Genomic DNA, 57,671 nt, shown 5'->3' with positions numbered 1-57,671 from the left:
AGGAGACGAGGTGGACCTCGCCCACCACCGGCAGGGTGACGTGCAGGACGGCGGACTGCAGGATCGTGCCACCGAAGAGCACCGGGAGCACCGCGGCCAGGGCCGCGATCGCGAGTCCGGTGCCGATCAGACGTCCGGCGTCGATCGGGACGGCCTCGTCGAGCTCGTACCGGCCACCGGCGAGGTAGCGGATCACCAGGGCGAGACCGGCGGTGAGACCGCCGGCGAAGCCGCCACCGGGGGCGTTGTGGCCCACGAACAGCAGGTAGACGCTGAAGACCACGATGGTGTGGAAGATCAGTCGCGTGACGACCTCGAAGATGATCGCGCGCTTGTCGGCGGCCATCGTGCGCGGCGCGGGCAGCCAGACGCGGCGACCGAGCGAGGTGGGCTGCTTGGCGACGCCCTCGGGCAGCGGGATCTCGTGCACACGACGGATCTCGGTGCCGCGCACGTCGAGGAAGATCAGGCTGGCCACACCGGTGCCGGCGGCGACCAGCACCGCGATCTCGCCGAGGGTGTCCCAGGCGCGGGTGTCGACCAGGACGACGTTGACGATGTTGGCGCCACCGCCGTAGTCGACCGCGAGCTGCGGGAGCACCGACGAGATCGGGGTGTCGATCCGGGCCGAACCACCCACGAGCAGGAACCCGGCCACGACGACGGCCACGGCCACGCCGAGCGCCATCCGCCAGTAGCGGCGGCCGCTGAGGGGTCGGTCGGTGAAGTACTCCGGCATCCGTCGCAGCGCGAGCACGAAGACGACGACGCTGAGAGTCTCGACCAGCACCTGGGTGAGCGCGAGGTCGGGGGCGCCGTGCAGGACGAAGAGCAGCGCGGTGCCGTAGCCGGTGGCACCGGCCAGGAGGACCGCACGCAGACGGCGACGCGAACGGGTCGCCATCACTGCGGCGATCATCACCACGACGCCGACGACGGCCTGGACCGGGGTGTCCCACGCGGTGACGCGGATGGTGTCCCAGGTGCTGAGCAGCACCGAGCCGGGCAGCACGATCACGACGACGAGGGTGATGCCGAGGTAGGCGGCAGCCGAACCGCGCTGGACGACGGCGGTCAGTTCGACGGCACCGCGGTCGAGGCCGCGCATGATCCGCCGGTAGCCGTTCTCGGTGGAGACGTCGAGGCTGAGCGCACCCTGGACCTGCTCGACGGTGCGGCGGCCCAGGAAGAGCAGGACTCCGACGACCAACGCGACGCAGGTGAGCAGCAGCGGCAGGCCGAAGCCGTGCCACAGCGTCAGCTCGGCGTGGTGGTGGCCCTCGGGGAAAAGGTCGGCCTGGTGGGCGAGCACCTCGGTGAGCGGCTTGCCGGCGAACGCCAGCGCGAGGCCGAGGAAGCCGAGCAGGACCGGGCCCGCGGCGAAGCCGACGGCGACGTCGGTGGTGGGGGTGACCGGCAGCGCCGTGCCGTCGGCGTCGCGCTTGGTGGCGAACGCACCCCAGACGAAGCGCAGCGCGTACGCGGCGGTCAGGATCGAGCCCAGGACGACGCCGACCAGGACGGTCCAGCCCCAGGCGCCGTCCATGCCGGTGCCCTCGCCGTACTCGGCGACGTCGACGAGCGCGAGCAGCACCGACTCCTTCGCGACGTAACCCAGCAGCGGCGGGACTCCGGCCATCGAGGCGGCGGCCAGAGTCGCTGCCACCGCGACCCACGGCATCCGTCGTCCCAGGCCCGAGAGCTTGCGCAGGTCACGGGTACCGGTGGTGCGGTCGACGAGGCCGACGGTGAGGAAGAGCGTCGCCTTGAAGAAGGCGTGCGAGAGCAGCACCGCGAGGCCGGCCAAGGTGGCGGCGCGGGTACCGATGCCGAGCACGGCGACCATGAATCCCAGCTGGGAGACGGTGCCGAAGGCGAGCAGCAGCTTGAGGTCGCTCTGCTTGAGGGCCCGGAGGCCGCCGAGCAGCATCGTGAAGATGCCCAGACCCACCACGACCGGACGCCAGCCCGGGGTGTCGAGGGCGTAGGCGGGGGCGAGCAGCGCGACCAGGTAGACGCCGGCCTTCACCATCGAGGCGGCGTGCAGGTAGGCGCTGACCGGGGTGGGTGCCGCCATCGCGGCGGGCAGCCAGAAGTGGAACGGGAAGATCGCCGACTTGCTGATCGCGCCGGCCAGCAGCAGCAGCACGCCGATGCCCACGACGGTGCCGCCGGGCGGGTCGGCGAGGATCTCGGTGATCCGGTAGGTCCCGGCGGTCTGGCCCAGGATCAGCGCACCGACGAGCATCGCGAGACCACCCAGGGTGGTGACGATGAGCGCCTGCACCGCGGCACGGCGGGCGGCGATACGGGTGGCGTCGTGGCCGACCAGCAGGAACGAGAAGACGGTCGTGAGCTCCCAGAAGACGTAGAGGAGCAGCAGGTCGTCGGCCAGGACCAGGCCGAGCATCGCGGCGACGAACGCGACCAGGACGCCGGCGAAGCGTGGCACCCCGACCGAGTCGTCGTGGAAGTACCAGGCGCAGTAGGCCAGGACGACGGCACCGACGCCGAGGACGACGAGGGAGAGCACCCATTGCAGGGGCCCCATCGCGAACGCGAGGTCGAGGCCGAGGGAGGGCACCCAGGAGTGCACCTCGGTGCGGGTGGTTCCGTCGAACGCGGCGGGAGCCTGGGTGGCGACCCAGACCGCAGCGGCGGCGGGCACGGCCGCGACGGGGACGAACGCACGTCGACCCACCGTGACGAAGATGGCTGGACACACCGCCGCCAGAAGGAACAGGACAGCGATGACAACCAGCAAGGGCAGACCTCTCGTTGCAGGGACAGGGGGGTCGGCTGCTCAATTGTAGATGTGAACGGGTGACTTTGATCAGGCGGGGCCCGCACGGAACGGTCACGAAGTGTCACACCGCTCACGCACGCATCCCCCGGATCAGGAGCGTGGCGTCACACCGGTGACTAGCCTCGACCTCGTGAACCCTGCCGACCCCTCCCCCGCCCTGCTGAAGCTGCAGCGTCTGGTCCGGATCCCGACCGTCTCCGACCGGGATCCTGCGCTGGTCGACGACGCCGCCTTCGCCGCCCTGCACACGGCGTTGGCCGAGGAGTACCCGCTGCTCCACACCCAGCTGGAGCGGACCGCGCTGGCGGGACACTCGCTGCTCTACCGCTGGCGCGGCGCGTCGTCGGAGCGACCGGTGGTGCTGATGGCGCACATGGACGTCGTTCCCGTCGACGCCGACGCCACCTGGACCCACGCTGCGTTCGACGGGGTGATCGCCGACGGTTTTCTGTGGGGCCGCGGCACTCTGGACGACAAGAACTGTGTCGCCGGGATCTGTGCGGCCGTCGAGGAGCTCCTGGGTGAGGGGTTCGTCCCGGCCCAGGACGTGTGGCTCTCGTTCGGTGCGGACGAGGAGGTCTTCGGAACGGGCGCCGTCGCTGCCGTCGAGCACCTGACCTCGCTCGGCGTGCGCCCCTGGATGGTGCTCGACGAGGGTGGCGCGGTCGCCCACGACTCCTTCCCCGGTGTCGCAGCTCCGATCGCGGTGATCGGGGTGGCGGAGAAGGGTGCCACGTCGTTCGAGCTCCGCGTCGACGGCCGGGGCGGCCACGCCTCGCAGCCCGCCGCGAAGGGCCCGACGTGGCGTCTGGCGCGCGCGGTGATGCGGTTGGAGAAGAAGCCGTTCCCGGCCCGGATGCCCGCGCCCACCCTGGAGCTGTTCCGCCGGATGGCTCCGCACGCCCCCGCCGCGTTGCGCCCGCTGATGGCGAACTCGTCGAAGCTGGCGCCGTTGCTGGCCCGGGCACTGGTGCTGGCTGGCGCGGAACCGGCCGCGATGGTCCGCACGACGGCAGCGGTGACCCAGCTGAGCGGATCCCCGGCGATCAACGTGATCGCCTCGACCGCGAAGGCCGGCGTCAACGTCAGGATCATGCCGGGCGACTCGGTGGCCTCGGCGACCGCACACCTGCGGGACGCGATCGACGACGAGCACGTCCACCTCGACCTGCTGGAGAGCGCCGAGCCGACGCCGGTCTCGGCGTTCGAGGACGAGCCGGCGTTCGCGCTCCTGGAGCGCACCGTCGCCGAGGTCTTCCCCGACGCGGTGCCCTCGCCGTACGTCCTGATGGGCGCCACCGACTCGCGTCACTTCGCAGCTGTCTGCGAGCGGGTGTACCGGTTCGCCCCGTTCCGGATGAGCAAGGCCCAGCGGGAGTCGATCCACTCCTACGACGAGCGGATCGGCCTCGAGGCGTTCGACGAGGGCGTGCGCTGGTACGGCCAGTTGCTGCGCAACCTGGACTGACCGGCCCGACGTCGGGTCAGGCGTCGTGGTCCGTGGCGTCCCCGGCGGTCGGGACGAGGTCACGCAGGACGTGGTCACGCGCCACTGCGGCGGCCCGGTCCTCGTCACCGGCGGCCAGCGCAGCCAACAGTGCTGCGTGGTCGGCGTGACGGGAGGCCGCGTCGATCCCGGGACGGGCCTCGCCACGGCTGACCGCGCGACGCAGCCCCCGCATGACGCCGGCGTGCATGTCGGCGATCAGGGCGCTGCCGGAGGCGCGGACGACGAGGGCGTGGAACTGGCCCGGCGTCGATCCGCGCTCCACTCCAGTGGTCGACCCGGCTCCCAGGTCGGCGCCCGCTTCGGCGCCGGCGGTGCTGGCGACGTCGTCGTCATGGGAGGTCCGGAGCGCTGAGAGCTCCTTGGCCGAGATCCGGCCGGCGGCGAGCCGGGCCGCCTCGACCTCGAGGGCGACGCGGGTCTCGATCAGATCGACGACACCACGCCCCGCCATGAACTCGCCCAGGACCTCGGAGACCGGGGTGAGGGAACGGACGAAGGTGCCGCGACTGGGGGCGGGTTCGAGCATGCCCATGTTGGCGAGAGTGCGAACCGCCTCACGGATGGTGCTGCGGCCCACGCCGAGCTCTTCGACGAGTTCCTTCTCGGTGGGGATCCGGGAGTTCAGCGGCCACTCCCCCGAGACGATGCGGTGCTGGAGGACGCGGAGCGTCTGTCTGGCTCGGCTGGTGCCGTGAGCCGCGGCGGTGACCATGCGGGGTGGCCTTTCGGGTGGACAGGATCATGAGGGGACCGCCCACGTTACCCGCGGGGCTCGGCTGCGACGGACCATCGCGACGGTGCACCAATCGCCCCAGATGCCGCTCCGAGAACCTCTCCGCTGCGTAACGTGCCAGCCATGGCAGTCGCACCCACCTCCGCCGGACGCGTCGTCCCCACGTTCGCCGCCGTCGTCGCCCTGCTCGCAGGCGTCGAGGTCGCCTCCGGCGTCCTGCAGGGCTTCTACACACCGATCTTCCCCGCACTCGCCGAGCACCTGCGGATCTCCGAGGGTGACCTCAACTGGTTCGAGGCTGCCCAGCTGACGGTCTCCGCGCTCTGCATCCCGCTGCTGTCACGCCTTGCCGACCTGTGGGGCCACAAGCGCGTCATGGTGCTGGCGACCGCGATCACCGCGCTCGCTTCGTGGGCCACCGCCGTCGCTCCGGGATTCTGGACGTTCTTGGGCGCATGGGCGTTGCAGGGTGCCTACATCGTGTGGCTGCCGATCGAGGTCGCGATCGTCTACCGGATCACCGCCGACACCGGCGAGCAGGGACGTCTGACCCGCAAGGCCGCCGCGATCCTGGTGGGTGTCCTGGAGACGTCGGTGATCGTGGCCGCACTCTCCAGCGGCGCACTGGTGGACCGTCTCGACATGAACGTGATGCTGGCGATCCCCGCGGCCGTCACCACCCTGTGTCTGGTGCTGATGCTGCGACTCCTGCCCGACCTCCCCCCGACGACCACCGGACGTCGTCTCGACGCCCCCGGTCTCGCACTGGTCACCACCGGGCTGGTGCTGCTGCTCGCCGGTCTGATGCTGGTCCGTCTCGACGGCCCGGGCGCGGTACGACCATGGCTGCTGGTGGTCCTCGGCCTCGTCGTGATGGTCGGGTTGGTGCGGCACTCGGCGCGCACCGCCGACCCACTCGTCGACGTCCGACTGCTGGCCACGTCGGCCCAGTGGCCGATCCAGATCACGGCGTTCCTCTTCGGGTTCTCGGTGCTGGGTGCGCAGATCCCGCTCTCGACGTTCGCGCAGGCCGACCCCGACGTCACCGGCTACGGGCTGGGTGCCGGGGCATCGTTCGTCTCGATCCTGGTGGGCGTCTACGTCCTGACGATGGCGGTCGGTGCGTTCACGCTGCCGTTGTGGTCGCGTCTCCTCGGTGCCCGCAACGCGCTCGTGCTCGCGGCTGCCCTGGTGGCGCTCGGGTACGCGTTGTGGATCCCGTTGCACGACTCGACGGTGCAGGGCCTGGTCAACATGGGTGTGGCCGGTGTCGGGTCCGGGATGCTCATTGCCGCGCTGCCCGCGGCCGCTGCCGCCGCCGCGCCTGCGGACCGCACCGGGTTCGCGACCGGCATGACCAACGCGACCAAGGCGGTGGGCGGAGCGATCGCGTCGTCGATCTTCGCGATCGCGTTGGCCTCGACCGGATCGCTCGGCGACCCCGAGGCCGGGCACGCGCCGCTCAGCGGCTACCTGACGGTGTGGAGCGTCTGCGCCGTGGCCGCACTGGCGGCTGCGTGTCTCCTGCTCCTGGCCCCCAAGGACGTCTTCGAGGGCGTGGACGAGACCGGACCGGTGGGAGCCGTCCCCGTTCCCTGAGCTCAGAGCATCTGGTCGAACCAGATCTGGTCCCGCAGTTCGATGCCGTCCACCACGGACTCCGGGTACCCGTTGGCCGGGGTGAAGACGTCGCGCACCACGTGGGTCATCCGGTAGCCGCAACGCTGGTGGAAGGCGAGGTTGGCGACGTCGCAGGTGGCCGTGGCGACCACCAACCGACCGATCCCCTGCGCGCGGGCTGCCTCGACGGCGGTCCTGGCCAGCGCACTGCCCACGCCGCGACGCCGTGCCGTCTCCAGGACAGCCGTGCTGGAGACCTCCCAGACCCGGTCGTCGCGAGGGATCGCCTGGACGTGCCCCACCACCGCACCGTCCGGGGCGCGGGCCACCCAGACGCGCCCGGAGCCGAGATAGCCGGAGACCTGCTCGGGCGAGTCGTCGGCCAGTGCGAAGAGCGGGAGCAGCGGCCCGCGATCGTCCAGCCACTCGCTCACCCCGTATGCGTCCTCCACGTCGACGACGCTACCGCGGCCGCGGCGTCCGGCCCGGCGTCCGGCGCGGCGATCGGGTAGCGGTCGTTAACCCGACTGCCACGGATCGGTGACCGCGGTCACCGATTTCGCCAGATGTCCACGGTGGCATCCGTCATACACGCCGGCGAGGCCGCGCTGTTATGTTCCGGCCCATGCGCACTGCCAAGGACTTCTTCGCCCCCCTCGCCGTCGGTGCTCCGGCCCCGGTCCGCGAGATCCCGGCACGGCCCAGCCGCGCCATTCACTTCTTCGACCCGGGCAACCCCAAGATGGCTGCCAAGGTCCCCGAGATGGTCGGCACCGTCGATGTCCTCCTGGGCAACCTGGAGGACGCGGTCAAGGCCGAGAACAAGGAGATCTCCCGCGAGGGTCTCGTGAAGATCGGTCAGGAGACCGACTTCGGCCCGACGCAGTTCTGGACGCGCATCAACTCCCTCGACAGCCCCTGGGTGCTCGACGACCTCACCACCCTCGTCCCCGCCATCGGCCACAAGCTCGACGTCATCATGGTCCCGAAGGTCCAGGGCGCCGAGGACATCCACTACGTCGACCGTCTCCTGGCCCAGCTCGAGGCCAAGGCCGGCATCACGAAGCCGATCCTGATCCACGCCATCCTGGAGACCGCCCGCGGTGTCGCCAACGTCGAGGAGATCTGTGGCGCGTCCCCGCGCATGCAGGGCATCTCGCTCGGTCCCGCCGACCTCGCCGCCGACCGTCGGATGAAGACCACCCGCGTCGGTGGCGGCCACCCCGGCTACCTGGTCCGCCAGGACGCTGCCCCGCTCGCCGAGGGCGGCTACGACTTCACCGGTCAGCGTGCGATCTTCCAGCAGGACCTGTGGCACTACACGATGGCGCGGATGGTCGACGCCTGCGCGATGCACGGCATCTACGCCTACTACGGACCGTTCGGCGACATCAAGGACACCGTCGCGTGCGAGGACCAGTTCCGCAACGCGTTCCTGATGGGCTGCGTCGGCGCCTGGTCGCTGCACCCGGTGCAGATCAAGATCGCCAACCAGGTCTTCTCCCCCTCCGTCGAGGACGTCAAGCACGCCCGCCGCGTGATCGCCGCCATGGGTGACGGCACCGGCGCGGTGATGCTCGACGGCAAGATGGAGGACGACGCCTCCGTCAAGCAGTGCAAGGTCATGGTCGACCTCGCCGAGGAGCTCGCCGCGATCGACCCCGAGCTCAAGGCCCGTTACGACGCCATCGTCCTCGACTGATCCCCCCTGACGAACGAAAGCACTGACATGACTGACTTCACCCCGCTCCGCTCCGTCCTCTACATGCCGTCCTCGAACGAGCGCGCGCTGGAGAAGGCCAAGACCATCCCGTGCGACGGTCTGATCCTCGACCTCGAGGACGCCGTCGCCCCCGACGCCAAGATCGAGGCCCGCGCGAAGGCCGTCGCTGCCGTGCAGTCCGGTGAGTACGGCCGTCGCACCGTCACGATCCGCGTCAACGGCATCGGAACGGCGTGGCACGACGACGACATCGTCGCCGCTTCGCAGGCCGGTCCGGCCGCGATCGTCGTGCCGAAGGTGAACAGCGCCGAGGAGGTGCACCAGCTGGTCGCCGCGATGGAGGCCGCCGGTGCCCCGGAGCACACCAAGCTCTGGGCGATGGTCGAGACCCCGATCGCGATGTTCAACTGCCTCGCGATCGCCACCGCTTCCCCGCGTCTGGGTGCCTTCGTCCTGGGCACCAACGACCTCGTCAAGGAGCTCTACGCCGAGCACGTGCCCGGCCGCGCCCCGATCCTGCCGTCGCTGCACACCGCACTCCTCGCAGGCCGCGCCGCCGGCATCGCCGTGATCGACGGCGTCTACAACGACGTCAAGAACATCGAGGGCTTCCTCGCCGAGTGCGAGCAGGGCCGCCAGATGGGCTTCGACGGCAAGACGCTCGTCCACCCCGGCCAGGTCGAGGGCGCCAACGCTGCGTTCGCGCCGTCCGCCGAGGCGATCGAGGACGCCAAGGGCCTGATCGCCGCCTTCGAGGCCTCCGACGGTGGCGTGGTCACCTACAAGAACAAGATGGTGGAGAACCTCCACGTCGACTCCGCGAAGCGCACCCTGGCGATCGCCGAGGCCGTCGAGGCGCTGGCCTGATTCCTCTGGCCTGATTCCTCTGACCTGACAGACGAAGGGCCCCGGAACCTCACGGTTCCGGGGCCCTTCGTCGTACGTCGTGGTGGTCGCAGTACCCAGCCACCCAGACGGTCATCGAGCGGCGCGCTTGCCGCCCTTCGAGGTCCGACGGTCACGCTGCTCGGGGACGAATCCGTACTGGTCCGGCAGGTGCGCCGGGTCGTCGGCGGTGTGTTCACGGATCGCCTCCATCGCACCGGTGACGATGCTCTGGTCCCGCTGTGCCGCCCGCGCACGCAGCGCCTCGGCCATGCTCGGGGCACCGACCTGGGCCGGCGCGATCACGGCCGGCGCCGGCTCCCACGCCGGAGCCTCGACGGCCGGCCGGGGCTGTGCCACCGGCTGGGGCTGTGCCACTGGCTGGGGCTGAGCGGCTGCCCGGCGCGTCCCCCGCTCCGGGGTGATCGGGGCCGTGAAGGAGACGCTCATCGGCGGTGCCGGCAGGTCCAGCGGCGGCGGGGCCACCACCGGGAACTGTCCGGTGATCTCGTCGATCGGTGCGGTCAACGGGTCGAGGCCCACGGTGCTGCGTGCGCGACGGCCGCGCAGCATCTCGGGTGCGGTCGCCTCCACGTAGCTGGTGACCCGGTCGGTCTCCGGATCGACCGCCGGGTCAGCCGTCTGCACGGCGATCGGCTGGGTGGTCGGTTCCAGGACGGTCGACGCCACGGCGCCGACCGCACCCGAGGACCGCGACGACCCGATGACCCCGATGTGTGCGTCGAGCGCAGGCGCGAGCGGTTCGCTGTTGTGGGGAAGGTGAGTGCGGTCGATCGGGGTCTCGGCCAGACGCGGAGGACCCACCGGGCCTGCGTCGGCGGCACCCCGACGAGGACGGCTCCTGGCCACGGGCGCGGCCGCAGGACGCACCGGCGCAGCGATGGGCAGACGACGAGGGCCCTGGGCGCGGCGTGCTCCCGCCCGGTGCGAGGTCCCCGACGGCGCGGGCCCGTTCCGCACCCGACGCATGCCGGCCACGACCGCCGCGACGGCACCGAGGGCGAGCAGGTACAGCCCCCAGGGCAGGATCCGGGCCTCGACGCGGACGGGCTCGTAGATGTCACCGACCGCGACGTACCCCTCCACCGAGTAGGTGCCGCCCAGGCGTTTGGCGTACTCGAAGGGGATCCGGACGGTGACGGACTCAGCAGGCTGCAGGAGCGAGACGCCGGGGTCGTCGACGGCGGTACCGTCCGGGCCGGCGCCGGGCTCGCCCGCCCAGAGGTACAGGGTCGGCTGGGCCGGGGCGGCGCCCGCGTTGCGCACCGTCATGACGAGGTCGGGACTGGCACTCCCGGTGAACCAGGTGAGAGGTCCGGAGCCTCCCTCCAGGTGGGCGTCGTCGACGACGACCTGCGGGGACTCGACCTTCGAGGCCACCGCGACACCACTGATGTCGACCGACGTGGTGACCGGCCGGCGCTCGGGCACCGACACCTTCAGGACACACGGGCATGGTCCGGCAGGCTCCGTCACCGGCACCCGTGCGGAGAACCTGCCCCCGGCCGGGACCGTGAGGCCCTCACGCACCGTCGTGCAGGTGAAACGTCCGTCTGCACCGGGAACACCACAGATCTCGAGCGTGACCTGGCTGCCCGAACGGAAGCCGTTGCCAACGACGTCCATCGTCGCCCCCAGCCGCACCTGTCCGGGGCCGATGCTCAACTCGGGCTCCGCCTGGGCCGAGGCGGGGCTGGCCAGCCCCACCGTGGTGGCCAGCAGCGTCACCAGGATCGCCAGGCCCCCGGTCGCCGCCGTCGCCCGGCGTGCGCGACCTCCCTGGGACATGCGTGAACTCATCAGTACTACCTCCCGGAGCGAGGCTGACAGCGCTGCTGCGGGACGGTCAACGCCCCTGCGTGCCGCCTGAGCGTGAGGCCCCGTCGGGAGTTGCCCGATATGCGGTAGACCAGTCGACCCCTCGGTAACGATTCGTTCACGAGACGGTTTGAACCGACTTTTCGGCGGTACTAGTGACGACACGCCCCGGCCGCGCTTGGCCGGGGGCTCACACAGGAGGTCTCACCATGATCACTCTCGGTCTCATTCTTCTCATCGTCGGACTCGTCTTCGGACCGAGCATCCTCGTCACGATCGGCGGCATCCTGCTCGTCGTCGGCCTGGTCCTCAACCTGGTCCCGATCGGTGGAAGCACCCGCCGGGTCTTCTGACGCCTCCCCGGGGACAAGAACCCCGGGAACGACGCAGGGCCGCACCCCGTCCGGTGCGGCCCTGCGTCGTTCCCGGCCCCCGCTGCATGTCGTCAGCGGGCCGGTCGTCGATGGTGACGGGACTCAGGCGTCGGCCGGAGCCTTCTCGTCGAGCGGCAGGTGAGCCGGCACGAAGAAGAGGGCGACGAAGGCGATCGCAGCCGCAGCGGCGAAGGCGTAGAAGCCCCACGGGTAGGCGACACCTGCGCCGACCATCGCGCCGCCGAGGGTCGGGCCCATGATGGCGCCCACGCGGCCGACGCCGGCAGACATGCCGAGGGCCGTGGCACGGATGCGGGCCGGGTAGAGGTGTGCGGTGAAGGCGTAGACCAGCACCTGGGCGGAGAAGACGAAGACACCGGCCAGCAGCACTGCGGCGTAGACGACGAACTGGGACTCGATCTTGATCGAGAGCAGGGCCAGGGCCACGGCCGCGACACCGAACCAGACCAGGACGGCCTTCTTGTTGCCGCGCTCGTCAGCGACCTTGCCGGAGACGAAGAGACCGATCACGGCGCCGACGTTCAGGGTCAGGAGCAGGGCGACGCCACCGGAGACGGAGTAGCCGGCCTCGGACATGATCTTCGGCAGCCAGGTGTTGAGGCCGTAGACCAGCAGCAGACCCATGAACGACGCGACCCAGATGCCGATGCTGACGGCCAGGAGGCGGCCCTTGACGACCTCGGAGAGCTTGACCTTCGCGACCGTTCCCTCCTTGACGGCGAGGAACGAGTCGGACTCGGGCAGCTTGAACCAGAGGAACGGCACGAGCGCGAAGCCGGCGAGGCCACCGATCATGAACAGCGACTCCCAGCCCCAGTGCGGGATCAGCCAGAGCGCCATGAGCGAGGTGATGACGGCGCCGACGTGGTAGCCGGTCATCGTGCGGGTGGTGGCCGAGGACGCCGATCCGGCCTTGGCGTACTCACTCATGTAGGTGAGCGCGGTGGGCAGGCAGGCGCCCAGGCCGAGACCCGCGATGAAGCGGAAGGCGATGAACATCTCCTTGTTCGGCACGAAGGCAGTGGCGAACGTGAAGATCGAGAACAGGATCACGCAGGCGACCAGCGTCAGGCGGCGGCCGAAACGGTCCGCGACGGCTCCGGTCATGACCGCACCGATCATGACGCCGATCAGACCGATGGTCGCGGCCGAGGTCAGGGAAGCGGTGGTGAAGCCGAGCGCGTTCTCGGAATCCAGGGTCGGGATGACCGCGCCGAGGACGACCATGTCGAACCCGTCGAGGGTCATGGCCAGCCAACAGAGGATGACGGGCCAGAGGCCGGACGAGGTGCCGGCGCGCGCGACAGCGGTGTGGGAGCTCATGACGAACTGTCCTTTCGAGGGACGGCCGTGGGGGACCGTCCGAGAAACCCTGAAAGGGGCGACGAGGGGCAAGGGGGGGGTGATCCGGTTCCACCGCGTGGGGGGTGGCGGTGAAACCGAATCACGTCTGAGGGTGGTTCCGAGGGCTCCCTGCGAGATCGTCGCGGGCGGTGACCACGGACACAACGTAAGTGGGCCGGGTCACCCAGCGGAAGCGAGATTTCCGCTCAGTGGAAAGATGGGTGAATGCCCGGTAACCTCGCCACACCCGGATCAAGCGTCACTCAGCGCGTACTGGCGCTGCTCTACGCCTTCTCCGACCTGCACCCGCGCCTGACGATGAGCGAACTGGCGCTGATCGCCGACCTGCCCGTCGCGACCACCCATCGCCTGCTCGCCCAGTTGGTCGAGGGCGAGGCACTGGTGCGCCACCGCGACGGTCGCTACTCCGTCGGGCGACGCCTGTGGCAGCTCGGCGCCCTCGCCTCCACCGAGACACAGATGCGCGAAGCGGCCGCGCCGTTCCTCAGCGACCTGCACGCGGCGACCCGCGCGACGATCCACCTCGCGGTGCGCGAGGGCGCAGGAGCGCTCTACCTGGAGCGGATCTACGGCCACACCTCGGTGCCGGTGGTGTCCACCGTGGGCTCGACACTCCCGCTGCACTCGACGGGCGTCGGGAAGGTGCTCCTGGCGCACGCGCCGGCCGACGTCGTGGCCCAGGTCTTCGCCCGCCTGACCCGACACACGCCGTACACGATCACCTCGACCGCACGCCTGACCGAGCAGATGGAACGGATCCGCTCCGACGGATGGGCGAGCACGGCAGAGGAGATGACGTTGGGTGCCTGCTCGCTGGCGGTTCCGGTCCGCGCCGGAACCATGCCCGGCGCGCCGGTGGTGGCGGCGCTGGGCGTCGTCATCCCCACCCTGCGCCGCGACCGGGACCGCCTGGTGACAGCGATGCACGTGGCGGCGGCTGGCATCAGCCGTCAGCTGACCCCGCGGGGCGAGGACGCACTTCGCTACTGATTTCTTGGGCTGGAAACCGAGAAAGTGCAGGCCAAGGAATGGTTTGAGCAAGTGCTTCACCCATGGGGACCACGACACCTGATGACGCAGATCGCCCACCCGCCGCAGAGCGCGCCACGTCACGACGCGTGCGGACCCTGGCGATGCTCGCCATCGTGCTGCCCGTCGCCGCGGGCGCCCTGGTCGCACCGCGTCCCTGGGACGCCTCGACAGCGCGCTGCCCTACGTCGGCATCCCCTGCCTGATCGCGCTGATGATCGGCCTGATCAACACCGACGGCGACAGCGGCGCCCAGATCTTCCAGGTCGTCACGGTGGCCCTACTGCTCTTCGCCGCCTTCCTCCAGGAGGGCGCGCTCTGCCTGCTGATCGCGAGCCCGCTCGTCTACGGCGTCGCGTACAGCGTCCACGGACTGACCCGGATCATCCAGCAGACCGCCGGTCCTCGGCACCACGCACTCGGCATGATCGGGATCGTCGCGTTGGGCAGCCTCGCCTTCGAGGGCACCTCCACGGTGTTGCGGGTCAACCCGCACCAGAGCGTGAGCGCCAGCGACGTCGTCGCCGCCGACTGCTCCACCTTCGAACGCGCCTTGGACCGTGGGCCCGAGTTCGCGGACGCGGACCGTGGCTGGCTCCTCCAGACCACCCCTACCCGGTGCCGTCCGAGGCGCAGGGCTCCGGCCTCGCGGTCGGCGACACCTGGTCGTTGGCCATGCCCACCGGCTCGATCGAGACCGAGGTGACCGACCGCACCGACGGCCGCGTCGACTTCGCCGGCGCCGGCGCCGAGGACCTTCCTCGCCACCCTCTGGGCCTGGTGCGCAGTGCGCGCCGTCGAGCACCTGCAGCCGTGGTGGACGTTCGCCGAGAGTCCCAGCACCTTCCTCGGCATGCCGCTGGAGACGTCGCCGGGCTGGGCGCTGCTGTGGGGCGCTGTCCCCGCGCTGGCCGGTGGCCCGTGGTGGATCTGGGCAGTGGCACTGGGATCCTCCCGCACGGCTCGTCACCACCGGCCCCTACTCCTACCTGACGAACCCGATCCGGCGATGGCCGAGATGCTGCGCGAGTCCCTGACCCACTGGAGCGACGCGGTGTCGGTGAGCGTGCACCGGATCCTGTCGGCGCGCGGGCTCACCGACGCCGTCGAGGTGGACGCGATCACCCAGTCACTGGCAGCGGCCACGATCGACATGCTCACCATCGACAGCGTGCCCGGCGCACCCCTGGGCAATCCGATGGACGCGGTCCACGGTCTCCCGAAGCTGCTCGACCGGACGCTGCGCTTCGTCCCGGCCGCTCTCGCGCGCCGGATCTTCAACTCACTGGCCAGCTGACCCCTGCCACCTGAGCCATGGCGGGTCTCAGCCGGGCGTCAGTCAGCCTTCGGGACGAACGGACGCAGGCCACCCGCCGCGACGTAGGTGGCGATCGGGGCGTCCAGCACGACGCGCCACGCGCCACCGGGATGTCCGTGTGCCGCGGGGACGCGTTCGGCCCGGCACGTGACGCCGAGGTTGTGCACGAGCAGGTAGCTCGTCACAGGCTGGTCGCGGAGCTCGTCGGGCAGTGCGCGCTCCTCCCACGACGTCCCGAAGTGGTGCAGGACGTGACCGCTTGCGTCACCGACGTGGTCGAACGGAGTGCCGACCTTGACCGCCGAGGCGGGCAGGACGTCGACACCGCGGGCAGGGTCGCGATCCACCTCGGCGCCGGCTGCCCATCCGGCCGAGCGGTCCATCAGTTCGCGCGCCAGGGCAGCAGCTCGGGTGGTCTCCGTGGCGGTGCGGGCGAACGCCACCGGCTCCGCCGGGACGGCCACCTCACGCAACGCGGCCACGAGTTCATCGAGGTCAGGGCCCTCGACGCCGTCCGCGGTGCCGAACGTGTGCCAGGTCCGCCACTCGCCGTGGTCCCACCCCCCGAGGTCCAGACCGGCCCGGCCTGCACGGAGTGCCCATCCGGACGCGCTGCCGTCGTCCCCCCGTTCAAGGGTGGCGCCTCCCAGCCTCTCGTGATCCAGTCGCGCACGCACCGCGGTGACGTTCATGAGCCCTCCCCCGGACCATTCGTCGAGACAATCCGGAGCAGTCTGCACCATCGTTCGTTACTCGCGAGTAGTATCCACGGGACGCGGCACCCTGTGACCTTCGAAACACCTCCGCTTAGGCTTCGGTTTGCGTCACGCCCGAACGAGGAGCATTCAGCATGCAGATCTTTGCGATCGTCGTCTCATTGGCCATCTCGGTGGTCGCCATCGGTTTCACCGTCGTGGCCGTCAGGAAGATGCTCGGCGTCCTGCGCCAGGGCACCTCCGTCGTCGGCCGCACCGGAAACCCGGTGGGCCGCACCCTGACCATGTTCAAGGAGACGGTGGTCCACACCCGGATGCTCCAGTGGACCTGGGTCGGCATCCTGCACTGGTTCGCGTTCGCCGCGTTCATCGTGCTGTCGACCGCCGTCATGGGAGCGTTCCCGCAGCTCTTCGACGCACACGCGGCGCTCCCGATCATCGGACACTGGCCGCTGTACACGTGGGTGGCAGAGTTCCTCGGCCTGCTGGGCACGATCGCGATCATCCCACTGATCGTCTACCGCATCCGGAACCGTCCCTCGGCCAAGGGCCGCGGCTCGCGCTTCTTCGGCTCGACGATGTGGCAGGCCTACTTCGTCGAGGCGATGGTGCTGCTGGAGTCGTCGGCGATCCTCTTCATCCGTGGCGCCGAGTACAACCTGATCAACGCCGAGCACCCCGGTGACGCAACCGGCTCGGAGTTCCCGATCTCGCAGTTCTTCGGCAACCTCTGGCCCACCGGCGTCGAGAGCGTCGGCACGCTCGAGAACATCATCTACACGATCGCCATGCTCAAGATCGTCTCCGCGATGATCTGGCTGCTGATGATCAGCAACAACCTGACGATGGGTGTCGCCTGGCACCGCTTCACCGCTTGGGTCAACATCTGGTTCAAGCGCGAGGACGACGGTTCGACCGCCCTCGGCGCGATCCGCCCGATGATGGTCAAGGGCGAGCCGTTCACCCTCGAGATGCTCGAGAACATGGACGATGACGACGACGAGGAGCTCGTCCTCGGTGTCGGCAAGATCGAGGACTTCTCCTGGAAGGGCATCCTCGACTTCACCTCGTGCACCGAGTGTGGCCGCTGCCAGTCGCAGTGCCCCGCCTGGAACACCGAGAAGCCCCTCTCCCCCAAGCTCCTGATGATGGGCCTGCGCGAGCACGCCTACGCCAAGGCCGACGGCACCGCCGGCGAGCGCTCCCTCATCGGCAAGACCGACGCCGAGGCGGCCGTCGGCGAGACCACCGAGGTCATCGACTGGTTCTACAACCCCGAGGGCGGCGACTTCGTCATCGACGAGGACGTCCTCTGGTCCTGCACCTCCTGTGGCGCCTGTGTCCAGCAGTGCCCCGTCGACATCGAGCACGTCGACCACATCATGGACATGCGTCGCTACCAGATGCTGGTGGAGTCCAACTTCCCCGCCGAGCTCAACCAGCTCTTCAAGGGCCTGGAGGGCAAGGGCAACCCCTGGAACATGTCGCCGAACGCGCGCATGGACTGGGCCAAGGACCTCGACTTCGAGGTCAAGGTCGTGGGCGAGACCATCGAGTCCCTCGACGAGGTCGACTGGCTGTTCTGGGTCGGCTGCGCCGGTGCCTACGAGGACCGCGCCAAGAAGACCACTCGTGCGGTCGCAGAGCTCCTCGACATCGCCGGCATCAGCTTCGGTGTCCTGGGCAACGGCGAGACCTGCACCGGCGACTCCGCCCGCCGCGCCGGCAACGAGATGCTCTTCCAGCAGCTCGCCGCGCAGAACGTCGAGACGTTCAAGGAGTTCAAGGTCAAGAAGGTCGTCTCGACCTGTGCCCACTGCTTCAACACGCTCAAGAACGAGTACAAGGACTTCGGCATCGAGCTCGAGGTCGTGCACCACACCCAGCTCCTCAACCGTCTCGTCCGCGAGGGCAAGCTGACCCCGGTCCCGACCGGCGCCGGTGCTGCCAAGCGCTCGATCACCTACCACGACCCGTGCTACCTGGGCCGTCACAACCAGGAGTACAAGGCTCCCCGCGAGCTGCTCGAGATCCTTCCCGGTGCCGAGTACGTCGAGATGGAGCGCAGCAACGAGAAGTCCTTCTGCTGTGGCGCCGGTGGTGCCCGCATGTGGATGGAGGAGACCCTCGGTTCGCGCATCAACGTCAACCGCACCCAGGAGGCCGTGGCCACCGGCGCCGACCAGATCGCCGTGGGTTGCCCCTTCTGCCGCGTGATGCTGGCCGACGGCCTGACCTCCGAGCAGGCCAACGGCAAGGCTGCCGAGGCCGTCGAGGTCCTCGACGTCGCACAGATGCTGCTCGCGTCGGTCAAGGGTGAGCAGGCCACCAAGCTCGCTCCGGGACAGACCTCCGAGGACGCCACTGCCAAGCCCGCCGCCAAGGCTGCTGCTCCCGCAGCGCCCGCTGCTCCGGCCGAGACCCCGGCTGCTGCCGCACCTGCCGCTGCCGCTGGATCGCTCTTCGACACCCCGGCTCCGGACGACGCCTCGTCGCTGTTCGACACCCCGGCCCCGGCCGAGCCGGCTGCCCCGGCCGCTGGTGGTTCGCTCTTCGACGAGGGCGGTTCGCTCTTCGACACCCCCGCAGCTCCTGCTGCTCCGGTCGAGCCCGCGGCCCCGGCCGCTCCGGCTGCCGACCTGGGTGCCGGTTCGCTGTTCGACGTCGCTCCGACTGAGCCTGCGCCGGCTGCCGCCGCGCCTGCTCCGGTCGAGCCCGCCGCTCCGGCTGCGCCGGCTGCCGCAGTGAGCGGTGCCGCCAGCGTCCCGCGCACCGACGTCGACATCACCGCCGTCGCCTCGCTCTTCGACATCGAGGCTCCCGAGGGTGCCGTCGAGGTGGCCCCGGGCACCGTCCCGACCGCCCCGACCGCCGCTCCGGTTGCTGCTGCTCCGGCCGCCACCCCGGCCCCCGTGGCCGAGGCTCCGGCTCCGGTGGCTGAGGCTGCGGCCGCTCCGGCTGAGGCTGCTCCGGCTGCCCCGGCCGCCGCAGGTGCCCCCGCCGCAGCCGCCTCGGGCAACGCCGGATCCAACGGCCTGGCCAGCACCCCGCGCACCGACGTCGACATCACCGCCGCCGCATCGCTCTTCGACATCGAGGCCCCGGAGACCGTCCAGGTCGCCGAGCCCGTCGCCGCCAGCGCTGCCGCGCCCGCCGCTGCCGCTCCGGTTGCTGCTCCGGTTGCCGCTGCTCCGGCTCAGGTCGTCGAGACCCCCGCCCCCGTGGCGGAGGCCCCGGCCCCGGTCGTCGAGGCCGCTCCGGTGGCGACGACTCCCGAGGCTGCCGCACCGGTCGCTGCTGCGTCGATCGCTCTGCCCGGTTCCAACGATCTGGCGAGCACCCCGCGCACCGACGTCGACATCACCGCCGCCGCGTCGCTGTTCGACATCGAGGCCCCGGAGACCGTCAAGGTCGCCGAGCCCGTCGCCGCCAGCGAGGCCTCCGCAGCTCCGGTCGTCGAGGCTCCGGCAGCACCCGCCCCCGTCGCCGAGGCTGCTCCGGCCCCGGTCGTCGAGGCCCCGGTCGTCGAGGCTCCGGTCGTCGAGGCTCCGGCAGCACCCGCCCCCGTGGCACCGGTCGCTCCCGCGGCCGACGTCAAGGTCAGCGGCGAGGCCCACCAGCCCCGCACCGACGTCGACATCAACTCGGTCGCGTCGCTGTTCGACCTCTGATCCACCGCGCCTCCGGGCGCACCACGCACGAAGGCCGTCGCCCCTCCGGGCGGCGGCCTTCGTCGTCCATGAGCCGCATCACTTCAGAGCCCAAGGCGGCCCCCAGCTCACGGCCCCCGCTGCGTCACCGCCGAGGTCGCCAGCAGCCGACGCCACGCAGCCACCCGCCGCAGGCCGGAAGGTCGTCCCAGCGTCCGGTCGAGGTCGGCTGCCATCTCGTCGGGCCGTCACAACAGGTCGTCCGAGGTGTACCCGCGCCGTACCCACCCCGCCGCAGCAGCCGGCAGCGCCAGCCCGACGTCCACCTCCGGCTGTGGATCACGCTCGAAAGTGAGCCGGAACTGTGCTCTTGCGCGCTCCCGGAGCCGGTTTCAGCACCCGAAGTGCACAGTTGCGGCTCAGTTGCAGGACTCAGCCGCGGAAGCGGGCCGAAGCGCGCAGCGCCTCGACGCGGTACGCCTCGGCGAAGGCGGCGTAGTGCGTCATGAACCGCTCACGTTCGTCCGCAGGAATCGCGTCCAGCGCGACGCCGAAGACGTCCATGCCGGCCTCCAGGTCGCGGGCGAAGACCTGCTCGCCCTCCTCGGTGGCGCGGATGAGCCGAGCACGTCCGGCAGCAGCGGCGTCCGCGTCCGGCTCGACCCGCTCGACGAACCCGTGCTTGAGGGCTGCGTTGACCTGACGGTTGACGGTGGACTGCTCGAGCCCGAGAGCGTCGGAGATCTCCTTCATGGTGCGCGCGCCTTCGGAGCACAGCAACCAGAGGAGGCGGACGTCGGCGATGTTGAGTCGGGAAGCGGCCTCGGCGACGTGGCGGCCACGCTCGAGGCGAGCCGTGCCGACCACGAGCGCCCACAGGGGCGAAGCCTTGAAGGCGAGGATCGTCGCGGAGGTGGTGACCAGAGCCACGTGCTGTTCCTTTGCTTCCGACGCACGTACGTATGTACTCTACACATAAAGCACTATGTAGGTTACATACATACGCACGAGATCAGGAACACATGGCTACCCCCACCGCACCGGCCCCTGCCGGCTCCGCAGGCGGCGCCGCTGCGCTCAACATCAGCGACAAGCGCGCCACCGCAATCATCCTCACCCTCTGCTTCGGCTCCCTGGCCGGCGCACTCATGCAGTCGCTGGTCATCCCGATCCAGTCGACGCTGCCCGAGCTGCTCGACACCTCGGCCTCCAACGCCTCCTGGGCGATCACCGCCACACTGCTCGCCGCCGCCGTCTCGATGCCCGTCACCGGCCGCCTCGCCGACATGTACGGCAAGAAGCGCGTCCTCGTCGGCAGCTCCGCGATCCTCTTCGTCGCCTCCCTGCTCTGCGCCTTCGGCTCCGGCCTGATCGCATTCCTCGTCGGCCGCGCCCTCCAGGGTGTCGCCATGGGCTACATCCCCGTCGCCATCTCCGCGGTGCGCTCGCTCGCACCCAAGGAGAAGCAGGGCACCGCGGTCGCGACCGTCTCCGCCACGCTCGGCGTCGGCGGCGCCGTCGGCCTCCCGCTCTCCGCATGGATCGCCGACTCGTTCGACTGGCACGCACTGTTCTACGTCTCGAGCGCACTGGCCCTGATCGTGCTCGTGCTGACCGCACTGGTCATCCCGAGCACCAAGGACACCCACCCGGCCCGCATCGACGTCGTCGGCGTCGTCCTGCTCGCCGTCGGTCTCGTCTCGTTCCTCGTCGGCGTCTCCAAGGGCTCCAGCTGGGGCTGGGGCTCCACCGACACCTGGATCGCCATCGTGGGCGGCGTCGTCGTCCTCGGCATCTTCGGCGTCTTCGAGATGCGCCACGACGAGCCGCTCGTCGACCTGCGCACCATGAGCCACCGCCCGGTGCTCTTCACCAACCTTGCCGCGATCCTCATCGGCTTCGGCATGATGGCGTCCTCGATCGTCGTCCCCCAGCTCATGCAGATGGACGAGCGCACCGGCTACGGCCTGGGCCAGACCATGCTCGAGGCCGGTCTCTGGATGTTCCCCGGCGGCATGATGATGCTGATCTTCGCCCCCCTGAGCGCCAAGATGATGACCGCCATCGGCGCCCGTCTGACCCTCGCCATCGGCGCCACCGTCGTGGCCTGCGGCTACCTCTTCGGCGCCTTCATGATGGACGAGGCATGGAAGCTGATGGTCTCGGTCATCATCGCCTCCGCCGGCGTCGGCATCGGTTACGCCGCCTTCCCGACCCTCATCCTCGACAACGTGCCGATGGAGGAGGCCGGCTCCAGCGTCGGCGTCAACTCCCTCATGCGCTCGGTCGGCACCACCATCGCCTCCGCCGTCATGGCTGCCGTCCTCGTGGGCGTCACCATGGACCTCGGTGGCACCTCGATCCCGTCGAAGGACGCATTCCACTACTGCTTCCTCATCGGCGCCGGTGCCGCCCTCGCAGGTGCGCTCGTCGCTCTGCTGATCCCGGCCCGCAAGGCCGGCCAGGCCTGACCCACCGCAGGCGCCGGCCGGAGCAACTGCTGCAGCCAGCCCTGCGACCTGATTCGACGACGCGTCGTCGGCACTTCGGTGCCGGCGGCGCGTCGCGGTCATTTCCCACCGTGACGACAGTGTGGCCCGAGCCACACTCACCCCCGATCGGGGGTACCCGAACGGGTGCCCCGGACTTACGGTGGCGCTTCCCTCACGCCCCGCTCCCGACCGGAGCAAGGACACCCGGAGAGCCCCGTGACCCCCTCAGCCTCCCTGCGCACGGAGGCGGTCGACGCACCCGTCCGTCCCGCCCGTGCCAACCGTTCCGAACTGACCCCGCTGCGTTTCCTCGAGCGCTCGGCGGAGGTCTTCACCGACAAGGTCGCTGTCCTGCACGGCGACCGCAGCTACACCTACGGCGAGTTCGCCGCCGAGTCGCAGCGTCTGGCCGCAGCCCTGACTGCCGACGCCGCACCCGGCGAACACGTCGCGTTCCTCGTGCCGAACGTCCCCGAGGCCGTCTTCGCGCACTTCGCCGCCCCACTCTCGGGCGCGGTGCTGGTCATGCTGAACACCCGCCTGACCAAGCCCGAGATCTCCACGATCCTGAACCACTGCCGCGCAACGGTGCTGGTGGTCGACACCGAGCTCATCGAGCGCATCGAAGGAATCCGCGACGACGTCCCGTCGCTGGTCCGCGTCGTCGAGGCCAACGACCCCGAGTCGGGCCTGGCGCCGTCGGGCAGCTGCACCGTCACCGACCAGTACGCCGACTGGACGGGCGCCGCCGTCCTCCCCGAGGGCGGGTTCTCGTGGGAGGTCGCCGACGAGGACGCGGTGATCTCGCTCAACTACACCTCCGGCACCACAGGCACTCCCAAGGGCGTCATGTACTCCCACCGCGGCGCCCACCTGGCCGCCCTCGGCAACGTCGTCCACCAGGAACTGACCCCGGCGACGCGCTACCTGTGGACGCTCCCGACGTTCCACTGCAACGGCTGGACGAACCCGTGGGCGGTCACCGCCGCGGGCGGCACCCAGATCTGTCTGCGCGAGGTCCGCGCCGAGGCGATCTGGCACGCGATCGACGACCTCGGCACCACGCACCTGTGCGGCGCCCCTGCGGTCTGCACGACGATCGCCGGCGCCGAGCAGGCCCATGTCATCGAGGGCGGCCTGCGGATCACCACCGCTGGCGCTCCCCCGGCCCCCACCGTGATCGCTGCGCTGGAGGAGATCGGCGTCCACGTCGTCCACGTCTACGGCCTCACCGAGACGTACGGCCCGATCACCGTCTGCGAGCACCAGGACGGATGGCCCACGCTGCCGGCCGGAGACCGCGCTGACCTGCTCTCGCGCCAGGGCGTCGGGATGGTGCAGGCACAGCAGGCCCGCGTCGTCGACCTCGACATGAACGACGTCCCCGCCGACGGCGCCACGATCGGCGAGATCGTGGTGCGTGGCAACACCGTCATGCTCGGCTACTTCCAGAACGACGCCGCCACCGCAGAGGCGTTCCACGGCGGCTGGTTCCACACCGGCGACCTCGGCATCATGTACCCCGACGGCTACCTGCAGGTGCGCGACCGCGCCAAGGACATCGTCATCTCCGGCGGCGAGAACATCTCGACCGTCGAGGTGGAGCAGGCGCTGCTGCGTCACCCGTCGATCACCGACGTCGCCGTCGTGGGCGTTCCGGACGAGAAGTGGGGCGAGCGTCCTCGGGCGTTCGTGATCACCGAACCGGGCAAGGAGCTCAGCCGCGAGGAGATCATCGCGCACGCCCGGGAGTGGATCGCGGGCTACAAGGTGCCGCGCGACATCGTCTTCGCCGACGGCCTGCCGCGGACGTCGACGGGCAAGGTCATGAAGCACGAACTGCGCAAGCAGTCCTGAGGCGCAGTCTGCGCAAGCAGTCCTGAGTCGCATCTGCGTCGGGTTCCGCACGCGGGGACGGGCCTTCCTGGGCATGACCGGCCTCTTCCTCGTCTCCTCGACGTTCACGTTGGCGAAGGTCGTGCGGGACAACCAGGAGACCCAGAGCGTGCACGCGCGGGTCGACCAGGCCCGGATCGACAAACTGCTCGCCGAGCACGACCCGTTCCACCAGGTGGCCTGATCCTGTCGCCGACCGCCGACCGTCCACCTCTCCGAGCTCCGCCGACGTCCCGTGGCCCTACCCACGGGCAACCAGCATTTCTGCACTCCTTGGGCGGGAGTGCAACACTGCACTTCGTGACTGAGAGTGCAACGCTGCCCCGGGCCTCCGCCCGAACGCTCGACGACTGGCTGGCCGCCTGGCCCGACAGCCAGTCAGCGCGCGCCCGCGAACTCGAGGCCACGATCACCCGGACCGCCCAGGAACTGACCCTGAGCCACGGGCTCGACGGCTTCACGATGGACGACCTCGCCAGCCAGGCCGGAGTCTCGCGACGCACCGTCTTCAACCACTTCCCCAGCAAGCTCGACGCCGTCCTGGGCAACCCGCCCGCGATGCCGCGCGGGCTCGTCGAGGAGTTCGTCGCCGGCGCGCCCCACGGCCACCTGATGCGTGACCTCGGCGTCGTCATCGCCGGCCTCATCTCAGCCGAACCGACCAGTCGCGGCGACGCCGCCCGCCTGCCCGCACTGCTGCGCGAGCCCCGCCTCATGGAGGCGACCCACGTCCGCTTCGCCGACGCTGCCCAGCGGTTCGCCGACCTGTGCGCACTGCGCGGCAACCCGCTCGACGCCCGGCAGTCACGACTACTGGTGATGTTCATCCTCTCCCTGGTCAAGGAGGCACTCGACGCCTTCGTCGCCGACGAGGAGACCGAACTCCCCGCGATCTTCCTGGACCTGCTCGAGGAGACGCTCGGCCTGATCGGCTGATCGTCCCGTCGTGCAGGAGCCGGGGCTCCTCACTCAACCCGCACCGCGCGTGCACCGACCAGAAAGAAATCGATGGCAACCCTGCTCTACCGACTCGGCCGGACGGCCTTCAGGAAGTGGCCTCTCTTCCTCGCCGCCTGGGTCGTGGTCATCGCCGCCCTCGGCGGCATCGCCGGCGGCCTCGGCAAGCCGATGGTGGACTCGTTCTCGATCCCCGGCATTCCGTCCGAGAAGGCCGCTGACCTGCAGGCCGAACTCTTCCCGGACTCCGCCTCCGCCGAGGCGCCCACCGGCACCGTCGTCGTCGCCGTCCCCGACAGCGACGCCGAGGGCAAGCTGACCGACGAGAAGTACTCGGCCCTGGTCGACGCCCTCGTCGCGGACCTGCAGAAGGCCCCGCAGATCGGCGAGAACGCCGAGGCGATCCTCTCCCCCGTGACCCAGCTCCAGGGCGCGATCGGCCAGGCTGTCGAGGCAGGTGCCAGCGAGGCCGACGCCACCGCGCAGGCCAAGGGCATGCTCGACCAGGCCGCGATCCTGTCGACCGACGAGCGCACCGGCAAGATCTCGTTCGTCTTCGACGAGCCGACGGTCGCCGAGATCCTCCCCGCCACCCAGAACGACGTCCTCGACGTCATCGACGAGGCGCGTGACTCCGGCCTGGTGGCGGAGGTCAACGGTCAGGCCATGCAGGTCGTCGAGGCCGGAGCCACCGCCGAGCTGATCGGCATCGGCATCGCGCTGGTCGTCCTGGTCATCACCTTCGGCTCGCTGGCTGCCGCCGGCCTGCCGATCCTGATCGCGATCATCGGCGTCGCTGCCTCGATGGCGGGCATCTACGCCCTCACCGCGTTCACCGAGATCGGCTCCTCCACCCCGATGCTCGCCACGATGCTGGGCCTCGCGGTCGGCATCGACTACTCGCTGTTCATCCTCGCCCGTTACCGTGACGAGCTGCGCCACACCGACAGTCGCGAGAACGCCGTCGGCTTCGCGGTCGGCACCGCCGGTTCGGCCGTCGTCTTCGCCGGCCTGACGGTCATGATCGCGCTCGGCGCGCTCGGCGTCGTCGGCATCCCGTTCCTCACCTCGATGGGTGTCGCGGCCGCGTTCGCCGTCGTCGTCGCGGTCGTCGCGTCCCTGACGCTGCTCCCCGCGATTCTCGGCATGCTCAAGTCGAAGGCCTTTGCCGGCCGCGTGCGCAAGTACGTCCCCGGCACCGAGACCGGCGCCGACGGCAAGCAGCACATCGTCAACAACGGCGTCCGCTGGGCCCGCCTGGTCGGCAAGGCGCCGCTGGCGTGGGTGCTGCTGGTGGTCGTGGCGCTGGGCGCCCTGGCGATCCCGATCAAGAACATGCACCTCGCCTTCCCCACCGACTCCACCGCTGCGTCCGAGACCACGCAGCGCAAGGCGTCCGACCTGATCGCCGAGGCGTGGGGTCCGGGCCAGGAGGCGATGTTCCTCTTCGTCGTCGACGGTCGCGACCTCCCCGAGGCCGAGCGCGCCGGCGCGTACACCCAGGTCCAGGAGTGGGTCGCGGGGCACGACGGTGTCCAGCAGGCCATGCTGGCCGGCGGCATCAACCCCGACGGTTCGGCCGAACAGGGCGCGATGATCGCGGCCGTCCCGACCACCGGTCCGCAGGACGCGGCCACCGAGGACCTGCTGCACGAGCTCCGTGCGGGCCAGGACGAGATCATGGCCGCCACCGGCGCTGACATGGGCATCACCGGTCTGACCGCGATCACCGTCGACGTCTCCGAGCAGCTCGCCGACGCCCTGCCGGTCTACCTGGCCGTCGTCGTGGGCCTGGCCTTCATCCTGCTGATGCTGGTCTTCCGCTCGATCCTCGTCCCGCTGACCGCGACCCTTGGCTTCCTGCTCTCGGTCCTGGCGACGCTGGGTGCAACCGTGGCGATCTTCCAGGAGGGCGCCTTCGGCCTCCTCGAGGGTCAGCCGATCGTGGCCTTCATCCCGATCTTCCTGATCGGTCTGGTCTTCGGTCTCGCGATGGACTACCAGGTCTTCCTGGTGACCCGCATGCGTGAGGCCCACGTCCACGGCGCCTCGGCCCGCGAGGCGGTCGTCGACGGCTTCCGCAACTCGGCTCGTGTGGTCGCTGCGGCCGCCGCGATCATGATCGCCGTCTTCGGCGGCTTCATCTTCCAGGACAACGCGATCATCAAGTCGATGGGCTTCGCGCTCGCTGCTGCTGTCGCCCTGGACGCCTTCGTCATCCGCATGACCTTCATCCCCGGCCTGATGTACCTGCTGGGCGAGAAGGCCTGGTGGCTGCCGAAGTGGCTGGACAAGATCCTGCCGAACGTCGACGTCGAGGGTGAGTCCCTGGAACGCGACGGCGTCGTGGCCCACGAGAACACGTTCGACCACACCTCCAAGTGATTCCTGCCCGGCGTGATGCCTGTCCGGCATGACTCCCGTCCGGCGGTGATCACCACCTGATCGCGGGTGCCGTCCGGCCGTGGAGGCCGGACGGCACCCCGCACGGCAACAGCCCGTCGCCACCACCCTGCGGAGTGGGACGACGGGCTGTTGCTGTTTACGGGTCGGACAGCCCCCTCAGACCGTCCTACGAGGCCCCCGAGCCTCGCGTGCGTGGGTAGGCACCCTCTCGTTCCGGTGACCGCGGACGACTTCGCGGTCCCCGGAACGTCCGGTCGTGGGTCGCTCGGGCGAGTGGCCCGAACGATGTCCGTGGAACTCTGCCGTGCACGTGACTGCGTGCCTCGCGCTCGCCTGCAGGTCGGTCGGTGTGGCGACGCGGCCGGCCTCGGCGACACCCGTCGGGCCCGCGGCGGGGCCGGTGGCGGGCATGGAGGTCATGGCGGAGTTCTCTCGTCCGAAGTGAGGATCAACTTACTAAGGTAAGCCTAACCATAGTCTGCGACTGATGGGAACAGCCGGGTCGAAAAAAGTTCCCACGACGCAGAACAGGCCCCCGTCCCGGAAGGGACGAGGGCCTGTCGCAGCAACAGCCCGAAGGCGGGGCTCAGGTCACGGTGTTCAGATCTCGGTGTTCAGATCTCGGTGCGGTGGAAGTTCGTGTACGAACGCGACGGCGTCGGGCCACGCTGACCCTGGTAGCGCGAGCCGTACTTCTCCGAACCGTACGGGTGCTGGGCCGGCGAGGAGAGCCGGAAGAAGCAGAGCTGACCGATCTTCATGCCCGGGTAGAGCTTGATCGGCAGCGTCGCGACGTTCGCGAGTTCCAGGGTGACGTGACCGGAGAAGCCCGGGTCGACGAAGCCCGCAGTGGCGTGGGTCAGCAGACCCAGACGGCCCAGCGACGACTTGCCCTCGACGCGCGCGGCGACGTCGTCGGGCAGGCTGACGGTCTCGTAGGTGGAGCCCAGCACGAACTCGCCCGGGTGCAGGATGAACGCCTCGTCACCCTCGGTCGCGACCTCACGGGTGAGGTCGGACTGGTCCACGGCCGGGTCGATGTGCGGGTAGCGGTGGTTCTCGAAGACGCGGAAGAAGCGGTCGAGACGGATGTCGATGCTGGAAGGCTGCAGCATCTCCTGGTCCCACGGCTCCAGCGCGATGCGCTGCGCGTCGATCTCGGCCAGGATGTCGCGGTCAGAGAGAAGCACGGACGAACCCTACCCGGAGCGACGCCTCGCCACCCTGCTCACGGTCCCCTCGGTCGAGTTCCGTCCACGTGTGTCGACGCGCGATGATGGGCGGCATGAGTTTCAAGCGGTACGTGGCACTGGGTGACTCCTTCACCGAGGGCGTCGGCGACAACGACCCGACCCGCCCCAACGGGCTGCGCGGCTGGGCCGACCGGGTCGCGTTCGCACTCGCCGAGATGGACGAAGAGTTCAGGTACTCCAACCTCGCGATCCGGGGCCGCAAGCTGCCCGCGATCATCGACGAGCAGGTCGACGCCGCGATCGCGATGCAGCCCGACCTGATCACCATCCACGGCGGCGGCAACGACGTGTTGCGCCCCAAGGTCGACCTCGACGCCCTCGCGGCGAAGTACGACGAGGCGATCGGTCGACTCACCGCGACCGGTGCGACGGTCGCTATGTTCACCCTCTTCGACCCGGGTTCGTACGGCATCTACAAGGCCACCCGCGGCCGGATGGCGCTCTTCAACGAGTTCGCCCGCGAGATCTCCGACAAGCACGGCACCGTCCTCGTCGACCAGTGGCGCATGCGCGACATCGAGCTGGCACCGCACATGGACACCGACCGGATGCACCTCAACTCCGCCGGCCACCAGTACATGGCGATGAAGGTCCTCGAGGCTCTCGGCATCGATCACGCCCTGGAGCGTCTCCCCGTCGACCCGATGCCGGTGCTCTCGCGCAAGGAGTCGCTGACGGAGAACGCCCGCTGGACCCGTGAGTTCTTGGGCCCGTGGATCGGTCGCCGGCTGACCGGAAAGTCTTCCGGCGACACCGTCTCACCGAAGCACCCCACCCTGGACCGCCTCGCCTGACGAATCAGGTATGGTCGCCTCAGCCGCAGGCAACTGCGGTGTTGCGGACGTAGCTCAGTTGGTAGAGCGCGACCTTCCCAAGGTCGATGTCGCGAGTTCGAGTCTCGTCGTCCGCTCCAGCACGAAGGGCGCCACCCACCGGGTGGCGCCCTTCGTCATTGCTCGGCCGCACTCCGGCCAGCGTCGTTCTCAGCCCTCGCAGACGTCGCCCTCACGCGGGGTGCTGCTGGAGGAGGAGGCCACCTGGTCCGCGTCGTCGAACCAGACGGTGTAGGAGTCCTGGTTGTAGCGCCAGTCGACCTCGACCTGACCGTCGTCGTCGACGGCCTCAGCAGTCGGCTCGCCCAGGATGGCCTCGACCTCGGCACGCGGGGTGCCGACGCCGACGGCGCAGAAGGCCTTCTCCAGGGCCTTGGCCTCGTCTTCGGAGACCTTCTTCGGCTCGCCGGAGCCCGGGGCGGCGCTGCCTGCGTCGTCGCCGGCGCTCGCGTCGTCGCCGGCGCTCGCGTCGTCGCCGGCGCTCGCGTCGTCGCCGGCGACCTCTCCGTCGATCTTCCAGTCGCCGTCCACCAGGACGAGACGGTACGTGCCGCCCAGGTCCTCGGTCTCGTGGGAGACCTTCGCCAGGGCGCCTTCGCCCTCCTCGGTCACCTCGACGACGGCCTTCTCGACGTCGAACAGGGGCTCACCGTCGGTGAGCATGACCTTGATCGCCTCGACGCGCTCGGTGCAGTCCTTCGTGCCGAGCTCCTCGTTCTGCGCGGCCGAGAAGGACTCGGTCTCCAGGTCGCAGGCGCGGGCGTCCCCGGAGAAGGTCGCGCCCAGGTAGTCGACGACGACCGCCTTGGCCGCACCCAGCGAACCTGCCGACGAGGCGGTCGTCGCCTCGTCCGTCCCCTCGCCGCACGCCGCCAGGGCCAGCGCGCACGCGGCCACCAGCACAGGGGTTCGGAACTGCTTCATCCATGACCTCCATGGTCGTTCGTACGCGCGTCCCGAAGCGGCACGCACCTGTTGCGCCCACGCCCGCATGTACTACCAAAGTACTAGTAATGCCATCACTGCACTAAATGAGCCGGGATCTACACTCGCGCCGTGACCTCCTCCCCTGCCCCCAGCGACCGCCAGAGCCGACGCAAGGCCGAGACGCGGCGCCGCATCGGCCGCGCGGCCGACAGCCTGTTCAGCGCGAAGGGCTACGAGGAGACCTCGATCGAGGAGATCGCCGCTGCCGCGGACGTCGCCGTGCGCACGATCTACCTGCACTTCGGCTCGAAGGCATCGATCATGCTGTCCTACGTCGACGAGTGGATCGAGGCCTTCGTGACCGAGGTCGTCGCACGCCCCGTCGACGAGCCCGTCACCGTCGCGCTGCGCGCCGCCATCGACGCCATGACGGCGGCCGGCTGGACCGACCGCGCCGAGGGGGACGACCCGATCCCGCACCCCCTGGTGACCCACCTGGGCTCGGGGCCGCTGGACATCGCCGGCCACGCCACCCACCGCTGGATCGAGGCGCTGAGCCGGATGTCCCAGGCCTTCGCCGCCGCGCCCCAGCCCCCGGGCGCCCACCCGATCGACCCGTACGCGCGCGCGTTCGCCGTGCACACCCTCTGGCTCTCGTCGATGTTCGCCGCCCGCGAGCGCACCCTGGGACGCGACGTCCCGACCGACCCGTCGGGCGTGACCGGCGTGGCCGTCCTGGAGCGGCTCACCAGCGGCGAGCTCTGACCTCGGCCGCCCCGTAGGCTGGCAGCGTGCAGTTCACCGGATTCCCCGTCGCCGCCCTCGACTTCTACGACGACCTCGAGGTCGAGCCGACGAAGCAGTTCTGGGAGGCCAACAAGCACGTCTACAAGGAGGCCGTCCGTGAACCGATGACGGCGCTGATGAAGGCGCTGGAGGCACAGTTCGGGGCGGCGAAGATCTTCCGTCCGCACCGCGACGTGCGGTTCGCGAAGAACCGGTCTCCGTACAAGACCCACCAAGGTGCCTTCGTCGGCGTGCCCGAGGTGGGCGCCGTGGGGTGGTACTTCGAGATCTCCCCGCGCGGCACCCGCGTCGGCGGCGGTTTCTACGACGCGAACTCGGCTCGCCTCGCTGCGGTGCGTGAGGCGATGGTCGACGAGGAGTACGGCGCCGAACTCCAGGCTCTGCTCGACGGGTACCGCGCCGACGGCTGGGAGGTCTCGGGCGAGCAGCTCAAGACCGCTCCGCGCGGCTACGACAAGCAGCATCCCCGGATCGCACTGCTGCGCCACAAGCAGCTCTACGTCGGGCGTCCCTACGGGTTCGAGTCCGACGCCCTCGACGCCGACCTGGTGGAGCGAGTCAGGGCCGACTGGGAGGCGCTGCGCCCGCTCGTCACGTGGCTCACCACACGTCCTCGTCAGCACTGAACCACTGCGGGCGCGCGGCCCGCGTGCTCGAATTGGCTCATGACTTCCCTCCCTGAGGACACCTGGGTCTCCGCCGGCTGGACGCCCGCAGCCGGCCGCCGGCCTGCACCCGGCACGGTCGTGGCCGCCGTCGTGGTGACGTGGGTGTCGGCAGTGCTCTGCGCCGCCATGGCCGCGATCGTGGGAGGTTTCCTGCTCTCCTCACCCCAGCTCTGGGACGCGTTCGACGAGACCGCAGCGCTGCCGCACGCGACGACGATCATCCTGGGCCTCAGCGTGCCGCTCGTGTTCCTCGGGCTCGCCTGCGTCACTGCCTTCCTCGTGCTGCGAGGGAGCGCGGGAGCCTGGTGGTTGCTGGTGACGCTGTCGGCGCTCTCGCTGCTCACCGTGGCGATCGGCCAGCTCGTGACAGCTGCGGCAGGCCTGGCCGTCCTGGTGCTGCTGCTGACGCCGTCGGCCCGCGCTTGGCCTTCCGTTGCTCGCGCCTCCCGGCCCCTCCCCGGGACGTCATAGGAATCGTGGGGCCCAGCCCCCGATTCCTATGACGTCCGGAGCGTTCACCCGCACCGACGACGAAGGCCCGCTCCCCCTGAGGGGAACGGGCCTTCGTGCTGAGTGTGGGGGCTGCCGATCAGTGCGGCTGCCAGGCGTCCTCGTCGGCGGTGCGCGAGGTGACCTGCTCGGGCAGTTCGCCGGTGGCGAGCGCCGCGATGGAGACGGTCTCGAAGACGTCGCGCAGGGCGCTGCGGGCCGCGATCCAGACGTGCTGGAGGACGGCGGCGGAGTCGTTGTACTCGACCGCTTCGGGGCGCAGGCCGTAGACCGAGACGAGCGGGCCGTCGACGGCGCGGATCACATCGGCCACCGAGACCTCCTCAGCCGGACGCGCGAGACGCCATCCGCCGGACTGGCCACGCTGGGAGACGACGACGCCGGACTTGCGCAGGTCAGCGAGGATCGCCTGCAGGAATCCGTGCGGGATCTCCTGACGACGACCGAGCTCCTCGGCGGAGACGGGCTTGCCGTCGTTGCCACCGGCCATCTCGATGAGGGCTCGCAGGGCGTAGTCGGACTTGGCGGAGACGCGCATGGGTCAAGTCTGACAGACAACCCCCTCCAATGCCGAGACAGTGCAGTCAGTCGGTCGACTTGATCGACTTCTGATGCCGCTCCGAGACCCGCACCGCCCCGCAGCACGCCGCGAGAGGTCAGGCAGCAGCGGCCGCGTCGTCGCCGGGCTTCGTCGTACGGGAGGCACGTTCCTGACGCACGGCCCAGGTGAGCAGCGAGATCCACGCCACGACCACGACGGCGAGCAGTCCCAGTTGCCCCGAGCCGTCCAGACCAGCCACCTTCGCCAGCGTGTTGGAGTTGGTGACGACGATCAGTCCGCCGGCGCCGACGCCGAGGACCCGCGCCGGGAGATGCCGCACCGCGAGGGCGGCCAGCGGGGCCGCGAAGACACCGCCGACGAGCAGGGCCGCAGCGATCGCCCAGTCGATGCCCGCGGTCCCGAGGCCGAGCAGGAAACCGAGCGAGCCTCCCACTGCGACGACGAACTCAGAGGTGTCGACCGAGCCGATCACCTTGCGGGGTTCGAGGCGGCCCGAGGAGAGGAGCGAGGTAGTGCCGACCGGTCCCCAGCCGCCGCCACCGACGGCGTCGAGGGTGCCGCCGACGAGGCCGATCGGGACGAGCATCCCTGCCGAGGGGCGCCCCTTGAACTCAGGACGACGGCCGCCCAGGACGAGGAAACGCCACATCACGTAGAGGCCCAGGAGCAGCAGGATCACGGCGACGACAGGCTTGGCGACGTCGCCGTCGAGGTTCACCAGCAGCGTCGCGCCGGCGAAGGCACCGACGAATCCCGGGCCCGCGAGGATCCCGACGGTGCGCCAGTCGACGTTGCCGAGGCGGGCATGGCTGATGCCGGACACCATCGAGGTGCCGATCTCGGAGAAGTGGACGGCGGCGGAGCTGGCGGCCGGTGCGACGCCCGCGGCGATCAGGAGGGTCGACGACGTCACCCCGTAGGCCATGCCGAGCGAGCCGTCGATCAGCTGCGCCAGGAAACCGACGAAGCCGAGCACGATCAGTTGGCGCACGTACACCCCTCGAGCGGGGACGACCCACGGTCGCCCGTCCGGACAAAGTCACTTTGGTTAATGAACATTACGGTGCACGGCAGCCGCCGCAAGGAGCTCTCCGGGATGCGGGACCGCCGGACCAGACCTGCCCGACGGAGCGAGAGGGCTGCACCAGGGGGTCCGCCGACACGCCAGTCCAGACCGGATCACCAAGGACCCTTGCGTACCTCCGTTCAGGGGGGCACAATTAAGTTACTCGTGGGTATTACTCGCGAGTAAACGTTCCGCACCGGCCGCCGAGGTCGGCGTCCCGAGGAAGAAACGGATGGGGCTGTGAGCCACTACAAGAGCAACCTGCGCGACATCGAGTTCAACCTGTTCGAGGTCTTCGGACGCGACGAGGTCCTGGGCAAGGGCCCCTTCGCCGAGGTCGACGGCGACACCGCTCGTGAGGTGCTGGCCGAGGTCGAGCGTCTCTCCCGCGAGGACCTGGCCGCCTCCTTCGAGGACAGCGACCGCAACCCGCCCGTCTTCGACCCGAAGACGCACTCGGCCCCCCTCGGCGAGTCCTTCAAGAAGAGCTACAAGGCCTGGATGGACGCCGAGTTCTGGCGCCTGCAGATCCGCGAGGAACTGGGCGGCACCCCCGCTCCCCCGTCGGTCGTGTGGGCCCTGGGTGAGATGGTGCTCGGCGCCAACGCCCCGGTGTGGATGTACGCCGCCGGCGCCCCGTTCGCGGGCGTGCTCTGGAACAACTCCAACGGCGTCGAGCGCGACCAGCGCGTCGCCGAGATCATGGTCGAGCGCCAGTGGGGCTGCACGATGGTCCTCACCGAGCCCGACGCCGGTTCCGACGTCGGCGCCGGCCGCGCGAAGGCCGTCCCGAACGAGGACGGCTCCTGGAACATCACCGGCGTGAAGCGCTTCATCACCTCCGCCACCAACGACATGGTCGAGAACGTCATGCACCTGGTTCTCGCGCGCCCCGAGGGCGTCGAGGGTGCGGGCGGCCCCGGCACCAAGGGCCTCTCGCTCTTCTGGATGCCCGAGCACCACTTCGACCACCAGACCGGCGAGCTGACCGGTGAGCGCAACGGCGTCTACGTCACCAACGTCGAGCACAAGATGGGCATCAAGGTCTCCAACACGTGTGAGGTCACCTTCGGCGACCCGCAGGTCGGCGGCGGCGAGCCCGCCAAGGGCTGGCTCGTCGGCGAGATCCACAACGGCATCGCGCAGATGTTCGACGTCATCGAGAACGCCCGCATGATGGTCGGCACCAAGGCCATCGCGACGCTGTCGACCGGCTACCTGAACGCGCTCGAGTACGCCAAGACCCGCGTCCAGGGCGCCGACCTGACCCAGTCGGCCGACAAGACCGCACCGCGCGTCACCATCACCCACCACCCCGACGTGCGTCGTTCGCTGATGACGCAGAAGTCGTTCGCCGAGGCCATGCGCGCCCTCGTCATCTACACCGCCACTTGGCAGGACGAGGTCTACCTGGCCGAGCACGAGGGTCGCAGCGACTCCGACGAGGCCAAGCTGGCCGTCGCGATCAACGACCTGCTGCTCCCGATCGTCAAGGGTTACGGCTCCGAGCGTTCTTGGACCCTGCTGGGCACCGAGTCCCTGCAGACCTTCGGTGGCTCCGGCTTCCTGCAGGAGTACCCGATCGAGCAGTACGTGCGTGACGCCAAGATCGACACCCTCTACGAGGGCACCACCGCGATCCAGGGCCAGGACTTCTTCTTCCGCAAGATCGTCAAGGACCAGGGCCGTGCGCTCGGGTACGTCGCGAAGGAGATCGAGAAGTTCGTGACGGCCGAGTCCGGCGACGCCCGCCTCAAGAACGAGCGCGCGCTGCTCGGCAAGGCCCTTCAGGACGCCAACGACCTCGTCGGCCACATGATCAACGACCTCATGTCGTCGGCCGAGGAGATCAAGAACATCTACAAGGTCGGCCTCAACACCTCGCGCGTGCTGATGGCGCTCGGTGACGTGGTCTGCGCGTGGCTGCTGCTGCGCCAGGCCGAGGTTGCTCTGTCCAAGCTCGACGGCGACGCCGGCAAGGACACCGCGTTCTACCAGGGCAAGGTCGCCGCGGCGCAGTTCTTCGCCGCCACCAACCTGCCCCGCATCACCGCCGAGCTGGCCATCGCCAAGGCGACCGACCTGTCGCTGATGGAGCTCGACGAGGCTGCGTTCTGATCCGGAACTGATGCCTCGCCCGTCCGCGGGCACGCATGACGAAGGGCCGCACCCCCACAGGGTGCGGCCCTTCGGCGTCGTTCAGGGCTGCTGGACGTCAGCGCTCGGGGCGCTCCACGACGGTCACCTTGCGGCGTCCTGCCACCCATGCGGTCAGCACCAGCGCGAGGACACCGGCGCCGAACAGGATCCAGCCCAGGAGCTGGGAGTCGACGGTGGCGTCGTTGAGCGCGGTGATGCTGACGACGTCCAGTGCGAGGACGAGGCCGACGACGATGAGAATGATGCCGAACACAATGCCCATGGGGTCACCTCCCGTACGGGACGCAGTGGACTGCGTCACATGCTTTGCACCGTACGCCTCATCTCGATGCGTGACGAGGGCCGTGACACAACCGTTTCCGGGCCTCGTCGGGTGAATCCGAGCCTCAGCAGGCGCGCCACAAGCCGCGACGTGCCTTCTTCGCCGAGGCTTCAGCAGCTCGGTACGTCTTGGCCTTCTTGAGCGGGTTGTCCCACCAGATGAAGGTTCGGGCGTACCCCTTCTTCAACAACCACCTGCTCACGTCGGTGTTGTCCTTGGAACGGTGGACGTGGCGCAGCCACCGGCCGTACTGGTCGGTGCGATCCTGGGTGGAGTCCGAGGTGAGCCGGACCTTGGTGCCGACCGGGATCAATCGCTTGGTCGCGGCGGATGCCTTCTTGCCGTAGCACTCGGTACGGCCGTGGACCTCCGGGGTGTCGACACCGAGGATCCGGATCCGCTTCACCTTGCCGCTGCTGAGACGGACGTCGATCGTGTCGCCATCGACGATCTTCACGACCTTGCCCGTGTGCCGCACGGTGGGCGCGGCTTGGGCGGAGGTCTGCGACATCGGGACGGCGAGCAGCGACGACGCCAGAGCGAGGGTGGTGACCAACCGGGCGACGAGACCACGGCGCTGCACGGGGACGCGGGTCGAGGTGGTGCGGCGGAGCATCGGATGCCTTCCGAACGGGTGGGGATCCCCACGACGGTACGAGCGATGCCGGCCCCGCGTCCGGCGTTTGCGGCGCCAGACCCCACCGGTGTGGGTCGCGAAATCGCCGATTTCACGACCCACACCGGTGGGGTGCGACGCAGCGGTTCCCCCGCTCAGCCGTCAGGCGGTGCCTCCCAGCGGCAGACGCAGCTCGGCGTCGGCTCCGACGACGACGCGGACCGGGACACCCCAGTCCTGCTGGTGCATGTGGCAGGCAGCGCCTTCGCCGGCCTCGATGTCGCAGGAACCGGCGCGGGCAGCGACGTGCAGGACGCCCTCCCCCACGGTTGGGTCGAGGACGATCCGACGCGTCAGATCCGTACCGCGACCCTCGCCCTCACGGATCAGGGCGTCGGGGGTGGAGGTGACGAGCAGCTGGGTCGGCGGACCGAACCGGTCGTCGACCTTCTGGCCCGGCGGCGGGGTGAAGTCGATGACGAGCTCGACGCCCGCGGCGACCTCGGTGACGGGACGCTGGGTGCGGTGCGCGAACCCGTCGACCTCCACGACACCACCCAACGGCAGCGCGGTGATCCGGTGACCGGTGGACTCCACGACGAGCAGCGTCGTCGGGTCGGCGTCGTCGGCCAACAGCCCGGAGGGCTCCATCAGGCCGGTGGCCAGCGTCGAGACGACACCGTCGTGAATGCGTCGCACGGCACCGTTGTAGGTGTCGGCCACAGCGATCGAGCCATCAGCCAGGACCGCGACCCCGAGGGGGTGCTGGAACAGGGCTTGGGCGACGTCGCCGTCACGCAGACCGAAGTCGAAGAGGCCGGTGCCGACCTCGGTGGAGACGTGCAGTTCGCCGTCGACGTCATGCAGGTAGCGGATCGCGGAGGTCTCGGAGTCGGCGATCCAGAGGCGGTCGCGCTCGGTGTCGACGGCGAGCCGCGACGGCTGCGCGAACCAGGCCTCGGCCACGGGGCCGTCGAGCAGGCCCTCGTTGGTGGTGCCGCAGGTGGCCTCGACGACGCCGGTGAACGGGTCGAAGGTCCAGATGGTGTGAGTTCCGGCCATTGCGATCCACACCAGGTCACGCCAGAAGACGACGTCCCACGGTGAGGAGAGGCGAGTGACCCCGTCGCCGGCCATCCACTGCTGTCCGTCTCCGGCCAGGGTACGGACCTTGCCGTCGGCGAGCGTCACGGCGGCAATCCGGTGTCCGACGGTGTCGGCGACGACGAGGTCGTAGCCGAGCTGCTCGCGCAGGTGTTCGGGGACGACGGCGACACCGTTGGGTTCGTTGAACCCGCCGATGCGCTGCAGCACCTCGCCGTCGCGCTCGGCGCCGGGAGCTCCCAGGACGACGACCTCGTTGTGCCCGGCGTCGGCGACGACCAGACGGTCCGCGTCCAGGCGCATCGCGGAGGCGGGGAAGCGCAGGTCGGAGGGCTCGACGGTCGGCGGGACGTACGGGGAGTCGCCGGGCTGGAGGGTGCCCTTGGCGCGGTGCTCCTCGACGAGTTCACCGATCAGCGCGTCGACGGCATGGGCGTGACCCTCACCGGCGTACTGCGCGACGACGTAGCCCTCGGGGTCCACCAGGACGAGCGTCGGCCAGGCGCGGGCGGTGTAGGCCTGCCAGGTCTCGAGCTCGGGGTCGTCGAGGACGGGGTGGTGCACGGCGTAGCGCTCGACGGCCGCGGCGAGCGCGACCGGGTCGGCCTCGTGCACGAACTTGGGCGAGTGAACGCCCACGACGACGAGCTCATCGGCCCACTTCTGCTCCACCGGACGCAGTTCGTCGAGGACGTGCAGGCAGTTGATGCAGCAGAACGTCCAGAAGTCGAGCAACAAGAACGAACCGCGGAAGTCGGCGATCCGCAGCGTCTCCCCACCGGTGTTGAGCCAGCCTCGTCCGTTGAGTTCGGGGGCGCGGACCTTGGCGATGCGTCGTGTCACAGGAGAAGTCTGCGTCGGCTCGTCTTCGTGACACCAACCGAAGGAAAGTGTTCCGGACGGACACTTCCCCCACTGCCGCCCCTGGACCTCTCCCATCCGATGTGCCTGGACTCTAGGCTCCGGCCATGAGCACCGGTCACCCTGAACTCGTCCGTTTCGTCGAGGCCTGGAAGTCCGCCGTCGACGACTTCCTCTCCCTCGTGGAGGGCCTGAGCCCGGAGCAGTTCGCGCACCCCACCGACCTGCCCGGCTGGAACGTCCACGCCGTCGTCGCGCACGTCGCGCACCTGGAGGCGTTGCAGGCCGGACACGACCACGACGACGTCGAGACCGGAGACCCCGCGCACGTCCGCAACGACCTCGGCAGGATGACCGAGCAGGGCGTCGTCGCACGACGTGGGGTGCAGCCGCGCGACCTGGTCGCCGAGATCCGGGAGTGCACCGAGGCCCGCCATGCCGCGCTGCTCGCGGCCCCGCCGAGCGAGCCCGACGCCCCCGCGCCGGGCGTCTTCGCCTTCGTCGGCTGGTCGTTGCGGACGCTGTTGAGCAACCGTCCCCTCGACGTAGCGATGCACGAACAGGACATTCGTCGGGCACTCGACCTGCCCGGCAACCTCGACGGCGCCGGGTCCGTGCACGCCGCCGAGTACCTCCTGGACGCCGTCGGGTACGTGCTGGCCAAACGGGCCCAGGCGGCCGAAGGAACGACGGTGCGCTGGTTCGTCGAGGGGCACGCGCCGCGGGCCTGGCAGGTAGGCGAGGACCGTCGGGCCCGTCAGCTCGACGTGGTTCCGCCCGCCGCGGACCTCACCCTCAGCTGTGGTCGCGAGGAGTTCCTGCTGCTGGCCGGTGGGCGTCGTCCTGTGGGCGCGGTGCGCGTCGACGTCGACGGGGACACCCGGCTCGCTCAGCGCGTCCTGGAGAACCTGGCCGTCACTCCCTGACCGTCACTCCGCCTACCGTCAGAGCGTCGTTCGACGAATCACGAGGTCCGCGACGGTGGAGCGGGCGGCCACCTTGACCTGTTGAGCGGTGCGTGGCGAGGAGCCGCCGAGACAGCCGGTGGTGCGCACGTGGATGCAGACCGCGTACGTACCCGCGGGCAGGCCGCGCAGGTCGAAGGCGTCGGTGACGTCGTCCTCGAGCGCGACGGTCCGGGCCTCCCGGACCAGCTTCCACGTCCACTTCCCCGACGACGTGCGGGTGCGGAGGTAGGCGCGCGCCGTCGGCGGATGCTCCATCGACCAGCCGCCGTCCGCGACGTAGGTACCGGTCACCCGGGCTCCCCGGTCAAGACGGATCGGAGCGAGCTTCACCGGCGCGCTCCCCCGCACCCGGAACGGCGCGGTGGTGGCCACCAGGTAGTGCGGATGAGTCACGACGACGCGGTAGACGCCGGGACGCACTCCGCGCAGGTCGACCTCGCGGAAGCGTCGGCCCGTGGTGCGGTGCGACCATCCCGTGGCCCGCTTCCACCGTCCGGCGCGGGTCCGCACCTGCAGGTCGACCTTGGCCACCGTGGTGGACAGGGCGCCTGCCTGACCGCCCCGGACATCGGCGACGACGCGTGCGACGACAGGGGTCCTGGCCGGTGCTGCACTCGTGGCATGCGTGGCACTCGCCGACGGCGTCGCCAGCGAACTCCACGCCGGCGGATTCCACAGCAGCGGAGTCCACGCCAGCGCCGACGCGACCAGAACGACCACTGCCCTCCGGCCACTCGACGCAGGCATCACCCCACACCGACGCACGGCCGAGGACTCCCCCGAGACCCTCACAGGGTTGACCCTAGGCTCCGGGGTCTCCACCGGCCAGAGACCTGATGAGCCTGCTCAGAGTGGGTATGGACGGTGTCCGCTTACCGAACCTCAGTCGCGGACGCGGTCCCTGACCCGGACGAGGCCTCCGACCACACCGACGAACGCCTGCCCGGAGTCGTCGAGCGTCATGACGCTCTCGCGCGGTTCGAGTCCGCGACCGGTTCCGCCACGGACGGTGAAGCTGGTCCGCCCCGACTCCGCGTCGATCGCGACGAGGTACCAGGCCGGGACTCCCCACAGGGTGGGGCGCTTGGCGTAGGTGTAGAGCTGCCCGGTACGCCACGAGATGACCGGACGCACGTCGGGAGCAGAGACGTCGCTGCGCCACGTGACGGTGCAGGTGCCTTCCTTCTGGTCGACGCGCGCGAGGCCCCCGGCGGTGGCGAATCCCCAGAACGTGGACGCCGTGGACTCGGCGCCGTGGTCGTTGACGACGACCACACCGGAACCGGTCGAGACGAGCGGGGTGTCGGTGGAGGACTCGCCTCCGTCGAAGACGCCGGCGCTGCACACCTCGGAGCCGTTGGAGCGGTCGAGGAAGACGACCCGCATCCGCGGCTCGGCGTTGTCGGTGAAGGCGAGAAGGTCACCGTCGACGAGCGTGGGGCCGCTGCCGCTGCCCTGGGTGAACTGCCCCGACTTCACCTCGACACCGCGTTCGTAGCGGTGGGTCCAGCCCACCTGGACGCCGGCAGCGGTGATGTCGAGCCGGTGCACGGCCTCGTCGGACGTGACGTAGACGCCCTGCTCGTCGACGGCGAACTGTCGGGTGACGCGGGCCCCGAGGTCGGCGATCTGGGCGCCACCTGCAACGGGGTCGAGGACGCCGACGCGACCCGACAGTGCGGCGAACCAGATCTTGCCGCTCCAGTCAGGTGCCACCGTGACCAGGCAGTCGTCCTTCTCCAGGATGCGGTTGAGGTTCCAGGTCTCGTCGACGGTGAGGTCGGGGTCGCCGTTGGCGTCGGCAGTGCCGATCGCGAGGATCCGCTGGTCGGTGGTCGCCATCACCAGCCGGTCCCCGTTGTCGAGGTAGCCGTGGGTGCCGTCGCAGGCGTGGGCGCGGGCCTCGTCGTCGGTGTCAGGCACGCCCGGCAGGCGCTTGCTGGCCGCGCTGCGCAGGGTCTTGGCGTCGATGACGCGGACGACGGGGCTGCGGGGGTCGTTGCAGATCGCCACGATCCGACCGCGCGAGTCGGCCTTGAGGTTGCGGCAGCCCTCCAACCCGTACCAACCGCTGCGGGCCACCGGGGCGTCACCGAGCGGGCCCGGGTTGTGGAGTGCGTAGTCGGCGACCCAGGGGTGCTGGGCCGGTTCTTCGGTCTCCAGCGGCTTCGCTGCTTGCTGGCGGCCCTCGTAGCCGGGCAGCACCACGAGGCCGCCGGCGGTGGGGACACTCAGGAAACCGTCGGGCAGGACCACGACGATTCCGGACACGGCGACGACGACGGCCGCACCGATCCCGACGCCCTTGCGGGTGAGTCGCGGCCGCGGGACCCGCTCACGAATCTGCGGGACCAGGAGCAGCGCTGCGGCCGCCACCAGACCCCACGGGCCGACGGCCACGTAGAGCGCGACGAGGAGGCAGATCAGTGCCCAGCCCATGGCTCAGCCCGCCCGGCACAGTCGAGGACGACCGGCGTGCAGGGCATCGGCAGAGGAAGCGAGACACATGTCGCGAAGGATAGTGGGCCTCGCTCGCGATGTCTGACGCTCTCCCCACAGACGGTGTCCGTGGTCACTGCGGTGCTCTCACCGGCTGCTCTCACCGGCGGCTCTCACCGGCGGACGGCACGGCTCCACCGCGTCGTCACCCTCACTGGGCGGTGCGTGGGACGCGAGACGGTGACGCGCAGCCGCACCGTGCGGCCCTTGGTCGCCTTGGGGAGCTTCACGCTGCGCTTGGTCGCGCCCTTGATCGCGACGACCTTCGACCCCTTCTTCATGAACCACTGGTACTTCACGGTCGTGCCCGACGGGCTGTACCGACCACCCTTCACGGTGAGCGTGCGGCCGACCCGGGCGGTGCCACGGAGGCCGGGGCGGGAGACCACCTTGACCTGCGGCAACGGCGTGCCGCGTCGGGTGAGGACCGCGTCGAAGGTGAGGCTCGCGCTCCGACCGACCGTGACGGTACGGGCGGCCCCGAGCGCACTCACCGGGCCGTCCTTCCCCACGAACCACGGCGTCAGTGCACCGGAGTCGTGGGCCAGGGCGACGCGGTAGTTCCCGGCCGGGACCCCGGTGAGGGCGTACTTGCCGTCGGCCCCCACCCAGGTGCTCGCGGTGGCCTTCCACGTCGTCCCGACCTTCTGCAACAGGTCGGCCCGGACGCTGGTGGTCGCGATCCCTGTGGGCACCGTGACCTTGCCCTTGACGGTGGTGCCGCGGTCGAGGGTGAAGTCGACCGAGCGGAGCGTCGAACCGTCGGCGAGGGTGAGGCTGCGCGCGGAGTCGACGGTGCTGGCACCGGGGTGGAAGACCGCGAAGTAGCGACCCGGCCGGTCCTCGACGCCGATCCGGTAGGTGCCCGCGGGCAGTCCGCGGATCGCGTAGGTGCCGTTGCCGGCTGGCCCGACGGTGACGACGGGACGCCATCGGCGCACGCCCCACGGGTCGGTCCACGCCTCGTAGGCCGAGACCCGGACGTCCTTGGCGGTGACCGCTGCGCCCGCGACGGTGCGGAGCCGCCCGGTCACGTCAGCCCCCTTGCCGAGGACCACGTCGACGGTGTCGAGGTCGGTGGCGGGCCCCAGGACGACGTCGGCGCCCTTGTCGCGTTGCACGACCGGTGCTCGTCCCGGCCCGGCATACCAGCCCCCGCTCTGGGCGACGCCGGCGTAGCTGAACTGGAGTCGGTAGGTGCCCGCACGCAGGTCGAGGACGCGGTACGCGCCGTCCTCGTCAACCGCCGCTTCGGCCTCCTCCTGCCACGTCCCGGCCGCGGTACGGCGGAAGGCGTGGACGCTGACGTTGCGGTGGGCGGCGGCGGCAGGCACTTGGACGATGCCGCCGATGCTGCTGAACGCTTGCAGTCGCAGCGCCCCCAGGACGACGTCGAAGGCGCCGACCGTGACCGTGCTGCCCTCCTCCTCGCTGGGCACGGAGGGGTACCAGGTGGGGGCGGCCCGCGATCCGAAGTCGACCGCACCGATCACGTACTCCCCTGCCGGAACCCGGAGTTGGTACACCCAGGCCTCGCCGAGCAGGGCGAGCCCCGACTCGGCGTCCGAGCTCCAGCGCGGGACCCCGGTCTCGGGGTCGAGGCTGCGGCTCGAGGCACGCACCTCGACGTCGTCGGGTGACACTCCGACCGGCAGCACGACGCTTCCGCTCACCAGCCGGGTCTCCGCAGCCACCGCTGACGGCAGGAGCAGTGCGGCCGAGGTGAGCAGGAGAGCCACCGAGACCAGCGCCGCCAGCAGGGAGCGAGCGCTCCGGCGTCCGGGGACGCTCACGAGCGGGGTGGTGGTCATCTGCGTTCCTCTCCGAGCCGGAGACGAACGCTAGTGCGACTCCTCGCCTGCACGGCGTGATCGCGGCAGGGACACCCGATATCGGGGACGCGTCACTTCACCCGTGACCTACGCAGAATGTGCGGAAGATGTCGACCGACGACCGACGACCGACGAGCGCCGAGCGCCGAGCGCCGAGCGCCGAGCAACATCTCCCGCACATTCCTCGCCGCCTGTCTTCAGGCGACCTTCTTGCTCCACACAGTGGTGTGCACGAGCGTGGTGTGGCCCTTGGCCTTCACCGTGATCCGCAGACGCACCTGCTTGCCCTTGAGCTTCTTCGTCAACTTCAGCTTGGACTTCGTGGCGCCCTTGACCTTGACGAACTTCTTGCCCTTCTTCGTCTGCCACTGGTAGGTGATCGTCACCTTCGCCTTCGCGTCAGTGGACTTCACCTTCACCTTGCCGACCTTGAGGGTCTTGCCGACCTTCGCCTTGCCGGAGACCTTCACCGCCGTGAGCAGCTTGATCACCTTCGGCGTGGGCTTCGGGTCGGGCGTCGGCGTCGGCGTCGGCGTCAGCGTCGGCGTCAGCGTCGGCGTAGGCGTCGGCGTCAGCGTCGGCGTAGGCGTCAGCGTCGGCGTAGGCGTCGGCGTCGGCGTCAGCGTCGGCGTCGGCGTCAGCGTCGGCGTAGGCGTCAGCGTCGGCGTAGGCGTCAGCGTCGGCGTCGGCGTCAGCGTCGGCGTAGGCGTCAGCGTCGGCGTAGGCGTCAGCGTCGGCGTAGGCGTCAGCGTCGGCGTAGGCGTCAGCGTCGGCGTAGGCGTCAGCGTCGGCGTAGGCGTCGGCGTAGGCGTAGGCGTAGGCGTAGGGACCACCAGATCCGACAGGTTGATCAACAACGTCCTGCCCCCCACCTCGGGCGTCAGCACGTGCGCCTGCTCCAGCGTGGCCACCGGTCCTTCGTCCGAGTAGAAGCCGACCGATCCTTCACGGACCGAACCGTCCCGCTCGAGCACCGTGAATCCCAGGACGTACTGCCCAGCCGGCAGAGAAGGGAACCCGTAGTACTCCGCACTTGCCCGTGTCGTGGTCCGCGCCGCTTCGGCGAAGGTGCCGTCGCTCTGCTGTGCGTACAGGACCACCTGCACCGCCCCGGCAGCGAGGCTGGACGGTGAAGGGATGTTCCCGCTGATGTTGGCCGCGGGATAGATCACAAGCGAGAGACCCTCGAGCACTTGGTCGAGCTCCACCGTGAACAGGTAAGCATCCGAGGCGTCCAGGCTGCCAGTCGCCTCACCCGTGTACCAGGTGGTCAGCCCGTAGTTGCTCGATGCCTTCAGCCGATAAGTGCCTGCGGGCAGCCCGTGCAGGACGAAACCGTCTTCCCTGGCACCGTCGCTGCCCTCCTCCACCCATGACACCGCCCCGTCCGACGACGACACCCTGCGCTCGGCGACCACCGCCTCCGCGTAGCGGGGCTCGCCGGACACAGCGTCGAACACGTTGCCCCGCACCACTCCGTAGGCATGCAGCACGGTGTTGCCGAGGTCCACCCGGTCGCCAGCAACGAGGTCGACCGCGACCCCGCTGGCCGGGTCAGCATTCCCGCCGATCCACGTCGGCGACATCCACCTGGCCTCGTCAACGACCTCGAACCAGTAGCGGCCGGGAGGGAGGCCGTACATCTCGAAGTTGCGCCAGAAGCCGTCCATCAAGTAACTCAGTTCTTCCACATGCTCGCGTTCCCCGTTGTGGTTTTCCCTGTACACACGCAGGTGCAAGTACCCGGTGTCGCGCCCATCGAAGGACTCGACCGATCCGACAACTTGCGCGTCACGGTCAGCGGTGAGGTCTACCCCGGTGACGTTCTCCTCGTAGCCGACGTCCACGACGTCGGGGTGCACCGTCGTGGCCACCCCGCGGGACGCATCGACGCGCAACACGTAGGAGCCAGCCCGTACCGAAGGAACCGTGAATTTGCCGGACCTGTCCACCCGACCGTTCAACGCGTTGTTCCAGTTAGGGGGCCCACCGGCCGATGGCACAACCGCCGCGCGAACGCTGACATTGGAGAGATCGACGTCCGAGGACGCCCGCACCGTCCCGCTGATCGAGCCCCACGGGCTCACGTACATGTCGACTCCGGTGACCGCCGCACCGGCCTTAACAGTGACCAAGGTCGCCTGCTTTTCGTCGACCGTGTCGCCCAGGTACCGAGGGACCCAGGTGGAGCGCCACACCTTGGAACGGAACTCGAGGTAGTACTGCCCGTCCGGAACTCCATCGAACCGGTAGCTTCCCGCTGCATTCAGGGTGACTCTCTCGGCGTCAGAGTCTTCACCGCTCCAGTGGCTGAGCGGCCCGAAAATCCCCGTGGGGTCCCCAGCTTCGTCACCCAGTTCTCCATGGATGTAGGCGATGACCTCAACCTCGGATCGGTCCACACCTGGCCCCACAGTCACAGTGCCCGAGATGAAACCCATTCCCGTCGCGGCGTGTGAACCCACAGGAATGCACCACCCCGCCAACGCAGTGGCCATGGCCAACGCCGCCATCACCACCCGTTTCGTCCCGATGCTGACTGGCTGCATGCGATCCCCCTGATCGCCGTGTCGCCACTAACGGGGCGACGCCCCCGCACGGTTGCCGAGGACGTCCAGCGCTGATGTGAACATCAGGGGTCCCCCAGATGTTAGGTCGCCTGCTCAGGCTCCCGCAGGGATTCGCGACCGGCCCCGGGTGTTCCAGCCCCGAGGCGAACCGGCTGGTCCAGACGAGGGTGCTGCGCCACGACGCACGAACGCCCCCGCGAGTGGCAACCCTGCGGGGGCGTTCAGTGGAGCGTGATGCCTCAGGCTGTGCGTCAGGCGGCGGTGGTGACGTCCGACTTCGCGACCTTGGCGCGCTTGCGGGCGACCTTGGCGTCGAGGTGGGCCTGCAGCGCACGACGGGTGCGCTTGTCACCGGTGACCATCTTGGTGAGCAGACCGAGCTGCTTGGGGAGGTTCTTGACCGTGGTGGTCTCGGTGAAGCCGTTGGGCAGCGAGAGACGGAAGACCTTGTGCCAGGCCGAGTAGACCTGCGGGACCAGCGGACGCTCGAGGTAGTTGAGGTCGTACTCCTCGAACAGCGCCTTCACCTTGACCCGGATCTCGGCGTACCGGTTCGACGGGAGGTCGGGGAAGAGGTGGTGCTCGATCTGGTGCGACAGGTTGCCGGTCATGATGTGCATGGCCTTGGAACCGGAAATGTTGGCCGAGCCGAGCATCTGACGGATGTACCAGTCGCCGCGCGACTCGTCCTCGTCGAGCATCTCCTTCTCGAAGGTCTCGACGCCCTCGGGGAAGTGACCGCACATGATGACCGAGTGGGTCCACATGTTGCGGACCCAGTTGGCGACCAGGTTGGCGGCCATGGTCTCCAGAGCCGAGCCGGTGACCAGCGAGAGACCCGGGTGGATCACGTAGTCGCGGGTCATGTGCTTGCGGATCTTGGTCTTGACCTTCTTGACCTCTTCGGCGAAGCCCTCAGGACGCTTGTCCTTGGGCTTCTTGAGGTTCTTGCCGAGCTCGAGGTCGTAGGCCGCGATGCCGTACTGGAAGAAGCAGGCGTTGATGAAGTTCCAGGCCGGCTGCACGATGTACATCGGGTACCACTTCTGGTCCTCGTCGACGCGCATGATGCCGTAGCCGAGGTCGTTGTCCTTGCCCACGATGTTCGTGTAGGTGTGGTGGACCTCGTTGTGGGAGTGCTTCCACGCCTCCGACGGGGTGACGTTGTCCCACTCCCAGGTGGAGGAGTGGATCTTCGGGTCGCGCATCCAGTCCCACTGCCCGTGGAGGACGTTGTGGCCGATCTCCATGTTCTCGAGGATCTTCGAGACCGAGAGGCCGACGGTGCCCAGGATCCAGGCCGGGGGGAACTTCGAGAAGAGCAGCACCCCGCGCGAGGCCATCTCGAGGTAACGCTGGGTGGCGATGACGCGACGGATGTAGGCCGCGTCCTTCTCGCCTCGGGAGTCAGCGACTTCCTGACGAATCGCGTCGAGCTTGCGACCGATCTCCGCGATGTCCTCCTTGGACAGGTGGGCGATCGGGTTGGCGTCCTTGTTCTGGATGACGGTCATCGTGTTCCTCCGAACGGGATGGTGATGCGGGAGCGGAAGTGTGTGGGAGCGGCGCCTGGGGTGGGCGCGCTCGGCGTTACTTGGAGATGCGGCAGGGGCCGGCGGGCGAGGAGATGCAGGTCTGGATCTTGACCGCGCCGGACTCACCGGGGACCGCGGTGGTGAGGTCGCCGTTGCGCAGGTCGCGCACGGTGCCCTCCTCCAGTGGCACGAGGCATCCCATGCAGAGACCCATGCGGCAGCCCGAACGCATGAGCATCCCGGCCTCCTCCGCGGCGTCGAGCAGGGTGGTGGCCCCGTCGATCTCGAGGGTCACGTCGGACTTCTCGAAGACGACCGTGCCGCCCTCGCCGGCCTCGACGCGGCTGGTGCGGAACTGCTCCACGATCAGCGGCAGGCCGTGGCGGGCGTGGTGCTCACCGAGGGCGTCGAGCAGGCCACCGGGACCACAGGCCAGGGTGATGCGCTCGGCGACGTCGGGGACCATCGACGGAATGTCGTTGACGTCGAGGAAGCCGTGGGTGTCGTCGTAGCGGGCGATCAGGCGGATCTTGCCGGCGGCGTCGAGCGCCTGCAGGTCGCGCAGGAAGATCGAGTCGGGCTCGGACGGCGCGACGTGGATGACGGTGATGTCGAAGTTCTTGCTGCGGTCCAGGCTCACGACGCCGGAGTCGGCGACCGGGAAGAGGTTGCGCAGCATGCCGATCACCGGAGTGACGCCCGAACCGGCGGTGACCATGAGGTACTTGCCGCCGTTGACGTCGGGCATGACGAACTCGCCGGCGGCGGGCTCGAGGTGGACCAGGCTGCCGACCGGGCAGCGGTGCACGAGGTGATGGGAGACGACACCGTCGGGCACGGCCTTGACGGTGATCGAGATGTTCTTGTCGCCGCGCGGACCGTGGGTCAGCGAGTAGGCACGCCACAGGCGGACGCCCTCGACGTCGATGCCGACGCGGACGTACTGGCCGGGCACGTGGCCGGCCCAGTCTGCGCCCGGACGGATGACGATGGTGGCGGCGTCGGCGGTCTCGGGGGTGACGCTGATGATGCGTCCGCGGAGCTCGGCGCCGGGACGGAGCGGGGCGAAGAGGTCCATGTAGTCGGCCGGCATCAACGGAGTGGTGGCCGCCTCGACCAGCTTGACGGCGCGGTCGCGCAGGCGCGGCTTGCGTCCGGAGTTGGCGCGCGGGTCCACGTCGGCGGCAGCGGGGGCCGGGGCGATGGGCTCGGATGCAGTAGCGGTCACGATGAACAGTCTGCGTCGACAGAAGCCGTTTTTCTCGACCTGAGGAAGTGAACCTTCACCCTCTTTTTTGTTCTTTGCGAACAAGAAGGGCGCAGAACGCGCCTGTTACGCCCGGGTTAACTGTGCGGTAAGTGTCGACAAGAACAACGTCCCCGGCCCGCACCAGAGGTACGGACCGGGGACGTCGTCGTCACCGCAGGCGGGAAGCATGGAGCCTCAGGCGACCTTCTTGCTCCACGCCGTCGTGCGCACGAGCGTGGCGTGGCCCTTGGCCTTCACCGTGACCCGCACCCGCACCTGCTTGCCCCTGAACCTCTTCGTCAGCTTCAGCTTCGACGTCTTCGCGCCCTTGACCGCGACGGCCTTGGTGGCCTTCTTCACCTGCCACTGGAACGTGACCTTCGCTGCGCCCGGCGTGTAGGCGCCCCGGGTCGCTGTGAGCGTCCGACCGATCGCGAGCTTGCCGCTCACCTTCGGCTTCGTCCGGACGACGATCTTCTTCGGCTTCGGCTTCGGACCGGGCTCCACGCGCGGCTTCTCCGACCCCGGGCCGACGGCGAACCGGTGGTCGAATCCGGTGTGGACGCGTCCCGCGACCAACGCGAAGTCACGCGCCTGGGCCAAGGTCCGCCCACCGCCGAGGAAGGACCGCCCGTACCCGCGCCCGTGCAGGTCAGCGACCTCGATCCGGTGGTTGACGCCCCGGAGACGCTTGAGGGTGTAGCGGCCCTGATGGTCGGTGTACGCACCGGCGACCATCGAGAACTCCTGGACCCCGTAGAAGTGGTTCTCCTCGAACGGGAGAACCCAGACCCCTTCGACCGGGGCCCCCGACGCGGCACGCACCGTCCCGGTCACGACGGCGCCCGCTGGAAGGGCCTCGTCCACACCGGCAACCCTGCCCCCGTCGGGCACCACGACGTCCTTGGCCTCTCCCGACCAGCGCCCGTCGCCGTACCACTCACCGAGCACGTTGCTCTCGGGACGGGTCTCGAACTCGACGCGGTAGGTCCCGGCGCCCAGACCGGCGACGCTCCACCTGCCGTCGGCCGCAGGCCTCACCGGGGACGGGTCCGGGACCGAGGGACGGACCCCGTCCACCGCCTGACTCCGGACATGCACCAGGACCGCGGTGACCGACTCGCCCGCAGGGACGCTCACCCGGCCCGACATCGTCGCGGTCGCGCCCGGCTCCGCCGCCTGCCCCACACCGCCGGCGCTGAACCCCGTCACCACGAGCAGCAGTGCAGTCGCCGCAGCCCCTGTCTTCGCCGAACTTCTCTGCGTAGAACGTCGTCCCATCGAGCTTCCTCCCCCGTGCGGGCCCGCGGCCCGGCTCTCCGCCGACGCTAGGAGAGAGCGGCGGCGAACGCCATGAGCGCCGCTACTCAGTCCACCGAGGACCGTGCCCCAGACGCACGGGAGCCCCCGGACCACACAGGTCCGAGGGCTCCCGTCCACGACGAACAATCAGGTCAGGCGACCTTCTTGCTCCACACAGTGGTGTGCACGAGCGTGGTGTGGCCCTTGGCCTTCACCGTGATCCGCAGACGCACCTGCTTGCCCTTGAGCTTCTTCGTCAACTTCAGCTTGGACTTCGTGGCGCCCTTGACCTTGACGAACTTCTTGCCCTTCTTCGTCTGCCACTGGTAGGTGATCGTCACCTTCGCCTTCGCGTCAGTGGACTTCACCTTCACCTTCGACACCTTGAGGGTCTTGCCGACCTTCGCCGTCCCAGTGACCTTGGGCTTGGCAGAGAGCTTGACCACCTTCACCACCGGCTTGGGAACCGGCTTCGCCGTGGGCTTCGGCTCGATGGTCGGCTTCGGCTCGGGCTCAGGCGTGGGCGTCGGCTCAGGCGTCGGCTCAGGGCTCGGCTCAGGGCTCGGCCCAACCGGATCGTCCTCATCACTCAGGTCCCGCGCGAGCAGGACCAGGACGGTGCCCAGGTTGACGGTCTCCGTGCCCATCTCGATGTCGATGGCCTCCTCGAAGGTGACACCTCCGTAGTAGCCGGCGTAGGAGCGGAACGGATGCGCCCCCTCCCCGCGGAGCCGGTAGGTGCCCGGAGAGAGCCCGGAGAACACGACGGGATCCCATTGCGCGTCGGGGAAGGTGCGGATGTCGTCCCACGTGCCGTCGCTCTGCCGCTGCATCAGGACCACGTGGGCGTACCGGTACCCGAGCTCGCCCGGAGCCACCTCGAAGTTGAACCGGCCGCTCAGGGTCGCGCCGTTCCTGACCGTGATGTCGAGGTCGTCGCGGCGTTCGCCCGATGCGAGGGTGACCAAGGTGGCTCCGACCCGGTCGTTGCCGCCGAGCCAGGTCAGGGGCAGCCAACGGTCACCGTCGTAGGCGATCCGGTAGACACCGGCAGGAGCACCCCACGCGGTCCAGTTCCCCTCGTCGTCGACCTCGACGGAGGTCTCGACCCAGGCGTCCTCCCCGGGAACCCGTCGCTCGATCCTGACGTACCCCGTTCCGCCGCCCTCCCGGGGGAAGGTGACGTGGCCGGAGAGGCGTCCCTGCTCGATCTGCACCGTGACGGCGTCGGCCGGCGACTCGGGGCTCACCTCGACGTCGGTCGCGGCCGCCAGTGCGTCGGAGTCGCTGAGGACGAACTCGTGGTGGTGGCTGTAGCCGATGAACCGGTAGGTGCCGGGGAACAGCGAAGCAGCCCAGTGGCCCTCCTCGTCGGGGTGGATCCGGATGCCCCAGGCCCACTCTGTCCCGTCCCACCGGTGAGCCACGACTGCGAAGTCGTCCGGGTCCAGTCCCTCGGGGACGACGAGCGTGCCAGCAGCCGCACCGAACTCCGGCAGGACCAGGTCGATGCCTTCGAGCCTCTGTCCACGTGCGACGTCGAAGGACTGCGCGGTGCTGCCGCTGCTGCCGCCGTACCAGGCGTAGACCTCGCCGTTCCACGCGTCGGAGAGCCGGGCCGTGTAGGTACCGGCCTCCAGCCCACCGAAGCTGAACGGCTCGCCGATCTCCACGTCCTGCGTCACATGGTAGTACCACCCCTCGTCCTCCATGGTCATCAGGCTCACTTCGAGCGGACGCTCCGAGCCGCCACGGGAGGCGACCGTCCCGCTCACACGCCCACCCATGACGGGCCGACCCTCGACCTCGACGGCCCCTCCTGCCGCCATCGGGAACCAGGTCGCGTCGTCACGGAGACGAGTCCCGCCCACGAACTCCGGGAGCAGTCCGCCGCCGGAGAACTGCACGACGTAGCGACCGGGCCGCACACCGCGGAAGACCGCCTCGCCGGCATCTGCGTCCCACCACTGCGTCATGTCCATGTACTCGTCGTCAGAGAGCGTGACTCGGACGTCGTCCAGATCCACGCCCTCAGGCATCTCGGCCCTGACCACGAACCGGCCCGCGGTCGCCATGACGATCTCGAGACCCGTCAGCGCGCCTCCGCTCCCCACGGTCACGACCTTGGCGTCCTCCAGGGACGTACTGCCGCCGTAGTAGGTCGCAAGCACCTCGGAGTAGTACGCGTCGGGCGAGGCCCTCACGACGTAGTCACCTGCGCCCAGACCAAGGACGGTCCACGTCCCGTCGTCGACGACCCAGGTGCCACCTGCGTGACGCGACTCGCCGTCCTCGACGCGATAGAGGTCGACGAAGAGCTCACTCAGCTCCGTCCCCTCTGGAACAACCACGGATCCGGAGACCGTGCTACCAGCCACCATGGTCACCGGAGGAAGCTCTGTGACCGACTCCGCCTCGACGATGATCAGGCCTTCGATCCCCACGTCCGTGGAACCGTCGTGGAAGACCTCGAGGAGAGAGCTGCCCCAGCCTCCTCTGAACTCGACCGCATAACGCCCGGGCTCCAGCCCCCGCAGGACGTAGCTACCGTCCTCGGCCAACTCGGTCTCCTGCCCCCAGTCGAGCGAGTACTCGTAGTAATCCGTGTAGGACTCCTCGTCGAGACGACGAGCAGTGACCCGGACGTCCTCGACCGAGTGTCCGTCCGGCAGGATCACACGACCGGTGATCTTGGCCCCGCGCAGCAGAACCATGTTGATCTGGCCGACCGACCTCTCACCGACCGACACCCGCTCCGCGGAGACCCACGAGGTGCCGCCGCCGTAGTAACGGCCGACGTACTCGTCTGTGCCGTGGAACTCGATGACCTGCTCAGAGGATCGCGGAGCGAAGAGCGCGTAGCGGCCGTCCTCGTCGGTCGTGGTGTAGCGACCGTCGAGAGGCGCGACGTACCCGTCCTCGTCCTCCCCGACCGTCGAGGCCGAGACACCGGCCCACTGCAGGGGCGCGCCCGCGGAGTTGGTGACACGACCGCTGAGGAGCGGGTTGAGCACGACCTCTTCCCGGACATCGTCGACGAGGTCATCCGGTGCGAGCGTGACCCGTCGGACGTTGTCGCGCGAGGGGAACGCAGCAGTCTTCGACTCGACGGTGAGGTAGTACTCACCTGCGTGCAGCGAGCCGAAGGCGAACGAGCCGTCCTCGTCCACCGCGACGGAATCCCAGTCCCTCGCGTCGCCGACGCGGGTGAGGCGCACGTACGCGCCCGGGTCCGGCATCCGAGCGTCGCGCTCCCCGGTCATCACGATGGTGCCCTGCACCCGCGCAGCGAGCTGCGGAGCGAAGTCGACCACTGTCGTCGACGCATCGTCGACCGCGATGTCGGCAGCCGATCCCAGACGCGTCGCGCCTCCGTTGAAGGTCGTCGGCCAGTCGCCGCTATCGCTGCGCACGCCGATCCGATAGGAGCCGGTGGGGAGATCGAAGCCGTAGTCGACGGACGTCGCGTCCCACGCAGGCAACCAGAGCCAGTCGTACCACTCGTAGTACGCGCTGTCGTCCCACTCGTCGATCACGCGACGGTAGACGTCGACAGTCACCGAGCCGTACTCGCTCGGGGCCGGAAGGGCGATGGTTCCACGTACCGTGGGCGAGGCCACCAACGCCTGGGCGCTGGCCCCGGTGCCGGCCTTGGCTCGGCCCTCAGCCTGCGCCGGGGTCCCGGGCTCAGTCGGGGAGCCCGCGTCCGCCTGGATCGGGTCCGGGCTGCCGGTCGGGGCACACGTGTACGGCATGACGAGGCCGTCGTCCTCGAAGGTGCGAATGAGCCACTCATTCAGAGTGATCGTTCCGGCGCTGGCGTCCGCAGTGCGCTCACCGCCCAGTGTGGTCGGGGCGCGGTCGTCGTCTGCACCGACCGCGCCGGAGAGCCGTACGGTCTCGCCGTCCACGGTGGCTGTGGCACGGATGTCGAACTTCATGCCGCGAGTCAGGTCATCGGCACCGTAGGCGTTGACGGTGACTGCTCGTCCGTCGACGGCGGCTCGCCACGCGATCGAGGTCGTGACCTCGCCGGTCGGACCGACGCAGGTGACCACGTCGTTGCCGGACCGGGTGCCGGGGGCCGTCGGGGCGACGGCGGCGGCGGAGGTGGTGGTGAAGGGGGTGTCCGACGAGTCGTCCACAGTGGTGGGAGCGGCGAGCGCGGGGACGCTCGCCATCGCTCCGACCAGGACTGCTGCACTCGTCATCGCTCCCAGGGCGCGCCTGAGCGCGCCGCGATGGCGTTCCATCGTTCTCCTGTCGGGGGATGCAGCCTGGCGGGGCTGCGACATGGACGCACGCACCTCGGTGCGGCGCGCGAGCGGTGCCTGATGCACCACTTCTGTGATGATTCTGTGACATTGCTCCGCCGGGGCAGCCATGACCCGTTGCGCTCCCCTTCCAGGTAGATGTGCATCAGCAGCGCATTCCCCTCCGACGAGAAGTCGTCCGCGGAGCGGCAACGACACCTCCCGACGGCTTCCTTTCGCTAGCGTCGCGAACCGGAGCGAGGGAGAGCCACAGTGATCAACGTGTCGCGGGTGACGAAGACCTACGAGCACCGACGCATCCTCGACCGGGTCTCGACCTCCGCCCGCGACGGAGCGGTGACCGGCATTGTCGGGCCACTCGGCGCAGGTGCCTCCACGTTGCTGCGCATCGTCGCCGGGGTCGTTCGCCCCGACGAGGGAGCTGTGACCTTCGACGGCACGACGTTGCCCGACGCCGCCGACCCGCCTCGCACGGTGGGGTCGTTCTTGGGCAGCGAGCAGATCCCTGATCGCCTCACGCCCAGGTCCTTCCTGAAGTACGTGCGCGCCCTGGCCGGCGCCCCGCGCTCCCGCGTCGGCGAACTCCTCGACCTGGCCGACCTCACCCACGTCCCGGACCAACTCGTCAAGGACCTCTCGACGTCACAGCGCCAGCGCCTCGGCATCGCCGCCGCGACCGTCGGCCACCCTCACCACCTCGTGCTCGACGAACCACTCGCCGGACTGCAACCGGGAGACGTGGGGTGGGTCCAAGGGCTACTGCGCGAGCACGCCGACCGAGGCGGCGCCGTGCTGCTCTCCTCCTCCCACCTCGACGCCGTCGCACCGCTGGTGGACCAGGTGGTCGAGATGGACCGCGGCCGTGTGGTCCGTGAGGGCGCCATCGCGACGTTCCTGGCCCCCGGAACCCCTCGGACCTACGTCGAGACGGACGACCTCGAGACCGCCCGCACCCTGCTGGTCGCACAGAGCTGGCTGGTCGAACGCCACGGCGACGGGCTCGTCGTCGACGGCGCGACGCCCGAGCAGGTCGGTGCGGTGCTCTTCGCCGACGGCCCCGGCGCCACCCAGGTCCGAGCGTTGGGCCGTGCCGGTGACGGCGGTCGGCTGCATCCAGCCGATGCCGTCCGCGCTGTGCGCGCAGCGGCCCGGAGGCAATGAGGAATCGATGACCAGCTTCGACCCCGACGACACCACCTCCTTCCCGCCCGTGCCCACGGCGGTGCAGGTCTCCGCGGTGGTCGACCCCACCGTCTCCAGCGCCCGTGGCCCCCAGGACGCGCTCCGCGTGCTCCGGGCACACCTCGTCCGGATGCTCGGCCAGGGCGGTCTGCGCGGACCACTCGCCGCCCTCACCGCACTCGCCACCGCGGTCGGGGTGTCCGCGGTTCCGGTGCTGCGCCACGTCCTCGACGACCGCCCGCCCCTCGACGTGGCCCTGCGGTGCGCGGACAGCGCCGCCTTCGTCGTCGCGGCCGGGTGGTGCTTGGCGCTCGTGCTCGACACCGCGCAGGCCGGACGCGACGGGGTCTGTCTGACGGCCACGACGCTGGTCCCCCGACGACGCCGCCTGCTGCTGACCCACGCCGGTGCAGCAGCGCTCCTGGGCGCCGTCGCCACGGCGATCGCCTCGTTCCTCACCGGCGCCGCCGCGGGGGCGGTCCTGCTCGGCGGTGCCGGGCAGGCGTGGACCGGGCGGCTGCTGGTCGGAACACTGATGGCGACGGTGTCCACCGCGATGCTCGCGGCGATGGCGGTCGCGATCGGTTCCTTGGTCCGGCATCCCGCACTGGCCCTGCTGACGCTGCTGGTCGGCTGGGTGGCCGTCCCGACCGCGATCAACTCGGTAGGCTTCCTGCTGCCCGAGGGCGCGACCACGGTCACGACCACGCTCGCTCACCTGTGCCCCTCGACGATGGGCGGGCGCAGCGTCACCGGGATCGACTCCCCCACCGCTCTGCTCGCCAACCAAGCGGGGCTCGCGGCCTGGACGGCACTGATGCTGTGGGTGGCCGACCTGATGGGCAGCAGACGAGATCTCGTCTGACCTGACGCACACCCCAGAGTTGTCCAGCAGTGATCAGAGGAACAGCCTGTCACTCGAACCGTCCCCCTAGAGTTGTTCGCAACGAACAGTTCTGGACGTCCAGGAGGTGCAGGTGACCACGCTCGTCATCACCCCCGAGGTGCGCGACGTGATGCGCGCCAAGCTCGCCACCGTCGGAGAGGCCGCGGTCAACGCGATCATCGCGGAGGTCCCGTCCTACGTGAACGCGTTGAGCGGGCACATGGGGGAGAACATCCGTAACGCGGTCTCCCTCGCGCTGGGCGGCTTCATCTCCCTGGCCTCCCGCGCCGACGGCACCGACCTGCGACGCCCGGGCGCCGCCGCCCTCGAAGGCGCCTACATGCT

46 protein-coding genes and 1 tRNA gene (2 of these 47 only partly in view) are annotated in these 57,671 nt (G+C 69.6%); 25 read left to right on the top strand and 22 right to left on the bottom strand.

Annotated elements, in window-relative coordinates:
• Positions 1-2,764 carry the 5' portion of a Na+/H+ antiporter subunit A gene (locus EOV43_RS01415; RefSeq protein ID WP_128219352.1) on the bottom strand. The gene continues 170 nt to the left of window position 1, outside the view, so 2,764 of the gene's 2,934 nt are visible here — the first part of the coding sequence; it begins with the start codon at positions 2,762-2,764; its stop codon lies off the left edge, out of view.
• A gap of 172 nt (positions 2,765-2,936) precedes the next feature.
• Between EOV43_RS01415 and EOV43_RS01410 the strand changes: the two genes are divergently transcribed.
• Positions 2,937-4,274 carry a M20/M25/M40 family metallo-hydrolase gene (locus tag EOV43_RS01410; protein ID WP_128219351.1) on the top strand — a complete coding sequence of 446 codons (1,338 nt, stop codon included), beginning with the start codon at positions 2,937-2,939 and terminating at the stop codon, positions 4,272-4,274.
• A gap of 16 nt (positions 4,275-4,290) precedes the next feature.
• Here EOV43_RS01410 and EOV43_RS01405 read toward each other — a convergent pair whose 3' ends face one another.
• On the bottom strand, positions 4,291-5,028 hold the full coding sequence (locus EOV43_RS01405; protein ID WP_128219350.1) for a FadR/GntR family transcriptional regulator: 738 nt from the start codon (positions 5,026-5,028) through the stop codon (positions 4,291-4,293).
• A gap of 144 nt (positions 5,029-5,172) precedes the next feature.
• Between EOV43_RS01405 and EOV43_RS01400 the strand changes: the two genes are divergently transcribed.
• Positions 5,173-6,648 (top strand): MFS transporter, encoded by a 1,476-nt coding sequence (locus EOV43_RS01400; RefSeq protein WP_128219349.1) that lies wholly within the window; start codon positions 5,173-5,175, stop codon positions 6,646-6,648.
• Between the two features lie 2 nt (positions 6,649-6,650).
• Here the strand turns inward: EOV43_RS01400 and EOV43_RS01395 are convergent, their stop codons facing one another.
• On the bottom strand, positions 6,651-7,121 hold the full coding sequence (locus EOV43_RS01395; RefSeq protein WP_206611364.1) for a GNAT family N-acetyltransferase: 471 nt from the start codon (positions 7,119-7,121) through the stop codon (positions 6,651-6,653).
• Positions 7,122-7,294: 173 nt separating this feature from the next.
• Here EOV43_RS01395 and EOV43_RS01390 point away from each other — a divergent pair, with 173 nt between their 5' ends.
• Positions 7,295-8,371 (top strand): HpcH/HpaI aldolase/citrate lyase family protein, encoded by a 1,077-nt coding sequence (locus tag EOV43_RS01390; protein WP_128219348.1) that lies wholly within the window; start codon positions 7,295-7,297, stop codon positions 8,369-8,371.
• Between the two features lie 27 nt (positions 8,372-8,398).
• Complete coding sequence (locus tag EOV43_RS01385) at positions 8,399-9,259, top strand: HpcH/HpaI aldolase/citrate lyase family protein (protein WP_128219347.1); 861 nt, start codon at positions 8,399-8,401, stop codon at positions 9,257-9,259.
• Between the two features lie 111 nt (positions 9,260-9,370).
• Here the strand turns inward: EOV43_RS01385 and EOV43_RS01380 are convergent, their stop codons facing one another.
• A complete protein-coding gene (locus tag EOV43_RS01380) occupies positions 9,371-11,098 on the bottom strand; it encodes a COG1361 family protein (protein ID WP_128219346.1) in 1,728 nt (575 codons plus the stop codon).
• Positions 11,099-11,325: 227 nt separating this feature from the next.
• On the opposite strand from EOV43_RS01380, the gene EOV43_RS15265 reads away from it, so the two are divergent.
• Positions 11,326-11,469, top strand: a complete 144-nt coding sequence (locus EOV43_RS15265; RefSeq protein WP_164878603.1) for a hypothetical protein — start codon at positions 11,326-11,328, stop codon at positions 11,467-11,469.
• A 123-nt stretch (positions 11,470-11,592) separates the two neighbouring features.
• Here EOV43_RS15265 and EOV43_RS01375 read toward each other — a convergent pair whose 3' ends face one another.
• Positions 11,593-12,834 (bottom strand): MFS transporter, encoded by a 1,242-nt coding sequence (locus EOV43_RS01375; RefSeq protein ID WP_128219345.1) that lies wholly within the window; start codon positions 12,832-12,834, stop codon positions 11,593-11,595.
• A 246-nt stretch (positions 12,835-13,080) separates the two neighbouring features.
• On the opposite strand from EOV43_RS01375, the gene EOV43_RS01370 reads away from it, so the two are divergent.
• The 3 genes from EOV43_RS01370 (at position 13,081) to EOV43_RS01360 (ending at position 15,202) form a co-directional block, all read left to right on the top strand.
• The gene (locus tag EOV43_RS01370) at positions 13,081-13,866 is read left to right on the top strand and encodes an IclR family transcriptional regulator (RefSeq protein WP_128219344.1); all 786 of its coding nucleotides are present in this window, start codon (positions 13,081-13,083) and stop codon (positions 13,864-13,866) included.
• Between the two features lie 253 nt (positions 13,867-14,119).
• The gene (locus EOV43_RS01365; RefSeq protein WP_128219343.1) at positions 14,120-14,611 is read left to right on the top strand and encodes a hypothetical protein; all 492 of its coding nucleotides are present in this window, start codon (positions 14,120-14,122) and stop codon (positions 14,609-14,611) included.
• Between the two features lie 81 nt (positions 14,612-14,692).
• Entirely contained in the window at positions 14,693-15,202 is a 510-nt protein-coding gene (locus EOV43_RS01360; RefSeq protein WP_128219342.1) for a hypothetical protein, read from the top strand.
• Positions 15,203-15,240: 38 nt separating this feature from the next.
• On the opposite strand, the gene EOV43_RS01355 is transcribed toward EOV43_RS01360, so the two are convergent.
• Positions 15,241-15,915 (bottom strand): glycohydrolase toxin TNT-related protein, encoded by a 675-nt coding sequence (locus EOV43_RS01355; RefSeq protein ID WP_164878602.1) that lies wholly within the window; start codon positions 15,913-15,915, stop codon positions 15,241-15,243.
• A gap of 158 nt (positions 15,916-16,073) precedes the next feature.
• Here EOV43_RS01355 and EOV43_RS01350 point away from each other — a divergent pair, with 158 nt between their 5' ends.
• Positions 16,074-19,610, top strand: a complete 3,537-nt coding sequence (locus EOV43_RS01350) for a (Fe-S)-binding protein (RefSeq protein WP_128219340.1) — start codon at positions 16,074-16,076, stop codon at positions 19,608-19,610.
• 411 nt (positions 19,611-20,021) lie between these two features.
• Here the strand turns inward: EOV43_RS01350 and EOV43_RS01345 are convergent, their stop codons facing one another.
• Positions 20,022-20,519 (bottom strand): MarR family transcriptional regulator, encoded by a 498-nt coding sequence (locus EOV43_RS01345; RefSeq protein ID WP_206611363.1) that lies wholly within the window; start codon positions 20,517-20,519, stop codon positions 20,022-20,024.
• A gap of 92 nt (positions 20,520-20,611) precedes the next feature.
• On the opposite strand from EOV43_RS01345, the gene EOV43_RS01340 reads away from it, so the two are divergent.
• The 5 genes from EOV43_RS01340 to EOV43_RS01320 all read left to right on the top strand — a co-directional run bounded on the left by EOV43_RS01340 (position 20,612) and on the right by EOV43_RS01320 (position 27,319).
• Entirely contained in the window at positions 20,612-22,060 is a 1,449-nt protein-coding gene (locus EOV43_RS01340) for an MFS transporter (RefSeq protein ID WP_128219339.1), read from the top strand.
• 237 nt (positions 22,061-22,297) lie between these two features.
• Entirely contained in the window at positions 22,298-23,938 is a 1,641-nt protein-coding gene (locus tag EOV43_RS01335) for an AMP-binding protein (protein ID WP_128219338.1), read from the top strand.
• A gap of 22 nt (positions 23,939-23,960) precedes the next feature.
• On the top strand, positions 23,961-24,161 hold the full coding sequence (locus EOV43_RS01330; RefSeq protein ID WP_338323500.1) for a YiaA/YiaB family inner membrane protein: 201 nt from the start codon (positions 23,961-23,963) through the stop codon (positions 24,159-24,161).
• Between the two features lie 116 nt (positions 24,162-24,277).
• Positions 24,278-24,913, top strand: a complete 636-nt coding sequence (locus EOV43_RS15795; protein WP_277745767.1) for a TetR/AcrR family transcriptional regulator — start codon at positions 24,278-24,280, stop codon at positions 24,911-24,913.
• Positions 24,914-24,985: 72 nt separating this feature from the next.
• Positions 24,986-27,319: an MMPL family transporter gene (locus EOV43_RS01320; RefSeq protein WP_128219336.1), complete on the top strand. Its 2,334-nt coding sequence runs from the start codon at positions 24,986-24,988 to the stop codon at positions 27,317-27,319.
• 635 nt (positions 27,320-27,954) lie between these two features.
• On the opposite strand, the gene dcd is transcribed toward EOV43_RS01320, so the two are convergent.
• Positions 27,955-28,530, bottom strand: a complete 576-nt coding sequence (dcd, locus tag EOV43_RS01315) for a dCTP deaminase (protein ID WP_128219335.1) — start codon at positions 28,528-28,530, stop codon at positions 27,955-27,957.
• A gap of 95 nt (positions 28,531-28,625) precedes the next feature.
• Here dcd and EOV43_RS01310 point away from each other — a divergent pair, with 95 nt between their 5' ends.
• On the top strand, positions 28,626-29,387 hold the full coding sequence (locus EOV43_RS01310) for an SGNH/GDSL hydrolase family protein (RefSeq protein WP_128219334.1): 762 nt from the start codon (positions 28,626-28,628) through the stop codon (positions 29,385-29,387).
• 43 nt (positions 29,388-29,430) lie between these two features.
• Positions 29,431-29,506, top strand: a tRNA-Gly gene (locus tag EOV43_RS01305).
• Between the two features lie 70 nt (positions 29,507-29,576).
• Here the strand turns inward: EOV43_RS01305 and EOV43_RS01300 are convergent.
• Positions 29,577-30,350: a hypothetical protein gene (locus EOV43_RS01300; RefSeq protein WP_128219333.1), complete on the bottom strand. Its 774-nt coding sequence runs from the start codon at positions 30,348-30,350 to the stop codon at positions 29,577-29,579.
• Positions 30,351-30,482: 132 nt separating this feature from the next.
• Here EOV43_RS01300 and EOV43_RS01295 point away from each other — a divergent pair, with 132 nt between their 5' ends.
• From EOV43_RS01295 to EOV43_RS01285, 3 genes are read left to right on the top strand one after another with little or no spacing between them, the layout of a single operon-like run.
• Positions 30,483-31,118 carry a TetR/AcrR family transcriptional regulator gene (locus tag EOV43_RS01295; protein ID WP_164878601.1) on the top strand — a complete coding sequence of 212 codons (636 nt, stop codon included), beginning with the start codon at positions 30,483-30,485 and terminating at the stop codon, positions 31,116-31,118.
• Between the two features lie 26 nt (positions 31,119-31,144).
• Positions 31,145-31,786, top strand: a complete 642-nt coding sequence (locus tag EOV43_RS01290) for a DUF2461 domain-containing protein (protein ID WP_128219331.1) — start codon at positions 31,145-31,147, stop codon at positions 31,784-31,786.
• Positions 31,787-31,825: 39 nt separating this feature from the next.
• A complete protein-coding gene (locus tag EOV43_RS01285; RefSeq protein WP_128219330.1) occupies positions 31,826-32,299 on the top strand; it encodes a hypothetical protein in 474 nt (157 codons plus the stop codon).
• Positions 32,300-32,417: 118 nt separating this feature from the next.
• Here the strand turns inward: EOV43_RS01285 and EOV43_RS01280 are convergent, their stop codons facing one another.
• Both EOV43_RS01280 and EOV43_RS01275 read right to left on the bottom strand, forming a co-directional pair.
• Positions 32,418-32,876: an RrF2 family transcriptional regulator gene (locus EOV43_RS01280; RefSeq protein ID WP_128219329.1), complete on the bottom strand. Its 459-nt coding sequence runs from the start codon at positions 32,874-32,876 to the stop codon at positions 32,418-32,420.
• Between the two features lie 118 nt (positions 32,877-32,994).
• Positions 32,995-33,891, bottom strand: coding sequence for a sulfite exporter TauE/SafE family protein (locus EOV43_RS01275; protein WP_128219328.1), 897 nt, complete (start codon positions 33,889-33,891; stop codon positions 32,995-32,997).
• A 315-nt stretch (positions 33,892-34,206) separates the two neighbouring features.
• Between EOV43_RS01275 and EOV43_RS01270 the strand changes: the two genes are divergently transcribed.
• Positions 34,207-36,084: an acyl-CoA dehydrogenase gene (locus EOV43_RS01270; RefSeq protein ID WP_128219327.1), complete on the top strand. Its 1,878-nt coding sequence runs from the start codon at positions 34,207-34,209 to the stop codon at positions 36,082-36,084.
• A 97-nt stretch (positions 36,085-36,181) separates the two neighbouring features.
• Here EOV43_RS01270 and EOV43_RS01265 read toward each other — a convergent pair whose 3' ends face one another.
• The 3 genes from EOV43_RS01265 to EOV43_RS01255 all read right to left on the bottom strand — a co-directional run bounded on the left by EOV43_RS01265 (position 36,182) and on the right by EOV43_RS01255 (position 39,011).
• Positions 36,182-36,388, bottom strand: a complete 207-nt coding sequence (locus EOV43_RS01265; protein ID WP_128219326.1) for a DUF6458 family protein — start codon at positions 36,386-36,388, stop codon at positions 36,182-36,184.
• 124 nt (positions 36,389-36,512) lie between these two features.
• Complete coding sequence (locus EOV43_RS01260) at positions 36,513-37,064, bottom strand: thermonuclease family protein (protein ID WP_128219325.1); 552 nt, start codon at positions 37,062-37,064, stop codon at positions 36,513-36,515.
• Between the two features lie 162 nt (positions 37,065-37,226).
• Positions 37,227-39,011: an NHL domain-containing thioredoxin family protein gene (locus EOV43_RS01255; protein WP_239022175.1), complete on the bottom strand. Its 1,785-nt coding sequence runs from the start codon at positions 39,009-39,011 to the stop codon at positions 37,227-37,229.
• A gap of 125 nt (positions 39,012-39,136) precedes the next feature.
• On the opposite strand from EOV43_RS01255, the gene EOV43_RS01250 reads away from it, so the two are divergent.
• Positions 39,137-39,955 carry a maleylpyruvate isomerase family mycothiol-dependent enzyme gene (locus EOV43_RS01250; RefSeq protein ID WP_128219323.1) on the top strand — a complete coding sequence of 273 codons (819 nt, stop codon included), beginning with the start codon at positions 39,137-39,139 and terminating at the stop codon, positions 39,953-39,955.
• Between the two features lie 18 nt (positions 39,956-39,973).
• Here EOV43_RS01250 and EOV43_RS01245 read toward each other — a convergent pair whose 3' ends face one another.
• The 4 genes from EOV43_RS01245 to EOV43_RS15525 all read right to left on the bottom strand — a co-directional run bounded on the left by EOV43_RS01245 (position 39,974) and on the right by EOV43_RS15525 (position 46,229).
• Complete coding sequence (locus EOV43_RS01245; protein ID WP_128219322.1) at positions 39,974-40,717, bottom strand: hypothetical protein; 744 nt, start codon at positions 40,715-40,717, stop codon at positions 39,974-39,976.
• 162 nt (positions 40,718-40,879) lie between these two features.
• Positions 40,880-42,436, bottom strand: coding sequence for a hypothetical protein (locus EOV43_RS01240; protein ID WP_128219321.1), 1,557 nt, complete (start codon positions 42,434-42,436; stop codon positions 40,880-40,882).
• Between the two features lie 173 nt (positions 42,437-42,609).
• Positions 42,610-44,307, bottom strand: coding sequence for an MSCRAMM family protein (locus tag EOV43_RS01235; protein ID WP_128219320.1), 1,698 nt, complete (start codon positions 44,305-44,307; stop codon positions 42,610-42,612).
• Between the two features lie 218 nt (positions 44,308-44,525).
• Positions 44,526-46,229, bottom strand: a complete 1,704-nt coding sequence (locus tag EOV43_RS15525; protein ID WP_206611362.1) for a hypothetical protein — start codon at positions 46,227-46,229, stop codon at positions 44,526-44,528.
• A gap of 529 nt (positions 46,230-46,758) precedes the next feature.
• Here EOV43_RS15525 and EOV43_RS15790 point away from each other — a divergent pair.
• Positions 46,759-46,890 carry a hypothetical protein gene (locus EOV43_RS15790; protein ID WP_277745766.1) on the top strand — a complete coding sequence of 44 codons (132 nt, stop codon included), beginning with the start codon at positions 46,759-46,761 and terminating at the stop codon, positions 46,888-46,890.
• 259 nt (positions 46,891-47,149) lie between these two features.
• Here the strand turns inward: EOV43_RS15790 and EOV43_RS01225 are convergent, their stop codons facing one another.
• The 4 genes from EOV43_RS01225 to EOV43_RS15520 all read right to left on the bottom strand — a co-directional run bounded on the left by EOV43_RS01225 (position 47,150) and on the right by EOV43_RS15520 (position 55,237).
• Entirely contained in the window at positions 47,150-48,412 is a 1,263-nt protein-coding gene (locus EOV43_RS01225; protein ID WP_128219319.1) for a fatty acid desaturase family protein, read from the bottom strand.
• A 76-nt stretch (positions 48,413-48,488) separates the two neighbouring features.
• Positions 48,489-49,661 carry a ferredoxin reductase gene (locus tag EOV43_RS01220; protein WP_239022174.1) on the bottom strand — a complete coding sequence of 391 codons (1,173 nt, stop codon included), beginning with the start codon at positions 49,659-49,661 and terminating at the stop codon, positions 48,489-48,491.
• 216 nt (positions 49,662-49,877) lie between these two features.
• Positions 49,878-50,963 (bottom strand): carboxypeptidase-like regulatory domain-containing protein, encoded by a 1,086-nt coding sequence (locus tag EOV43_RS01215; protein ID WP_128219318.1) that lies wholly within the window; start codon positions 50,961-50,963, stop codon positions 49,878-49,880.
• A gap of 173 nt (positions 50,964-51,136) precedes the next feature.
• Positions 51,137-55,237, bottom strand: coding sequence for a carboxypeptidase-like regulatory domain-containing protein (locus EOV43_RS15520; protein WP_206611361.1), 4,101 nt, complete (start codon positions 55,235-55,237; stop codon positions 51,137-51,139).
• A 291-nt stretch (positions 55,238-55,528) separates the two neighbouring features.
• Here EOV43_RS15520 and EOV43_RS01205 point away from each other — a divergent pair, with 291 nt between their 5' ends.
• From EOV43_RS01205 to EOV43_RS01195, 3 genes are all read left to right on the top strand, one after another.
• Positions 55,529-56,419 carry an ATP-binding cassette domain-containing protein gene (locus EOV43_RS01205; RefSeq protein WP_164878600.1) on the top strand — a complete coding sequence of 297 codons (891 nt, stop codon included), beginning with the start codon at positions 55,529-55,531 and terminating at the stop codon, positions 56,417-56,419.
• 7 nt (positions 56,420-56,426) lie between these two features.
• A complete protein-coding gene (locus EOV43_RS01200) occupies positions 56,427-57,305 on the top strand; it encodes a hypothetical protein (RefSeq protein WP_128219316.1) in 879 nt (292 codons plus the stop codon).
• A gap of 112 nt (positions 57,306-57,417) precedes the next feature.
• Positions 57,418-57,671: the start of a PucR family transcriptional regulator gene (locus EOV43_RS01195; protein ID WP_239022173.1), read on the top strand. The gene runs 907 nt beyond the window's last position; the window shows 254 of its 1,161 coding nt (coding positions 1-254); the start codon lies at positions 57,418-57,420; the stop codon falls past the right edge of the window.

It is taken from the genome of Nocardioides yefusunii (assembly GCF_004014875.1).
Lineage (GTDB): Bacteria > Actinomycetota > Actinomycetes > Propionibacteriales > Nocardioidaceae > Nocardioides > Nocardioides yefusunii.
This window is presented reverse-complemented; position numbering and strand designations above follow the sequence as displayed.

Bases quoted from the DNA above. Each gene is read 5' to 3' on its own strand.
- EOV43_RS01405 (WP_128219350.1), bottom strand. From the start codon at position 5,028: ATGGTCACCGCCGCGGCTCACGGCACCAGCCGAGCCAGACAGACGCTC.
- EOV43_RS01400 (WP_128219349.1), top strand. From the start codon at position 5,173: ATGGCAGTCGCACCCACCTCCGCCGGACGCGTCGTCCCCACGTTCGCC.
- EOV43_RS01390 (WP_128219348.1), top strand. From the start codon at position 7,295: ATGCGCACTGCCAAGGACTTCTTCGCCCCCCTCGCCGTCGGTGCTCCG.
- EOV43_RS01385 (WP_128219347.1), top strand. From the start codon at position 8,399: ATGACTGACTTCACCCCGCTCCGCTCCGTCCTCTACATGCCGTCCTCG.
- EOV43_RS01380 (WP_128219346.1), bottom strand. From the start codon at position 11,098: ATGAGTTCACGCATGTCCCAGGGAGGTCGCGCACGCCGGGCGACGGCG.
- EOV43_RS15265 (WP_164878603.1), top strand. From the start codon at position 11,326: ATGATCACTCTCGGTCTCATTCTTCTCATCGTCGGACTCGTCTTCGGA.
- EOV43_RS01375 (WP_128219345.1), bottom strand. From the start codon at position 12,834: ATGAGCTCCCACACCGCTGTCGCGCGCGCCGGCACCTCGTCCGGCCTC.
- EOV43_RS01370 (WP_128219344.1), top strand. From the start codon at position 13,081: ATGCCCGGTAACCTCGCCACACCCGGATCAAGCGTCACTCAGCGCGTA.
- EOV43_RS01365 (WP_128219343.1), top strand. From the start codon at position 14,120: ATGATCGGCCTGATCAACACCGACGGCGACAGCGGCGCCCAGATCTTC.
- EOV43_RS01355 (WP_164878602.1), bottom strand. From the start codon at position 15,915: ATGAACGTCACCGCGGTGCGTGCGCGACTGGATCACGAGAGGCTGGGA.
- EOV43_RS01350 (WP_128219340.1), top strand. From the start codon at position 16,074: ATGCAGATCTTTGCGATCGTCGTCTCATTGGCCATCTCGGTGGTCGCC.
- EOV43_RS01340 (WP_128219339.1), top strand. From the start codon at position 20,612: ATGGCTACCCCCACCGCACCGGCCCCTGCCGGCTCCGCAGGCGGCGCC.
- EOV43_RS01320 (WP_128219336.1), top strand. From the start codon at position 24,986: ATGGCAACCCTGCTCTACCGACTCGGCCGGACGGCCTTCAGGAAGTGG.
- EOV43_RS01310 (WP_128219334.1), top strand. From the start codon at position 28,626: ATGAGTTTCAAGCGGTACGTGGCACTGGGTGACTCCTTCACCGAGGGC.
- EOV43_RS01300 (WP_128219333.1), bottom strand. From the start codon at position 30,350: ATGAAGCAGTTCCGAACCCCTGTGCTGGTGGCCGCGTGCGCGCTGGCC.
- EOV43_RS01285 (WP_128219330.1), top strand. From the start codon at position 31,826: ATGACTTCCCTCCCTGAGGACACCTGGGTCTCCGCCGGCTGGACGCCC.
- EOV43_RS01280 (WP_128219329.1), bottom strand. From the start codon at position 32,876: ATGCGCGTCTCCGCCAAGTCCGACTACGCCCTGCGAGCCCTCATCGAG.
- EOV43_RS01265 (WP_128219326.1), bottom strand. From the start codon at position 36,388: ATGGGCATTGTGTTCGGCATCATTCTCATCGTCGTCGGCCTCGTCCTC.
- EOV43_RS01260 (WP_128219325.1), bottom strand. From the start codon at position 37,064: ATGCTCCGCCGCACCACCTCGACCCGCGTCCCCGTGCAGCGCCGTGGT.
- EOV43_RS01250 (WP_128219323.1), top strand. From the start codon at position 39,137: ATGAGCACCGGTCACCCTGAACTCGTCCGTTTCGTCGAGGCCTGGAAG.
- EOV43_RS01240 (WP_128219321.1), bottom strand. From the start codon at position 42,436: ATGGGCTGGGCACTGATCTGCCTCCTCGTCGCGCTCTACGTGGCCGTC.
- EOV43_RS01235 (WP_128219320.1), bottom strand. From the start codon at position 44,307: ATGACCACCACCCCGCTCGTGAGCGTCCCCGGACGCCGGAGCGCTCGC.
- EOV43_RS15790 (WP_277745766.1), top strand. From the start codon at position 46,759: ATGAAACCCATTCCCGTCGCGGCGTGTGAACCCACAGGAATGCACCAC.
- EOV43_RS01225 (WP_128219319.1), bottom strand. From the start codon at position 48,412: ATGACCGTCATCCAGAACAAGGACGCCAACCCGATCGCCCACCTGTCC.
- EOV43_RS01215 (WP_128219318.1), bottom strand. From the start codon at position 50,963: ATGGGACGACGTTCTACGCAGAGAAGTTCGGCGAAGACAGGGGCTGCG.
- EOV43_RS15520 (WP_206611361.1), bottom strand. From the start codon at position 55,237: ATGGAACGCCATCGCGGCGCGCTCAGGCGCGCCCTGGGAGCGATGACG.
- EOV43_RS01200 (WP_128219316.1), top strand. From the start codon at position 56,427: ATGACCAGCTTCGACCCCGACGACACCACCTCCTTCCCGCCCGTGCCC.